This window comes from Polyangium sp. 15x6, from assembly GCF_029960785.1.
Classification (GTDB): Bacteria; Myxococcota_A; Polyangia; order Polyangiales; family Polyangiaceae; genus Polyangium.
In genome coordinates this window covers 1-54,275 of sequence record NZ_JASBQE010000084.1, presented here as the reverse complement: position 1 = coordinate 54,275, position 54,275 = coordinate 1, and the positions used below count along the sequence as shown (strand labels likewise).

The 54,275-nt window shown below is 68.8% G+C and carries 48 protein-coding genes; 21 read left to right on the top strand and 27 right to left on the bottom strand.

The features are described from left to right. Nucleotides 1–1,348, bottom strand: a 1,348-nt coding sequence (locus tag QHF83_RS39925; RefSeq protein WP_282423329.1) for a serine/threonine-protein kinase, incomplete at its 3' end; no start/stop codon positions are given. 104 nt (nt 1,349–1,452) lie between these two features. Here QHF83_RS39925 and QHF83_RS39920 point away from each other — a divergent pair. After that, nucleotides 1,453–1,695 carry a hypothetical protein gene (locus QHF83_RS39920; RefSeq protein ID WP_282423328.1) on the top strand — a complete coding sequence of 81 codons (243 nt, stop codon included), beginning with the start codon at nt 1,453–1,455 and terminating at the stop codon, nt 1,693–1,695. Between the two features lie 13 nt (nt 1,696–1,708). Here the strand turns inward: QHF83_RS39920 and yhbY are convergent, their stop codons facing one another. Beyond that, nucleotides 1,709–2,011 (bottom strand): ribosome assembly RNA-binding protein YhbY, encoded by a 303-nt coding sequence (gene yhbY / locus QHF83_RS39915; protein WP_281327517.1) that lies wholly within the window; start codon nt 2,009–2,011, stop codon nt 1,709–1,711. 153 nt (nt 2,012–2,164) lie between these two features. Here yhbY and QHF83_RS39910 point away from each other — a divergent pair, with 153 nt between their 5' ends. Together QHF83_RS39910 and QHF83_RS39905 are read left to right on the top strand one after the other, a co-directional pair. Beyond that, entirely contained in the window at nt 2,165–2,641 is a 477-nt protein-coding gene (locus QHF83_RS39910; protein WP_282423327.1) for a host attachment protein, read from the top strand. Between the two features lie 59 nt (nt 2,642–2,700). Beyond that, nucleotides 2,701–4,122 (top strand): MATE family efflux transporter, encoded by a 1,422-nt coding sequence (locus QHF83_RS39905; RefSeq protein WP_282423326.1) that lies wholly within the window; start codon nt 2,701–2,703, stop codon nt 4,120–4,122. Between the two features lie 69 nt (nt 4,123–4,191). On the opposite strand, the gene QHF83_RS39900 is transcribed toward QHF83_RS39905, so the two are convergent. Beyond that, nucleotides 4,192–4,740: a dihydrofolate reductase family protein gene (locus QHF83_RS39900; RefSeq protein ID WP_282423325.1), complete on the bottom strand. Its 549-nt coding sequence runs from the start codon at nt 4,738–4,740 to the stop codon at nt 4,192–4,194. A gap of 337 nt (nt 4,741–5,077) precedes the next feature. On the opposite strand from QHF83_RS39900, the gene QHF83_RS39895 reads away from it, so the two are divergent. After that, nucleotides 5,078–7,261: a bifunctional alpha,alpha-trehalose-phosphate synthase (UDP-forming)/trehalose-phosphatase gene (locus QHF83_RS39895; protein WP_282423324.1), complete on the top strand. Its 2,184-nt coding sequence runs from the start codon at nt 5,078–5,080 to the stop codon at nt 7,259–7,261. Here QHF83_RS39895 and QHF83_RS39890 read toward each other — a convergent pair. The 4 genes from QHF83_RS39890 to QHF83_RS39875 are packed head-to-tail and all read right to left on the bottom strand — an operon-like array spanning nt 7,258 to nt 11,615. After that, nucleotides 7,258–8,262: an oxygenase MpaB family protein gene (locus QHF83_RS39890; RefSeq protein ID WP_282423323.1), complete on the bottom strand. Its 1,005-nt coding sequence runs from the start codon at nt 8,260–8,262 to the stop codon at nt 7,258–7,260. The two genes, QHF83_RS39895 and QHF83_RS39890, sit on opposite strands and share 4 nt — an antisense overlap. Nucleotides 8,263–8,274: 12 nt before the next feature. Further along, complete coding sequence (locus tag QHF83_RS39885; RefSeq protein WP_282423322.1) at nt 8,275–8,697, bottom strand: DUF2809 domain-containing protein; 423 nt, start codon at nt 8,695–8,697, stop codon at nt 8,275–8,277. Next, nucleotides 8,697–10,208, bottom strand: a complete 1,512-nt coding sequence (locus QHF83_RS39880) for a serine/threonine-protein kinase (RefSeq protein WP_282423321.1) — start codon at nt 10,206–10,208, stop codon at nt 8,697–8,699. The genes QHF83_RS39885 and QHF83_RS39880 overlap by 1 nt, the downstream gene beginning before the upstream one ends. 12 nt (nt 10,209–10,220) lie before the next feature. Then, the gene (locus QHF83_RS39875; RefSeq protein WP_282423320.1) at nt 10,221–11,615 is read right to left on the bottom strand and encodes a sigma 54-interacting transcriptional regulator; all 1,395 of its coding nucleotides are present in this window, start codon (nt 11,613–11,615) and stop codon (nt 10,221–10,223) included. A gap of 92 nt (nt 11,616–11,707) precedes the next feature. Between QHF83_RS39875 and QHF83_RS39870 the strand changes: the two genes are divergently transcribed. Next, on the top strand, nt 11,708–11,890 hold the full coding sequence (locus QHF83_RS39870) for a hypothetical protein (RefSeq protein ID WP_282423319.1): 183 nt from the start codon (nt 11,708–11,710) through the stop codon (nt 11,888–11,890). Nucleotides 11,891–11,908: 18 nt separating this feature from the next. On the opposite strand, the gene QHF83_RS39865 is transcribed toward QHF83_RS39870, so the two are convergent. Beyond that, the gene (locus tag QHF83_RS39865) at nt 11,909–13,405 is read right to left on the bottom strand and encodes an outer membrane protein transport protein (protein ID WP_282423318.1); all 1,497 of its coding nucleotides are present in this window, start codon (nt 13,403–13,405) and stop codon (nt 11,909–11,911) included. Then, a complete protein-coding gene (locus QHF83_RS39860; RefSeq protein ID WP_282423317.1) occupies nt 13,402–17,307 on the bottom strand; it encodes a hypothetical protein in 3,906 nt (1,301 codons plus the stop codon). Before QHF83_RS39860 ends, QHF83_RS39865 begins: the two co-directional genes overlap by 4 nt. Before the next feature lie 110 nt (nt 17,308–17,417). Between QHF83_RS39860 and QHF83_RS39855 the strand changes: the two genes are divergently transcribed. Next, nucleotides 17,418–18,335, top strand: coding sequence for a hypothetical protein (locus QHF83_RS39855; RefSeq protein WP_282423316.1), 918 nt, complete (start codon nt 17,418–17,420; stop codon nt 18,333–18,335). 7 nt (nt 18,336–18,342) lie between these two features. On the opposite strand, the gene QHF83_RS39850 is transcribed toward QHF83_RS39855, so the two are convergent. The 3 genes from QHF83_RS39850 to QHF83_RS39840 are packed head-to-tail and all read right to left on the bottom strand — an operon-like array spanning nt 18,343 to nt 21,089. After that, nucleotides 18,343–19,164 carry a metal ABC transporter permease gene (locus tag QHF83_RS39850; RefSeq protein WP_282423315.1) on the bottom strand — a complete coding sequence of 274 codons (822 nt, stop codon included), beginning with the start codon at nt 19,162–19,164 and terminating at the stop codon, nt 18,343–18,345. 6 nt (nt 19,165–19,170) lie between these two features. Further along, nucleotides 19,171–19,998, bottom strand: a complete 828-nt coding sequence (locus QHF83_RS39845) for an ABC transporter ATP-binding protein (RefSeq protein WP_282423314.1) — start codon at nt 19,996–19,998, stop codon at nt 19,171–19,173. Next, nucleotides 19,995–21,089 (bottom strand): metal ABC transporter substrate-binding protein, encoded by a 1,095-nt coding sequence (locus QHF83_RS39840; RefSeq protein ID WP_282423313.1) that lies wholly within the window; start codon nt 21,087–21,089, stop codon nt 19,995–19,997. Before QHF83_RS39840 ends, QHF83_RS39845 begins: the two co-directional genes overlap by 4 nt. 128 nt (nt 21,090–21,217) lie before the next feature. On the opposite strand from QHF83_RS39840, the gene QHF83_RS39835 reads away from it, so the two are divergent. The 5 genes from QHF83_RS39835 to QHF83_RS39815 all read left to right on the top strand — a co-directional run bounded on the left by QHF83_RS39835 (nt 21,218) and on the right by QHF83_RS39815 (nt 25,517). Then, entirely contained in the window at nt 21,218–22,186 is a 969-nt protein-coding gene (locus QHF83_RS39835; protein ID WP_282423312.1) for a hypothetical protein, read from the top strand. 10 nt (nt 22,187–22,196) lie between these two features. Continuing rightward, a complete protein-coding gene (locus QHF83_RS39830) occupies nt 22,197–23,249 on the top strand; it encodes a carbon-nitrogen hydrolase family protein (RefSeq protein WP_282423311.1) in 1,053 nt (350 codons plus the stop codon). Between the two features lie 64 nt (nt 23,250–23,313). Next, on the top strand, nt 23,314–23,589 hold the full coding sequence (locus tag QHF83_RS39825) for a hypothetical protein (protein WP_282423310.1): 276 nt from the start codon (nt 23,314–23,316) through the stop codon (nt 23,587–23,589). A gap of 12 nt (nt 23,590–23,601) precedes the next feature. After that, entirely contained in the window at nt 23,602–24,249 is a 648-nt protein-coding gene (locus tag QHF83_RS39820) for a class I SAM-dependent methyltransferase (protein ID WP_282423309.1), read from the top strand. A gap of 50 nt (nt 24,250–24,299) precedes the next feature. Further along, entirely contained in the window at nt 24,300–25,517 is a 1,218-nt protein-coding gene (locus QHF83_RS39815; RefSeq protein WP_282423308.1) for a hypothetical protein, read from the top strand. On the opposite strand, the gene gloB is transcribed toward QHF83_RS39815, so the two are convergent. After that, on the bottom strand, nt 25,514–26,278 hold the full coding sequence (gloB, locus tag QHF83_RS39810; RefSeq protein ID WP_282423307.1) for a hydroxyacylglutathione hydrolase: 765 nt from the start codon (nt 26,276–26,278) through the stop codon (nt 25,514–25,516). The genes QHF83_RS39815 and gloB overlap by 4 nt on opposite strands. Before the next feature lie 188 nt (nt 26,279–26,466). On the opposite strand from gloB, the gene QHF83_RS39805 reads away from it, so the two are divergent. Next, nucleotides 26,467–28,698, top strand: a complete 2,232-nt coding sequence (locus tag QHF83_RS39805; RefSeq protein ID WP_282423306.1) for a beta-propeller domain-containing protein — start codon at nt 26,467–26,469, stop codon at nt 28,696–28,698. A 58-nt stretch (nt 28,699–28,756) separates the two neighbouring features. Here QHF83_RS39805 and QHF83_RS39800 read toward each other — a convergent pair whose 3' ends face one another. From QHF83_RS39800 to QHF83_RS39765, 8 genes are all read right to left on the bottom strand, one after another. After that, nucleotides 28,757–29,260 carry a GNAT family N-acetyltransferase gene (locus QHF83_RS39800; protein WP_282423305.1) on the bottom strand — a complete coding sequence of 168 codons (504 nt, stop codon included), beginning with the start codon at nt 29,258–29,260 and terminating at the stop codon, nt 28,757–28,759. A 53-nt stretch (nt 29,261–29,313) separates the two neighbouring features. After that, nucleotides 29,314–30,639, bottom strand: a complete 1,326-nt coding sequence (locus QHF83_RS39795) for a hypothetical protein (RefSeq protein WP_282423304.1) — start codon at nt 30,637–30,639, stop codon at nt 29,314–29,316. Nucleotides 30,640–30,648: 9 nt separating this feature from the next. Next, entirely contained in the window at nt 30,649–31,794 is a 1,146-nt protein-coding gene (locus tag QHF83_RS39790; RefSeq protein ID WP_282423303.1) for an acyl-CoA dehydrogenase family protein, read from the bottom strand. Nucleotides 31,795–31,805: 11 nt separating this feature from the next. Continuing rightward, nucleotides 31,806–33,020 carry an acyl-CoA dehydrogenase family protein gene (locus tag QHF83_RS39785; RefSeq protein WP_282423302.1) on the bottom strand — a complete coding sequence of 405 codons (1,215 nt, stop codon included), beginning with the start codon at nt 33,018–33,020 and terminating at the stop codon, nt 31,806–31,808. 25 nt (nt 33,021–33,045) lie between these two features. After that, the gene (locus tag QHF83_RS39780; RefSeq protein ID WP_282423301.1) at nt 33,046–34,200 is read right to left on the bottom strand and encodes an STAS domain-containing protein; all 1,155 of its coding nucleotides are present in this window, start codon (nt 34,198–34,200) and stop codon (nt 33,046–33,048) included. A 118-nt stretch (nt 34,201–34,318) separates the two neighbouring features. Continuing rightward, nucleotides 34,319–35,458 carry an acyl-CoA dehydrogenase family protein gene (locus tag QHF83_RS39775; RefSeq protein WP_282423300.1) on the bottom strand — a complete coding sequence of 380 codons (1,140 nt, stop codon included), beginning with the start codon at nt 35,456–35,458 and terminating at the stop codon, nt 34,319–34,321. A gap of 12 nt (nt 35,459–35,470) precedes the next feature. Then, nucleotides 35,471–36,652, bottom strand: a complete 1,182-nt coding sequence (locus QHF83_RS39770; RefSeq protein WP_282423299.1) for an acyl-CoA dehydrogenase family protein — start codon at nt 36,650–36,652, stop codon at nt 35,471–35,473. A gap of 72 nt (nt 36,653–36,724) precedes the next feature. Beyond that, nucleotides 36,725–37,807, bottom strand: a complete 1,083-nt coding sequence (locus tag QHF83_RS39765; protein WP_282423298.1) for an AraC family transcriptional regulator — start codon at nt 37,805–37,807, stop codon at nt 36,725–36,727. 238 nt (nt 37,808–38,045) lie between these two features. Between QHF83_RS39765 and QHF83_RS39760 the strand changes: the two genes are divergently transcribed. Together QHF83_RS39760 and QHF83_RS39755 are read left to right on the top strand one after the other, a co-directional pair. Further along, a complete protein-coding gene (locus QHF83_RS39760; RefSeq protein WP_282423297.1) occupies nt 38,046–38,396 on the top strand; it encodes a hypothetical protein in 351 nt (116 codons plus the stop codon). Between the two features lie 527 nt (nt 38,397–38,923). Further along, the gene (locus QHF83_RS39755; protein ID WP_282423296.1) at nt 38,924–39,247 is read left to right on the top strand and encodes a four helix bundle protein; all 324 of its coding nucleotides are present in this window, start codon (nt 38,924–38,926) and stop codon (nt 39,245–39,247) included. Nucleotides 39,248–40,795: 1,548 nt separating this feature from the next. Here the strand turns inward: QHF83_RS39755 and QHF83_RS39750 are convergent. Next, nucleotides 40,796–42,094, bottom strand: a complete 1,299-nt coding sequence (locus QHF83_RS39750; RefSeq protein WP_282423295.1) for a serine hydrolase domain-containing protein — start codon at nt 42,092–42,094, stop codon at nt 40,796–40,798. Between the two features lie 162 nt (nt 42,095–42,256). Further along, the gene (locus QHF83_RS39745) at nt 42,257–42,499 is read right to left on the bottom strand and encodes a hypothetical protein (RefSeq protein WP_282423294.1); all 243 of its coding nucleotides are present in this window, start codon (nt 42,497–42,499) and stop codon (nt 42,257–42,259) included. Nucleotides 42,500–42,709: 210 nt separating this feature from the next. Here QHF83_RS39745 and QHF83_RS39740 point away from each other — a divergent pair, with 210 nt between their 5' ends. Then, complete coding sequence (locus QHF83_RS39740) at nt 42,710–43,117, top strand: DUF2795 domain-containing protein (RefSeq protein ID WP_282423293.1); 408 nt, start codon at nt 42,710–42,712, stop codon at nt 43,115–43,117. Nucleotides 43,118–43,159: 42 nt separating this feature from the next. Here QHF83_RS39740 and glmS read toward each other — a convergent pair whose 3' ends face one another. After that, nucleotides 43,160–44,992 (bottom strand): glutamine--fructose-6-phosphate transaminase (isomerizing), encoded by a 1,833-nt coding sequence (glmS, locus tag QHF83_RS39735; protein WP_348980513.1) that lies wholly within the window; start codon nt 44,990–44,992, stop codon nt 43,160–43,162. Nucleotides 44,993–45,095: 103 nt separating this feature from the next. Continuing rightward, on the bottom strand, nt 45,096–46,259 hold the full coding sequence (locus QHF83_RS39730) for an MFS transporter (protein ID WP_282423291.1): 1,164 nt from the start codon (nt 46,257–46,259) through the stop codon (nt 45,096–45,098). Between the two features lie 164 nt (nt 46,260–46,423). Here QHF83_RS39730 and QHF83_RS39725 point away from each other — a divergent pair, with 164 nt between their 5' ends. The 3 genes from QHF83_RS39725 (at nt 46,424) to QHF83_RS39715 (ending at nt 50,265) form a co-directional block, all read left to right on the top strand. Beyond that, a complete protein-coding gene (locus tag QHF83_RS39725; RefSeq protein WP_282423290.1) occupies nt 46,424–46,771 on the top strand; it encodes a hypothetical protein in 348 nt (115 codons plus the stop codon). A 74-nt stretch (nt 46,772–46,845) separates the two neighbouring features. Continuing rightward, on the top strand, nt 46,846–48,006 hold the full coding sequence (locus QHF83_RS39720; RefSeq protein WP_282423289.1) for a hypothetical protein: 1,161 nt from the start codon (nt 46,846–46,848) through the stop codon (nt 48,004–48,006). A gap of 162 nt (nt 48,007–48,168) precedes the next feature. Next, on the top strand, nt 48,169–50,265 hold the full coding sequence (locus tag QHF83_RS39715) for a hypothetical protein (RefSeq protein ID WP_282423288.1): 2,097 nt from the start codon (nt 48,169–48,171) through the stop codon (nt 50,263–50,265). A gap of 9 nt (nt 50,266–50,274) precedes the next feature. On the opposite strand, the gene QHF83_RS39710 is transcribed toward QHF83_RS39715, so the two are convergent. Further along, complete coding sequence (locus tag QHF83_RS39710) at nt 50,275–51,387, bottom strand: hypothetical protein (protein ID WP_282423287.1); 1,113 nt, start codon at nt 51,385–51,387, stop codon at nt 50,275–50,277. A 26-nt stretch (nt 51,388–51,413) separates the two neighbouring features. Next, on the bottom strand, nt 51,414–52,010 hold the full coding sequence (locus QHF83_RS39705) for a hypothetical protein (protein WP_282423286.1): 597 nt from the start codon (nt 52,008–52,010) through the stop codon (nt 51,414–51,416). A gap of 9 nt (nt 52,011–52,019) precedes the next feature. Between QHF83_RS39705 and QHF83_RS39700 the strand changes: the two genes are divergently transcribed. The 3 genes from QHF83_RS39700 to QHF83_RS39690 form a co-directional block, all read left to right on the top strand. Continuing rightward, a complete protein-coding gene (locus tag QHF83_RS39700; protein WP_282423285.1) occupies nt 52,020–52,307 on the top strand; it encodes a hypothetical protein in 288 nt (95 codons plus the stop codon). 51 nt (nt 52,308–52,358) lie between these two features. Further along, entirely contained in the window at nt 52,359–52,754 is a 396-nt protein-coding gene (locus QHF83_RS39695; RefSeq protein WP_282423284.1) for an MAPEG family protein, read from the top strand. Nucleotides 52,755–52,796: 42 nt separating this feature from the next. Next, on the top strand, nt 52,797–54,275 hold a 1,479-nt coding region (locus tag QHF83_RS39690; protein WP_282423283.1), incomplete at its 3' end, for a serine/threonine protein kinase.

Genomic DNA, 54,275 nt, shown 5'->3' with positions numbered 1-54,275 from the left:
CGGGCGCAGCAGCAGCGGGCGCGGGCGCGGCGACAGCCGCGGGCGCAGGAGCAGCAGCAGGCGCGGCGGCGGGCGCGGGAGCAGGAGCAGCAGCAGGCGCAGCCGCGGGCGCAGGCGCGGCGGCGGGCGCGGACGGAGCCGGTGGAGGGATGACGGGCCCGGAGAACACCTCCGTCATCGGCTCGTCCATCTGCGGCTGCGGGGACGAAGCCTGTAGCGCCGTCGCCATGTACCGTTGCATCACCGGCGGCTCTTGGCTCCCCGAGCCCGGGTGCACGCCCGTCTCGGCGTCGTCGTCGGCGGGCAGGTGCGCGAAGGCGGCCGGCACGACGCCCCCGGCCATCGGCGGCGGGTTCGGCGCGGGGAGCCACGCGGGCGCGGAGGCCGGGGCCGAGGGCGGCGGCGCGGGCGGCGGCACCGAGCCGGTCGTCTTTCGCTCGCGCGCGGCCTGCGCGATCTGCCCGATCCGATCGACGAGCAGCCGGCCCTCGGGCGGCGAGAACGGCAAGAGCGCATGCGCGAACGCGTGCACGCTCCGGAAGCGCGCCTCCACGTCCTTCGCGAGCGCCCAGCCGAGCACCGTGTCGAGCTCCGCAGGCACGTCGCCGCGCAGCTGCGACACGCGCATCGGCTCCTCGCGCGTGATCTGCAGCATCAGGTACGCGGCTTCGCCCTGGAACGGCGGACGACCTGCGAGCATCTCGTAGAGGATCGTCCCGAGCGACCACACGTCCGTGCGCGCGTCGACGTCCTTCGCCTTGCGCACGAGCTCCGGCGACGCGTACGGCGTCAGGCCGAACATCGCGGTCCCCGTGATCTCGCCCGTCGCGTCCTGCGCGCCGCCGAGCAGCTTCGCCGTACCGAAGTCCGTGATCTTGATCATCGGCGCGCCGCCGGTCCGTTGCGTCACGAAGAGGTGCGACGGCTCGAGGTCTCGCACGACGATGCTGTTCGCGTGCGCCTCGGCCACGGCCTCGCAGGCTTGCAGCACGAACAGGATCGCGTCGTGCAGCGGCAGCGGGCCGGTCTTGCGGACGTAGCGCTCGAGGTCGGTGCCTTCGAGGTACTGCCGGACGAGGTAGAACGTCCCGTCGGCCTCGTTGCCGACGTCGATGATGCGGGCGACGTGCTCGGAGGCGATCCTCGAGAGGGCGCGCGCCTCGCGGCGGAAGCGCTCGATCTCGCGCGCGTCGGCCTGGTGAGGCAGGAGCAGCTTGATGATGGCCCGCTGGTCGAACGCGGTGTGGAACGCGTCCATCGTGAGGCCATGTTTACGCCCGAGGATGGCGCGAACGCGGTACTTACCGCCGATCAGGGCGCCGGGATGGATGTCGTTGGCGGAGCGCATGACTCGTCGTTGTCGGCGAACCGGATCGCGCGCCCATTCTTGCATGCCCTCGGCGGGAGGGGTAGGAGCGTGCGTCCGGGCGAGAGACGCCCGCGCTCCCCACCATGAAGCGCTACCAGCCCGGCCCCTACGACAACCTCCCCGACGTGCGAGATGGCTTGACCCGCAAGGAGCGCATCGTGCTCTGGGTCCTCCACCAGACGCAGGAAGAACGCCGGGGCCGCAACGTCCCCACGGCGATGCTCTACGGCCGCGTCGTCGAGTACATCGACATGAGCGTCGAGGAGCTGCAGCGCATCCTCGCCCGCCTGGCCGCTCCGCAGGAAAATACCCGCGGCAAGCCCTGACGACCGGCCGTGCTCAGCCGGCCTTCGGGAGCGTGATCTTCGGCTCCTTCGGGTGACGCCGGTAGAGCAGGATCGTCCGGCCGAGCACCTGGACGAGCTCGGCGCGCACGGCCGGCGGGATCTTCTCGGCGAGGTCGCCGCGCTCGTCGGGGCACTCGGTCCCCACGCGCACCTTGACGAGCTCGTGCTGCTCGAGGGCGTCATTCACGGCGGAGACGATGCCGTCGGTCAGCCCGTTCTTGCCGAGCTGGACCACGGGATCCAGGTGATGGCCGAGCGCGCGCAGGTGGCGGCGCTGCTTTCCTGTCAGACTCATGCGGTCCTCTTTCTCGGCCGACGCGGTCGAGGGACGGCCGGCCTAGTCCCCCGGCCCCTCCACGTCAAGCGCGCCCGCACTCCATTGCCGGATGCACCTGCCCCCTCCATGTTCCGCGCGTCCGCGCCGACGAGGCGCGAGGAGGAGGGACGCGTGCAAGAGGAACGCGTGCAAGAAACGGAACGTATCACGTTCGTCCTCATCGCCGATGCGAGCCGAGCTCGCCTGTTCAAGCGCAGCGCCGAGGCGAACGCCGCGCTCGAGCTCGTCGAGGAGTTCGAGCACCCCGAGAGCCGCGCCATGGCCCGCGACCTCATGGCGGACAAACCCGGCCGTGCCTTCACCGGCGGCGGCCAGGTCGCAGGTCGCAGCGCCAAGGAGTACGCCACCGACCCGAAGGACGTCGAGGCCCAGAAATTCGCGCGTAGCCTCGCCGACCGGATCGCCTCGCTCTACGACGCGCACGCCTTCCACGAGCTCGTCCTCGCCGCGCCGCCCAAGTTCCTCGGCCTCCTGCGCGGCACCCTCGCGGCGCACACGAACCACGTCGCCGAGGCCGTCATCGCCTCCCACGAGAAGGATTACACGCAGCTCGACGTGCGTACGATCGCCGAACGTATTGCCGCCTGAGATCCAGGCACGGAATCGGCGGGCGCGGCCGCGCGGGCCAGGGTATACCGGGCCCCTCCATGAGTGACGTGGCCCCGAATCTGAGTGCTTCGCGCATCGTGGACGAGACGTCGAGCGATGGGCCGCGGACCCTCCGTGCGGAGCTCCGCATGATCGCCGCCCTCGGCGGACCCATCACGCTGAGCTTCGTCGCCAATCAGCTCCTCGGGTTCGTCGACACCGCCATGGTCGGCCGCCTCGGCGCCACGCCGCTCGCCGCCGTCGGCATCGGCAACGGCATCTTCTTCTCGATCACCGTGCTCTTCATGGGCCTCATCCTGGGCATGGATCCGCTCGTGTCCCAGGCCGAGGGCGCGGGCGATCGCCGCCGTGCCCGTGCCGTCCTCGGCCAGGCCGCGCGCCTCGGCTTCCTTCTGTCGGTCCCGTGCATGGCGGTCATCGTCCTCGCGGGCCTGCTCGTCGGCCGCGCGGGCATCGACGCCGCGACGTCCCGCGACGTCCTGCACTTCCTCCTCGGCCGCCTCCCCAACGTCGTGCCTTTCCTTTTGGTCACGGCGTGCCGCGTCTACCTCCAGGCCCGCGGGCACACGCGCGCGCTCGTGTGGTCGGCCGTCTGGGCGAACGTCACGAACATCATCGGCAACATTCTCCTCATCTATGGCGACGAGGGCCTCGTCGCCGTCGGCCTCCCGCGTATCGGCTTGCCGTCGCTCGGCGTCCTCGGCTCGGGCCTCGCGTCGAGCCTCGCTTCGGTCGTCTCGTTCGGCGTCGTGTTCCGCGAGATCGTCCGGCGCGAGGGCGCGGTCCGCGCCGAGGAGCTCCGCGTCGAGCGCGAGACCACGCGCTCCATCGTCCGCGTCGGCTGGCCCATCGGCACGCACTTGCTCGCGGAGGTCGGCGCCTTCTCGATCGCGGGCATCTTCGCTGGCTGGATTGGCCCCCAGGCGGCCGCGGGCCATCAGGTCGCGCTCTCCCTCGCGAGCCTCTCGTTCACCATCGCGCTCGGCATGTCGAACGCGACCTCGGTCCTCGTCGGCCGCGCCGTTGGCCGTGGTGATCCCACGGGGGCTCGCCACGTCGGCCTCGTCGGCATCGTCGCGACCTCCGGCGTGATGGCCCTCTCCGCCCTCCTCTTCGCCGCGGCTCCTGCGTTCTGCGCGCGGATCCTCTCGGACAAACCCGACGTCATCGAGGCCGCGATCCCGCTCATCCGCATCGCGGCGATCTTCCAGCTCGCCGACGGCGCGCAGGCGGTCGCGGCGGGCGCGCTCCGGGGCGCGGGGGACACGACGTCGGCGCGGAATGCGAACGTGGTCGGGTATTACGCGTTCGGCATCCCGCTCGCGCTCCTGCTCGGGTTCGCCGTCCGGATGGGCGCGGTCGGGATCTGGTGGGGGCTCACGGCGGCGCTCTTCGCGGTCGCGACGGCGCTCGTCATCCGGTTCGCGCGACTCACGCCGGCGCAGATGAAGCGCGTCTGATCCACGCCGTTGCGGGGACGGGGGCGCTGGTCCCCCGCCCCCTTCACGCGAGCTCGCGCCGAAGCGCGGTCATGCGCTCCCGGCCGCTTGCGCCGACGGACCGACCGCGTACTGCAGCAGCAACACGCCATTGCGGTACACCTTCGTCGACAGAAGCGTGAGGTTCACATGCGTGGGCAGCCGTGAAACCAGCGGAATGCCCGCACCGAGCAGCACCGGATTCAGCTTCAGCAGCACCTCGTCGACGAGCCCCTCGGTGAGGAGCAAAGCCGCGAGCTCCCCGCCGCCGCATAGATAAATGGGCTTTCCTTCCTCGGCCTTCAGCTTGCGAATGACGCCCACGGCGTCCTCCGCGATGACCTTCACGCGCGGATTCGGGCTCTCCTTCAGGGTCCGCGAAAAGACGTACGTCTCCATCGTCGGATAGGGATCGGTGACCCCGACTTTCAGCCCGAGCTCGTACGTGCGCCGGCCCATCAACACCACGCCGTACCCGGCGAGGGCCGCGAGGTAATCAGCGGCGTGGTCCCCATTCATCACGAAAAAATCGAACGAATGGTCTTCGCGCGCAATGAAGCCGTCCACCGTCGTGGCGACGTGATACACGAGTTTTCTCATACCGATCTCCAGACACACGCCGGCCAACCCACCGGCGTCCGAGCAGGCAGCACCACGGTTTCGAATCCGCCACGAGCAGACGACCGGCGCTCGACTTCCACCCATCTCATCCACGATGGACGGATAGGGAGGAGCAGCGGTGTCGCAATGGCGGGGCTTCGTACTCAGTGCGTGGAGATCATAGACGACGCTTCGTCAGCGTCGCGGCCACCTTACCCACCACCCGCGGGCCTTGCAAGAAAATTCTTTATCTCCCCGTGTGGTTCGTCGAGGCCAGCAATGTTTTGTCGTCAAATTGTTCGTAGACAAATCTTTCCGTCGGTGCAACTCTCCTCGGATGGCCCGCCTGCTCCTCGTCTCGAACCGCCTGCCCGTCACCGTGAAGGTCGAGCATGGCGAGGTCCTCGTCACTCGCAGCGCGGGAGGCCTCGCGACAGGCATGAAGGGGCCTCACGAGCGCTCCGGAGGCCTCTGGCTCGGCTATCCGGGCGACGTCTCGCGCCTCCAGCCCGAGCAACGCGCCGCCCTCGAAGCGCGCCTCGAAGAGCTCCGCTACATCCCGCTCCACCTCTCCTCGGGCGAGGTCTCCAGGTTTTACGAGGGATTCTCCAATGGCGTCCTCTGGCCCCTCTTCCATTACATGCTCGATCGCGTCCCCCTCGGCGGCGAGCGCGACTGGGAGAGCTACCGCCGCGTGAACGAGCGATTCGCCGACCTCGTCGCCGCCCACCACCGCGAAGGCGACCTCGTCTGGGTCCACGACTATCAGCTCATGCTCGTCCCCGGCCTCCTGCGAAAGAGAATCCCGAACGCGCGGATCGGCTTTTTCCTCCACATCCCCTTTCCCTCCTCGGAGGTCTTCCGCATCCTCCCCTGGCGCACGCAGATCCTCGAAGGCCTGCTCGGCGCCGACCTCATCGGGTTTCACACGCTCTCGTACCTGCGCCATTTCGCGTCCGCGCTCCTCCTCGTGAACGGCCTCGAAGCCAACGTCGATCGCGTCTTCACCGAGGGCCGCGAGGTCCGGCTCGGCGCCTTTCCCATGGGCATCGACGCCGCCGCGCTCTCCGCCCTCGCCGGCTCGCCCGAGGTCGCCGCCGAGGCGCAGGCCTTCCGCCAGCCGGGCCAGCGCATCCTGCTCGGCATCGACCGCCTCGATTACACGAAAGGCATCCCGCGCCGCCTCCTCGCCCTCGAGCGCCTCCTCGAACGCGAGCCCTCCTTGCGCGGCAAGGTCCGCCTCGTCCAGGTCACCGTCCCTTCGCGCACGAACGTCGAGGCCTATCAGGGATTCCGCAGCCGGGTCGACGAGCTCGTGGGCCGCATCAACGGCGCCTATGCCACGGTGCATTCGGTGCCCATTCACTCCATGTATCGCTCCTTCAACGAGCGCCAGCTCGCCTCGCTTTATCGCGCCGCCGACGTCATGCTCGTCACGCCCTTGCGCGACGGCATGAACCTCGTCGCCAAGGAGTTCGTCGCGTCCCGCACCGACGAGGATGGCGTGCTCGTCCTCAGCGAGTTCGCCGGCGCCGCCTCCGAGCTCGCCGACGCCTTGCTCGTCAATCCGTACGACATCGGCGAAGTCGCGGCCACCCTCAAGCGGGCCCTCGGCATGCCCGAAAACGAGCGGCGCCAGCGCATGCAAAACCTCCGGCAGCACGTCCTCGAGCACGACGTCCACGGCTGGGCGCAGAGCTTCCTTTCCACGCTCGAAGAGCAATCCGATGCGTCGAGCGGACGCGCCCTCGGCGCGACCACGTCCGCGGCCCTCGAAGTCCTCACGGCCGAGCTCCGCCAAGCGCCGCACCTCACCTTGCTCCTTGATTACGACGGCACGCTCGTCCGATTCGCGCGCGCTCCCGACGAAGCCGCGCCCGACCCGGACCTCCGGCACCTGCTCACGGCCCTCGCGCGCCGCCCGGGCACGCGCGTAAACGTCGTCAGCGGCCGCTCGCGCGACGCCCTCGAACGCTGGCTCGGCGACCTGCCCATCGCGCTCGCGGCCGAGCACAGCTTCTGGACGCGCGACGCCTCGGCGCGGGAATGGCGCGCCCGCAAGAACATCCCCTCCGAGTGGAGCGCGAAATTCCTGCCCTTGCTCCGTCAGTTCGTCGCCCGCACGCCGGGCGCATTGCTCGAAGAAAAGAGCGCCTCCCTCACCTTCCATTATCGCATGGCCGACCCCGAGTTCGGCGTGCTCCAGGCCAAGGAGCTACGACTCCACCTCGGCGATCTGCTCAAGAACACGCCCGTCGAGATCCTCCCCGGCGACAAGACCGTCGAAATCCGCCCCATGGGCGCGGGGAACGGCGCGCTCGTCGCCTCGCTGCTCGAAGGCGCCCCCCCCGGCGCCCGCCTCGTCGCGCTCGGCGACGACCTCGTCGACGAGGAAATGTTCGCCGCGCTCCCCGCTCCGCATGTCGCCATGCATGTCGGCCCTCGCCCGAGCCGCGCTTCCTACCGTTTGTCCGGGCCCATGGCCGCCCGCGCCTTCCTCCAGGCCATCGCCGCGGGTTAACCCCGCGGGCATTTCCGCATCACCCGCTCGGGCGGGGCGAGCCCGCCGGGAATCAGCTCGCGCGTGTCGAGCGCCCGGACAAACCGCGTCGTCCTCGATATCTCCTCCCCCCGCGCCGCATCGATCCGCGCCGCCGCCTGATGCCATGCAGGGACATACCTCAACGCCGGCGGCAAATGCCTCGCCGCGCGCAGCGCGCCGAGGGCGAGCTCGTATGCGCGTTTTGCCTCCGCGTCCCAGGGCAAACCCACCGCGCTCCGCCACCGCTCCGGCAAGAGCCCCGCGCAGAGCCTCGCGGCCCCGCGCATGTACGGCGGCCCGAACAGCACCCGCAGGATGTCGCGCGCCATGTCGCCGAGTTCCAGCTGTCCCTCCACCATCCCCTCGAAATACCGCTCGAAACTCTCGAAATCCGGCGGCAATTGCTCCGGGAGCAAACCCACCGCGGCGCCCCAGCGCTTCGACTCCTCGTAAAATTGCGCCCGCTCACCACTATCGAGCGGCTCGACGGCCGCCTCGTACGTGGTGAGCGCCCCCTGCACGAGCGTCGCGAAGACCCATTGCATGGCGGCCGGATCGTTCGCGCGATATCGCTGCCCCGCCCTTCCCTCGCTCGAACGCGCGGAGATCCTCCCGCGGACGCGCTCGTGAAGCTGGAAGATCCGCGCCCCCACCTCGAGCGACATCGAAACATCCCCGAAGACCAGCGCATGTGTCGCGTACACCGTCCGCCGCGTCCGCGCCATCAGCTTCGTTTGATAATCGCTGAACCGCCCCACGCCCTCGGCCACCTCGGGCAGGAGCACCTCCAGGACGACCGCCGGCGGAATGGCGGCCAGCATCGCCCATTCCCGCCAGATTCGCCGCACCATCCCTTCCTGCGCGAAGAGCCCCTCCACCGGGCCCACCGCATGCTCACGCACGTACGCGAGGCAACGCTCCTTCCGCTGTTTGTCCTGCTCGGAAGTCTTCGTGGAAAGCGGGGCGATGTCTGGATCCATTCTATCAACGTATCACGGAGCCCGCTCCCTCCGCAGCTTCCCTGCGCGCTCGATCCCGGCCCCGGCGATCACACCGACCGCGTAATAAATGAGGTCCATCGCATGGAATCCATGTCCGAGCGCGAGCCCACCAAGCCGCGTCGCGCGGATCGCATCAATCCACGGCGCGTGATAGAGCTGACTGACTTCGATTGCGTAACAAAAGATCAGCGCGGCGGTTGACGCCTGCGCAGTCCGGGACGCAGGAGCGACGAGCCCCGCGAGCCAGAAGCTCATCGTGGCATAAAGCGCGTCCCCCGCGCCCTTCGAGAGCCACGCGGGCAGCCCCGGGATGTTCCGCGAAAGCAAGCCGAGCCCGATCGTCACGAGCACGAGCGCCGCGGAAAGCCCGCGCGAACGACGGCCCTCGGTTCTTCTCGACGAACGTTCGGCCATCAAAGGCAATGCCGCTTGTACTTTTTTCGACCGGACGCATCGATGAAAAAAGGCGGATCGCACCCATCATTCGGCGAGGCCGGCTTCACGCGCGGCGTCGTCGGGCGCGGCGGCGCGGTCGCGCTGGGTGAAAGGGTGGGCGCCGCCGATACCACGGTCGTCGCGGACGGCGCCGGCGTGGGCGCGGCGGAAGACGCGCTCGGGACCACGGATTCGGGCGCGGCGGCGAGGCTCGCCGCCATCGAAGACGCGCCCTGCGCGGACGCCGCGCTCTCGGGGCTCCCTCGCAGCAGAACGACGATCAACGCCACCACGAGAATCCCGACCAGCCCGACGAGCCCGAGCACCACTGGCGTCAGCCGTCGCTCGGGCGTATTCGTCGGCGCCGCATTCTGCGATTCCGTATTCGCCGCCGAGACCGCCGTCACCACCGCCACCGGCGCCGGCGGCACGGGCGTGTCGAGCAGCGTCACCTCCTCGCTGCTCGGCGCCGACGTCGCCGGCACCTTGGCGAGCGGGGGCAACGACGTGCGGCGCACCTCGCTCTCGATCGCCTGAATCAATCGCGCCCGCTCGGCGAGCGTCTCCCCCGCCATCTCCTCGACCCACGCGGCGATCTCCGACGGCGTCGCCAGCGGCCCGCACGCCTCGAGCGCCGTCGCCATTTCGAGCGCCGTGGCGTATCGCGCGTCCGCGTCCCGCCGCAGCGCGCGCAGCGTGACCTCGTCGAAACACGTCGGCAGATCGGCCACGCGTTTGCTCGGCGCCTCGACCTCGGCTTCGAGCAGGCGCACGAGCGCGAGGTCCTCCGACGCCCCCGCATACAGCCGCCGGCACGTGAGCGCCTCCCAGAGCACGACGCCCGCCGCATACACGTCCGCCCGCCGATCGAGCACCTCGCCGCGGAGCTGCTCGGGCGACATGTACGCGAGTTTGCCCTTGATCGTATGGTCGCTCGTCACGTGCGCCCGCCCGGCCGCGCGCGCAATGCCGAAGTCGAGCACGCGCGAGACGCCGTCCGCGCCGACGAGCACGTTCTGCGGCGACACGTCGCGATGCACGACGCCGAGCGGCTCGCCCCGCGCGTCGCTCGCCTCATGCGCCGCGTGCAGCCCCCGGAGCGCGTTCGACAGCACCGCGGCCACGATGCGCGGCGGGATCTTTTGCTTGCGCTTGCTCGCCACGCTGATGAGCCGCGACAAGGGCTCGCCGTGCACGTACTCCATCACCAGGAAGACCTCGCCTTCCTGCGACACCACGTCGAGCGTACCCACCACGTTCGGATGCCGGATCCGCGCTGCGATCCGCGCCTCGTCCGTGAACATCGCCACGACCTCGGCGATCCGCGCGTGCCACGGATGGAGGCGCTTGATCGCCACCGTCCGCAAAAATCCCTCGTCCCCGACGAGCCGCCCGAGGTGCACTGTGGCCATGCCACCCGCGGCGATCTCGTCGTACACGCGGTAGCGGCCCAGAATGAGCGCCCGGGGCGAGCCGCGTTCGGCTTCCATGAAGCCCCGAGATTACCCCTTGTGCCGCGCCTTGATGAGCTGAAAGTAGCGCCGCGCAATTCCCGACGCCGCCGCGGCCGCGCCCACGTTGCCGCCGTGCGCCGCGAGCACCCGCTGTACGTAGCGTCGCTCGAATTCCTCCACCACGCGCTCGCGTGCCCGCGGCAAAGGCAAGTCGAGCGCGAGGATCTCCTCGATGAAACCCGCCCCCGACGCAGGCCTCGGCGGCGAGCTCGGCCTCGGCACGCCGGGCGCGCGCGGCGGGTTCGGACGCAGCGTCGCGATGGGCGCGAGCTCGCCGAGGGCCACGCGACGCGCGACCGCGTTGTAGAGCTCGCGCACGTTGCCCGGCCACGCGTAGTCCGCGATCCGCCGCGCGAAATCGGGCGGAAACGGCATATCCTTGCCCGCGAGCTGCCGCCAGAAATGTTGCGCGAGCACGAGCACGTCGCCCGTTCGCCTTCGCAGCGGCGGCAGCTCGATCCGCGCCACCGCGAGCCGGTAGAACAGATCGTCGCGGAACCTCCCCGCCTGGATCTCGTGATCGAGATCGCGCCGCGTCGCCGCCAGGATCCGCACGTCCACGCGGATCCATCGGTTCGATCCCACGCGCTGCACCTCCGAGCGCTCGAGCGCGCGGAGCAGCTTCGCTTGCAGCGGCAGCTCGAGATCACCGATCTCGTCGAGCAGGAGCGTGCCGCCGTGCGCCTCCTCGAACACGCCCTTGCGTGACTCGGTCGCGCCCGTGAACGCCCCGCGCTCGTGCCCGAAGAGCGCGGACTCGACGAGGTTCGGCGGCACGGCCGTGCAATCGAAGACCACGAACGGCCCCTGCTTGCGCGGCCCGAGCTCGTGCAGCGACTCGGCCAGGACCTCCTTGCCCGTGCCCGTCTCGCCCTCGATGAGCACGGGCACGTTCGCGCTCGCGAGCCGCTCGCAGAGCGGATAAAGCGCGCGCATCTCGGGACTCGCGCCGACCATCGCGCCGAACCGCACGGCCGAAGGGATCTCCGCGGGCGCCTGATCGGCGAGCCTGTCGATGCGGATCTGCGTCTCGCCCATCGTGACGACCTCGCCGCCCGCGAGCAGCGCGTCGAGCACGGCCACGCCTTGCACCGACGTACCGTTCGTCGAGTCGAGATCCGTCACGCGCAGCTTGCCGCGCAGGATCTCGAAGGCCGCGTGCCTGCGCGAGACCAGCCGATCATCGATGCGCAGATCGCACATCGGGCTCTGCCCGACGAGCACGCGCGACGGGTGACCGGGCGCGATCGTGAACGTCTGTCCGCGGCTCGCGCCGGCGACGACCACGAGCGAGAACCCGGGCGCGGCCGCGCGATCGGGCCTGCGCACGAGCTCCGTCTCCACCTTGTCGTCGAACTCGTCCTCGTCCTCGCGCCCGCTCATGCGCCGCCATCTGAGCACGCACGCCCGCGGACGTCACGGGCCCGCGCGCCCCCCGCTTTTCGCCGGACAGTCGCGGCTCCATGCGTTCGTGCATGAACCTCGAGATCGCGGACGAAGAAGCACGGGAGCTCAGGATCGCGCTCGACATCCGGCTGCGGGAGATGCGCAACGAGCTCGTCCACACGGACGACCACGCGTACCGGGACGACTTGCGAAGGTCGCTCGAACGGCTGGAGAAGATCGCGCAGAAGGTCGGAGGAAGCGGACCCGGCTGACGGGCGCCCGCGCGGCGTCTACGTCCCGCTCCCCGCGGCGCTCGCCTTCGCCGGCGCCGCCTTCCCGAACGTGTACATCGCGCCGAGGCCGACGATCGTCGCGCTCGCCGCGTAGCTCCCGCCGTTGATGATGTTCGGCTGCGGCGGCGGGTTCGCCACGAGCGGGCTCACCTGCGGGATCTTCGCTTCGCGTGGATCGACGTCCTGCGAGAACATGATCGCGTGCGCCACCACGAGGTCGAGCCGAACGGGCCCGATGTGGAGGCCCGCGCCGATCGACGGCGTCAGCTTGTTCGAATCGATCGTCAGCACCGAGACGTACTCGTTCGGCACCGCGCTCGTCTCGAAGCGCAGCCCCGCCCGCACGTCGAGCTGCATCTTCCCCACGGGAATCGCGTATTCGCCGCCCACCTGCGCCGAGAACGCGCCCCGGAAATTGCGCGGCAGGTTCACGGGCGGCAAGAGGTACGTCTCGGGAAAACCCACCACGTTCTTCAGCGCGACCCCGTTCGGATCCACGCGAATGCTATCGTGGACCCCCCAGTCCTCGTACGCGAGCGCGAGCTCGGCCCGGAGCTTGTCGGTCGGCCGCGCCTCCACGCCGAACCGCACGTTCCAGGGCAGTTCGAAGGCCACGTCCGCCTCCTCGCCTTCCTGCCGCGCCGTCGCGAACGGCGCCGCCGACGGCAGCCGCGTCCGGATCGTCCCGCTCGACCGCACCCAGAACGGTAAATGCCCGGACAAACCCACCCGCACCTTCGGGTGCGGGATGTAAATCACGCCCGCGTTCGCCGATGGCGCCACGATCGGCCCGACGGCGAGCTCCGCGAGCACGTCCCACGCCGGCTGCTCCGGCGCGCAGAAAAACCTGTCCGGCACGCAGCCCGAGAAGACCACCGTGCTCTGGAACGTCCCCGCGAGCACCTCGATCCCCGCGCCGATCCGGAGCTTCGGCGTCGGCGCGTACGCCGCGTACGCGCCGCCCACCGCGAGGATCGAGCCTTCGAGCGACAGGAGCGAATACCGCTGCGGCGCGGGCTGCCCGTTCGACATCTCCGGGTACGTCGCGATGCCCGCGTACGGCGCCCAGACCCCGACGCCGACGACCCATTGATCGTGCGGGACGAACGAGAATCCGAGCGTCGGGATCGGCAGAAACGGCGCGCTCCCCTTCACCGGATCGAACGTCTGCACGCCCTCGTTCACGGTCGCGCCCGTGTTCGGATCCGTCTGCCGAACGACCGTGCGGCGCGTGTATTCGCTCGAGAAATGAACGTAACTCGCGTCGAGGAGCACGCTCATTCCGGCGTCGTAGAGCCCCGCCGGGTTGTAGACGACGGAGCCGAGATCGTCGGCGCCCGCGACGAACGCCCCACCGCGGCCGAGCGGGCGCACGCCGCGCTCCGACAGATAAAGCCCCGCCGCTCCGGCGGATTCGGCGAAGAGCCCGAGGGAAACGGCGGAGAGCGCGCCCACGGCGAGGGCGCGCTTCCGCGGGGAGGTTTGTCTTGTCATTCGCGGGGCCGCTTCTGGACGATGGTGTAGATCTGCTCGAGGCCGCGGGTCGGGCTCGTCAGGAAATCACGCGCGGAGCCGAAGATCGTCTCGTAATCGTTTGGCGCGAGCGGCCCCGGGTTCGCCGCCGCGTCGATGCGGCTCACCTCGGCCACCGTGTCCATGATGATCTCCAGCGGCGAGAGCCTCGCCACGCCGTTCACCGGCTCCATCGGCGTCACGAGGTTCGGCAGGATGTAATCCATCACGTGGTACCTGTCGTACGTGTCCGAATTGAGCGCCTTCAGAAGCTGCAGCACCGCCGGCAATGCGCCCTTGTTCCCCGCCTCGTCCTCGGGCCGCGCGCCCGGGGCCGCCGCGTTGAGGAGCGGCGCGATCTCGGTATCGGCGAGCAGCGCTTGCAAGGCGTCGGCGAGCGACGACAGTGTCGCTTCGAGCGCCTGCCCGTCGCTCGCGGCCGACGTGAGATGATCGAGGAGCCGCTCGAGCTCACGCCGCGCCGTCTCGTCTTGCCGGATCTTTTCGAGGAGATCCACGAGCGCGGCCACCATCGGGCTATCGAGCCCATCGGCCAGCGATTTGCCGAGCTCCTCCTTTGCCCAGGTGCACGGCGTCCCATTCTCGCGATCCGGACAATGCGCGTTCACCTGCTCGCGGAACACACGCAGCGTCGTCGAGAGCGCCCGCGGAATGGCTGGGTTCGCGAACTTCGCCGCCTCGCCCTCGCCCTCCACGGCGAGGAACTGATCCACGAGCTGCGAGCGCGCCCGCTTCCATTGCCCCTTGCGCCGATCCGCGTCCGCCTTGCACGTGTCGTATGCCGCCTGGCAATCGGAGAGCTCCTGCCCCGTCTTCCCGGAGCAGCCGCACGCGTTGTCGAAGCGCAGATCCATGGCGTGGAGCCCATCGGCGAACAGCGTGAACCCCGTGTGCTGCGCCTGCGGCGTCCCGTCCACCCACGTCGTGCCCTTGTTCCCCTTCCGATCCGTCATCCCCGCGGCCTCGGCGTACGTCGGGTCGAACAGGATCTTCGCGGTCTTCTCGAGCACGTCGGCGCCCGTGAGCACCTTGCCCGCGTTCGGCCCGCGCGCCACCGTGATCTTCGAGACGTCGCGCATCGCCTTCGAGAACTCGTGGAGCGCCGGCACGATGTCGGTCATGAACGCGTCGGCGAGGATCGGCTCGTACGTGTTCACGCCCGCGCCCGAGCAATAGATCGGGTTCGTCTGGGCATTACCGCTCGTATCACACTCCTCGCCGTGATCGGGGCCCGGCCAGTTGCGCTTCAGGATCTCGATGAGGTCGAGCAGCATGACCTCGCCGTCGGCGTTCGGCGAGACGTCCGCGAACGTGGTCACGAGCGGCCGCAGGTAATCGTAGAAGCCGAACCGTTCGAGGACGAACAGCGTGTTTTCCCCGCGCAGCCGAAGGAGGTCCGACGACGTCTGACACTTGCGCGTCTCGAGCTGCGTCTGCGGACAAACCACGGTGGGGACGGGCTCGATCAGGTTGGAGACGAAATCGTTCGTCTTCTTGTTCTTGGCATTGCCGCCGAGGATGTAGAGGTCGAGGTCCGGCATTACGCTGAACTGATCCGACGTCGCGCCGAAGAAGACGAGCCGGTTCAGCGCGCTCGGCTCCGGCTTGAGCGTGAGGCCCGTGATCCCCGAGGACTGCTCGAAGAGCGCGCCCTTGTCCGTGAAGACGCCGAGGAAGTTCAGGATGCCCTCGAGCGTGCCCGATTTGATCTTGAACTCGGCTCGCTTCGGGTGATCGGCCGGCAGGACCGAGTCGATGTAAAACACCGCGAGATTCTCGAACGAGAGCAGCTCGCATTCGTCGTAGCTGCCGATGAGCGGCCACGACACCGTGAGGCTGCCGAGCGCCGCCTTCACCTTCGCGCCCTGCTTGTTACACGCCTTCACGTTGTTCGCGTGGTGAATGATGTCGAGCGTCCGCTCCCAGCACGAACGGTTCTCCCCCGCGAGCGGCTTCGTCCGATCCACGGGCGTCGACGGGTCGAGCGTGTTGTTCGTCGTGACGTTCCACGCCGGACCATTGAGGTCGTCGTCGTAATACGTCATCCCGTCGCGGTTCGTCATGAGCCGCATGAGCGACTCGCCCATGTGCGAGACGCCTCCCGTCGGCGTCACGAACGCCGGATCGCCGAACGATCCGATGAGCTTCGCCGTGAGCCCCGGCCGCTGCGTGATCCGCCCCATCACCTGGGCAATCTCGTCCCAGATCGGCGCCTCGTACGGTAGCTGCGCGAATTTCTCCTTGCCCTGCGCCGCGAGCGCGTCGTGGTCGAGCGCGATCTTCCGGATCTTCAGGGCCGCGCCGAGCAATCGCGCGAGCTCCTGCTCGTGGTTCTCCACGAGGTCGATGAGCCCGAGCACGAGCGCGTCCGACTCCGGATCCGCGAGGATCTGCCCGAGCGCATGCGCGAGATCCGGCAACGGCGAGGTATCCGCCTTGAAGCGCCGGTACGGCACACAGCTCGCACACTCGGTCCCCGCGGGTTTGACCTCCTCGGTCTCGAGGTCGTAGACCGCGTCCTCGCGATCGCCGAGAAGCATCGTCGCCCCCGCGACCGCGTACATCAGGGTCTCGTGCTCGCTCTGCCACGCGTCCTCGCCCTCGCTCGGCGCGTACTCGGTCGCGTCCACGAGCGGCGCGAGGTCCTGCGCCACCGCGCCGATCAACGTGCGCGACGTGTCGACGTATTCGTACATCTGCGGCTCAGGCCGGCCGAACGCGTCCGTGCTCGGCGTCCCTTGCGGGCTGAACGGCGGCAGCGCGGCGACGGGCACGTTGATGTTCGTCACGAACTGCCCGAACTCGTCCGTGTCCGCGAGCCCGTCGCCGTTCGTGTCCGCGAACGGCGCGGCCACCGTGCCCGCCTGCCCTGGCACGTTGCCGAACGGCACCACGAATCCGCGCCGATCGCGCCGCGCGATCCACGTCGGCGCCGCGTCTTGATCCTTGGCGTACCGATCATTCTGATCGAGCAGGATCCGCGAGAGCATCTCGAGCGTCTCCATCGGCCGGCTCGGCTGCGCCGTCGCCGCGTCCACCGTGAGGGGCGCGAGCGGCGCGAGCGTCGGCTTCGCGGTCGCGAGATCACGCTCCACGACGCGCAGGATCTGCGTGAGCTCGGGCGCCATCACGCCGTCCGGCGCGAGCACGTCGAGCGCGCTCCCGAGCAGCGGGCGCAGGCGCGGATACGAGAGGAGCGGCCGCACCGCGCCGAGCGACGCGCCCGTCGGCCTGTAGCCTTGCCGCCCCCATATCTTCGAGAAAGCCTGACGCGCGGGCTCGCTCTGCATGAACGAGGCGAAGACCTCGCCGAGCGCGCGCGTCGACGCGGGCACCGTCGGCGTTCCTTGGGGCTCGAACGGATTCGACTCGTAGAGGCGCGAGAGGTTCTGGCTGAACGAGAGGAGCGCGTCGTGCAGCCGCACCTTGTCGCCCTCGGCCTCGGTCGTGACGTCGTCGATCTCGACGTCGGGGAAGATCGCGTTGAAGGCCTGCACGAGGTCGCTGCGCCGCCGCGCCATGGCCTCGACCTTCGCGATGCCGAGCGCGCGCGCCTTCTCCTGCTCGGGCCCGCTCACGGGCGGCAGGAAGCTCGTATCGACCTCGTCCGCGTAGATGCCCTGGTTCGAGTAGTGGCAGATCGCGTGGTACGAGCCGCCCGTGAGATCCTCGGTCAGCGAACTCGCGCCGATACGATCGCAGAGCACACCGTACAGATCGTCGCCGAGCGTGGCCTTCGGCGGGGCAATCCGGGTAGTATCGATACCTTCGTGGCACGACGCGGCCAGAGCGACCGTCGCGGCGAGGCCAAAGGAACGAAGAACGCGACGCAAGACAGGCGATCGAGTCAGACGAGCGCGCATGGCGACCCTCCCACGAAGATCATTCTACATGAGCCCTGGCTCACCAGGAACGACCTCGATCGACAATTGTCGCGGGCGAGACGACCAAAGGTTGCTACATCTCGCCGCGCATGACGTTCATCCCCGCGGAACCCGAGGTCCCGGCCGCGCAACGTGCATCGGGGCCGCTGGTCCTACGTTACGAGGACATTGGCCAGAACGGAAAACTACTGCTCGATGCGATGCCCGTGGTGCTCGGGCCATCGGTATGGCGAGCGGTGTGGCAGCACGGCGCGACGGCTGCGCTCGCAGCGGAAGGGATCCTGCCGATCCTGAGCCGCTTCGTGATCGAGGGCGGCGACGGCCCGCTGTCGGTGATGTCGGCGGTCGAGGGGGAAGGAAAGTTCCAGCTTGCCCACACCGCGGGAGAGAATGGAGCGGTCGAGCGGCTGGTGCTCAACATGTGGTGCAGCGTGTACGGCGAAGCGGGCCGCACGCACGGGCCTCGGCCGGCGAACGCGGGCGAACGCCTGCTCGCGGGTCGTGTCTTCGCGGAGCACGTGATCACGCGCCCGTTCGGTCCGCCCGACGCGCGCAAGGTCACGCGCATCTCGGTGCCGGGTTTGCCCGAGGTGCCGCCCGATCGTTACACGTGGCGACCGCCCGAGGCCTCGATCGAGCTGCCGCCGGGCGCGCGCTGGCTCGACGACGCATTCACGCTCGACCCGACGCCGGTGATCTTCGGGCTCGACCATACGGATTCGAACCAACACGTCAATTCGCTGGTCTATCCGCGCCTGTTCGTGGACGCCGCGCTGCGCCGGTTATGGGACCTCGGCCGGAAAAACCCCAAGCTCGCGCGCGCCGCGGAGGTCGCCTACCGCAAGCCGAGCTTCGCCGGCGAACGGGTGCGCGTCGCGCTGCGCGCATTCGCGCGGGACGACGCGGCCGGGGTGGCGGCGATCCTGGTGTCGGACGAGGAGGCGGAGGGGCCGATCGAGAAGGCGCGGCCGCGGGTGTTCGCGCGGATTTGGTTCGAGGAGGCGTGAGCGACGCTCACTTCTTCTTGAACAGCAGCGCGAGCCCGAACACCGCCCCCAGCGTCAGGATGATCGTCGCCCCGCTGGCCACGTCCGCGTGGTACGAAAGCATCAATCCAATCGACGAGCCGATGACGCCGATGGCAATCGCGAGCAGCGCCACGCGCCCGATGCTCCGGCCCACCATTTTCGCCGTCGCGGCCGGGATCACCACGAACGAGCTCACCAGCGCGATCCCCACCGTCTTCACCGCCACCACGATGACCACCGCCGTCAGCGCGAGCAGCATGTAATCGAGCGCGGCCACCTTCACGCCCGACAGCGCCGCGAGCTCCGGATCGAACGTCGCATAGGCGAGCTTCGTCCACGTGAATGCGAGCAAGAGCGTCGTCGCCACGCCGACCACGCCCACCGTGATCAGATCGTCCGGTGATATCGCCAGAATGCTCCCGAAGAGCACCGTCTCCACGTTCACCTGCGGCCCGTCCGTGGACCGGAGCCCCAGGAGCAGCACGCCGAGCGCGAACGAGACCGCCGAAAACACGCCCGTCGCCACGTCCCCGCGCATGTTCCCGCGCCGCAGGACGTAGCCGATTCCGAGCGCGATCATCACCGTGAACGGCAGCGCCACCCACGTCATTCGCTCGAGCGACACGCCGAGCAAAAGGCCGAGGGCGATGCCCCCGAACGCCGCGTGCGCCAGGCCGTCGCCGATGAACGACAGGCCCCGCTGCACCACGAAGACGCCGATCATCGCGCAGAGACCACCCACCACCGCGCCGGCGATCATCGCCCGCTGCATGAAGGCCACCTGCAAGGGCTCGAGCAACGCGTTCACGAACGTTCACTCCTCGTCCGGCAAATGATGCTGATGTGAATGCGCCGCGTGATCGCCGCCCGCCACGGCCGAGATCGCCGAGAGCGACGCCTGGCCGAGCAGCTCGCTCGGCAGTCCCCACGCCGAGACCCTCCCTGCGTCGAGGTACACGACCCGCTCGGCGCACCGCGCGACCGCCGCCAGGTTGTGCGTCACGAGGATCGCCGCGAGCTCGTCGCTCGCCGAGATCTCCGCCAGCAAATCGAGAAACTCCGCCCGGCCCTTCACGTCGACGCCCGCCGTCGGCTCGTCCAGGATCACGAGCGACGGCTGGTTCACGAGCGCCCGCGCCAGAAAGACCCGCTGCGTCTCACCGCCCGAGAGCCGCGCGATCTCCTTCTCGAGCAGCTTCTCCCCGCCCACGTGCCGCAGGATCTCGATCGCGCGGGCGCGCTCCTCCTCGCGGATGCGGAGCGGCCAGCTCCCGCGCATGCTCGCCACGATGAGGTCGATCGAGCGGGCCGGGAACGTCATGTCGCTCGTCTTGCGTTGCGGCACGTAGCCCACTTCCCGCAGCGCTTTTTGCGCGGGTTTGCCCATGATCCGGATCGAGCCGCTCGTCGGCGGCATCAGGCCGAGCACCGTCTTCAGGAACGTGCTCTTGCCCGCGCCGTTCGGGCCGCAGAGGCACACGAACTCGCCCTTCGGCACCCAGAACGAGATCCCGTCGAGCAGCCTCCGCCCGGGCACGTCGACGATGAGGTTCTCCACCTCCAAGACCCGCGGTAGCGACGGATCGGGGAGCGTGAAATGGCCTTGCGGCATCCCGTCCGCTTCGGCGTGCACGGCGCTCATTTCAGGGCCTTGTCGAGGACGTCGGCGTTCTTCTGGAGCAGCTTCTCGTAGGTCTCGGCGCCGGCGCTGCCGCCGATCGGATCGAGCTCGAAGAGCGGAAGCTTCGCCTGATCGGCGATCACCTGCGCGGGCCTGCGATCGAGCTGCGGCTCGGAGAAGAGCGCCGCGGCCTTGCTCTTCTCGATCGCGCCGAGCACGTCCTTCACGTACCGCGCCGTCGGCTCCTTGCCGGGGAAGGGCTCGATCACGGCTGCGATCGAGAGGCCGTAACGCTCGGCGAAATATCCCATCGAGCCGTGGAACGTGACGATCGTCTTCTTCGTCCAGCCCTTCGCGCGCGCATCGAGGTCCGCGTGCAGCTTGTCGAGCTCGGCCTCCACGGACTTGCCGCGCGCCTTGTAGCCCTCGGCGCCCTTCGGATCGAGCTTCGAGAACGCCTCCACGAGCTCGGGCACGACCGACTTCATGCGCACCGGATCCAGCCAGAAATGCGGGTCCTCGGCGCCGTGCGCGTGGTTGTGGCCGTGGTGGTCGTGCTCGCCCTTCGCCGCGCCCTTGGGCTCGGGCTTCGGCGCGTGATCGCCGTCGTCGTGCTCGCGACCGTCGGCGTGTTTGTCGTGCTCGTGCTCGTGTTTCGCCTTGTCATCTCCGTGATCGTCGTGGTCCTCGCCCTCCTCCGCGGCCTCGGCGCCGACCTCCTCGGCCGTCATGCGCCGCGGGTTCGCCTTCGGGCCGAGCTGCACGATCGGCACGTCCGTGCCCGCCGCGCCGCGCACGATCTTCTCGAGCCATCCATCCATCCCGAGGCCGACCGACACGCCGAGCTTGCTCTTCGCGACCTGCGCCATCTCCTTCGGCGTCGGGTCGTAGCTGTGCTCGGAGCGGCCCGGCGGGAGCACGAGCACGACGTCGAGGCCGTCGCCCGCGACGCGCCGCGCGATGTCCCAGAGCGGGAAGATCGAGACCGCGACGCGGGGTTTGTCCGAGGAGGCGGCGGGCCCGTCCTTGCTGCGGTTACCGCAGGCCGCGGCGACGAGCACGACGAGGACGAGGACGATGGAGCGCAGAACCGTGGCGAGTCTCGGCGTCATGAACAAGGCTTCCCCCCGGGCGAGGGCCGGGGCGGCAGGATCGAAGCGAGGGGGGATTCGTGTCAAGCAGGCTCGGATGCTGCTCCGGCGATGCCTCGACGAGGCCCCGTAGTACGATGCGCCTCTCGATGTCGTCCACGTCCCTCACCGTCTCCAAAACGAAGCAGACGTCGCTCGCCCCACGCGCTGCATTCCCCCGCGCCCGCGTGTGCGTCGACTGCCGCACGCTCCTCGGCCCCAAGGAGACGTGTGACGGCGGATCCAAGCACCGCGTCGTTTCGATCGAGACTCCCACGGGACGCAACGCGCTGCGCACGGAGGTGTGGGGCCCGCCGTCCGTGCGCAGGCGCGCCAAACAGCTCGCGAAGGCCGGCGGCACGAGCCTCGGCGCAGGCTCGATCTTCGAGGGGTGTAGCGGCTGCAGCGACTGCGGCACCGCCGCGCTCGAGGGCGAGTTCGTCGTCATCGTCGCGGTGATCGCGCTCATCGCGGCGGCCGGCGTCGCGATGTACTGGATCATCGCCAAGATCGTCGAGGCCATCCGCGCCTACCAGAACCGGCCTCGGCCGAACGGCGGAATCACGAGGCCCCCGTCGCTCGGGCGCCGAGCGGGGCCGAGCGGGGTCGTGCTCGGACAAACCGGCATGCTCGCGCCGGCGACGGGCACGTCGTGCGTCGCCTGGTCCCTCGACCTGCGCAACAAGCGGTTCCTCGGGACCGACCTCATGCTGCACGACGCCGAGACCTCGGGCTTCGAGGTGAAGCTCGACGACGGCACCACCCTGCGTGTCCCCGGCGGCCGCATTCGCATCGAAGGCCCGAAAGAACGGGTCGATCGATCGGACGCGTCCCCCGTCGACGAGTTCGTCCAGACAATCTCGCACGAGGACGACCCCGAGGACGCCGGGCTCGACCCGTTCCCGTTCGACACCGTCGACGAGATCGTGGTTCGTCCGGGCGATCGGGTGCGTGTCTTCGGCGAGCTCGAGCGCGAGGCGGACCCGGCGGCGCCCGGCGGTTATCGCGCGTCGAACGTCATCCTCGTGCCGAAGGGCGTGCCTGCCATCCGCGTGGAGCGGCAAGAAGACCGGAAATAAGAGGCCCGAGATGCCCCAGAAGGTCGAGCTCGTTGCCTGTCAGGTCCACGTCACGCCCGACGATTACGCGTCCGCCGAGGCGTTCGAGGCGATGCTGGATCGCATCGGAAACAAACTCTCGAAAGCCCGCGCGCGGCTCGCGAGCGGCGCCTACGAGCATCCTTGCCTCGCGGTCTTCCCCGAGATGATCGGCGGCTTCTTGCCGCTCGCCGGCCGACTCGACACCGTCCGCGAGGCGCGCACCATCGACGAGGCGCTCACGAAGGTCGCGCTCCGCTCGCCGTTTCGCATGGCGTCCGCGATGCTCCGCGGCAAGACGATCCGCACGAGCGTGGGCTTTCTCCTCGCGGTCGCCCCGGAGGTGCGGCGCATCTATCGCGAGGCCTTCTCCCGCTTCGCGCGCCGCTACGAGGTCTGGACCGTGGCCGGCAGCGCGCTCTTGCCTCGCAATGCCCACGGAAACCTCTCCGACTCCTTTTCGCCGGCCGAGGGACGCGTCTACAACACCTCCTACACCTTCAATCCCTCGGGCCGGCACGTCTCCGTCTCGCGCAAGGTGAACCTCGTCCCCACGGTCGAGGACACGCTCGGCCTCTCGCCGGGCCGGCGCGGCGAGCTCATGCCGTTCTCCACGCCGTTCGGCCAGGTCGGGACGCTCATCTGCTACGACGGCTTTGCCGTCCCGCACACCCCGCGCGAGCCCGACTTCTGCCCGCTCCTCTCCCATTACGACGATCACGGCTGCGGCGTCGTCGCCCACCCCGCCGCGAATTTCTGGCCCTGGGAGACGCCTTGGACCTTCGGCGGAATGGACGGACGAAAGGCCCGCAAGGAGCAATGGCTCGACGAGGGGCTCTTCTCGCAGATGGAAAGCGCCCCGCTCCGTGCCGTGCGCTACGGCGTGACCGCGCAGCTCCTCGGCCGGGTCTTCGACAGCCACTTCGACGGCCGCTCGCAGATCCTCGCGAGGGACGGCTCCTCCGTGCGCATCCTCGCCGAAGCGGCGCGCGGCGACGCGTCTCCCGAGGCCGAGGAGGTGCTCCTCCGCGTGGTCGAGGTATAGACATCCCCGCGCGGCGGTCTTACCTTCGGGCGCCGACGACGAGCCTCCGAGGACCTACCGCGACATGAATCAACCGAACCCGTGGATCCTGCTCATGGGAGGCTTCGCGCTCTTCAACGTCGCCGGCATGGCGTACGGGATCAAGGCGCCGGAGTGGACGCGGATCGCCGCAGCGCTCGCCTGCGGGCTGCTCGGCGTCGTCTGCATCGTGCTCGCGTTCAAGCGGCAATTCGGCAAGAAGCCCGTCCCGCCGCCGAAGGTCGAAAAACGCGCCGCGCGCGCGCAGAAGCCCGCGTCCCCGCGCCCCACGCGGGCGAGCGACGCGGGTGACGTCTCGTAGAAAGGACGCTCGGTGTCGCGCGCGGCCGGCTCGATCTCCCGCAACGAAGCGCGCAGGGCCCTGCTCGCGGACCTCGCCGCGGGCCGCGTCGTCTCCGACCTCGCCTTCGACCGGCTCTACCCCGAGCGCATTCGCAAACTCTCGAATCGATACTGGACCCCGGTCCAGGTGGCATGCCGCGCCGCGAGCCTGTTCGCGAAACACGGCGCGCGCCGCGTGCTCGACATCGGCGCCGGCATGGGGAAGTTCTGCGTCATCGCCGCGATCACGACGGACCTCGAGCTCTCGGGTATCGAGCAACGGGAGAGCCTCGTCACCGCCGGCCGGGAGGTCCTCGCGGCGTACGACATTCCGCGCGTCACCTTGATCCACGGCATGCTCGATGACGTCGATTTCGACGCGTACGACGGGTTTTACCTGTTCAACCCCTTCGAGGAGGGCACGTTCGCGTCCTCGCAATGGGTCGACCGAACGATCCCGCTCTCCGAGGAGCGCGCCACGGAGGACATCGCCCGGGTCGAGGCCGCGCTCGCGCGGGCTCGGCGCGGCACCTGTGTCGTGACCTTTCACGGATTCGGCGGAGCGATCCCCAAAGGATTCGCGCACCTGCCCGAGGAAACGCGCGGCGTTCCGTTCCTGCGGCTCTGGGTAAAGGATTGAGCCCGCGACGAGGGTGGCGCGGCCTCGCCTCCGGCTGGTAAGCTCACGCCGTGCAGGGTGACCTCGATTTCGGCACGCGCTCCCGGGCCCTCGGCGCGATCTGCGCCTTCGCGCTCGCGCTCTTTTTGCTCGCGATCGGGTTCGGCATCCTCTCGGCGCCGTTCCACATGCATCCCGTCCTCGCCGCGCTGCTCAAGGGGTTCATCGTGCTCCTCCTCGGCTCGATCGGCGGCGTCCTCCTGCCCCTCGCCATGCAGACCCTCACGGGTACGCGCGCAAAGACCCGGGACGTGCCCGACGAGGCGCTCGCCCATTGCCTCACGTGTGGTGAGCGCACCCCGAACGACGCCGTTTGCCCCGTCTGTGGCGAGCCGCCTTGCGACCGGTCTCACTTCTTTCACGTCAACCGACCGGGCTTGGTCGGCTCGGCCTTCGGCGCCGCCCTCTTCGGCTCCATGGCCTGCCTCGGCCTCTTCGTCCTCATCGGCCCTTATCACGACGGCGAGCGCCGCGTCTGGGTGCTGCTCGCTTGCGGCGCGCTCGGATTGCTCCTGCTCGCCGTGGGCGGCGCGGGCCTCGTCGGCGCGATCCTCGTGTTGTGGAACGGGCTCGGGGGCGAGTCGACCCTCCAGTACACCGTCACCGGCACGGAGTGGCGTGCGAGCGGATCGGGCTCGGCCTCGTGGGGTAAGCTCATCTGGCTCTCGGGCCGTGGGCGTGTGGTCTCGCCGCTCTCGCCCTCCCCGAGGAGCGAGGGCGGGTATCGGGTATCGCCGGGCGACATCGAATTTGCGGAAATGGTCGCGACCCTCGACGCCGCGGGCATCGTGCGTCTCGCGGACGTGACGACTTACGACTTTCTCCTCGGCGACAAACCCGAAGGCGGAGCCCGCCCGCGCGCCCGACGAAACGGCCCGCTCCCGTTCACCCGCACGAAAAACCGATCCCTCCTCATCCGGCTCGCGCCAGTCTTCCGCGCGGTAACGCCGGAAGGCGAGTACGACGATGGCCTCTCGGACGTGTACGTCAAGGATGAGCTCCTCGCCTCCGAACCTCGAAACACCGTGAGCCGTTTCTTCGCGCAATACCTGCTCCAGGAGACGGACGTCCGGCAACTCCGCCACAGGCTCGACGAAGACCCGGTGCACCGCGCCCAGGCGCTCACGCACGCGCGCGCCCTGCGCGAGGGCGGGCTCGTCGTCGCGCAGGAGCTCGCCGACGCCGTGCTCGGCGCCCTGGGCGACACACACGCGAACCCGACGGCTTAACGGAACCCGTCCTTCGCCGCCCGCACCTTCCCGAGCGTCTCGGCCCCGTTCGCCCCGCCAAACTTCGCGCGCAGGCTCGGCTCGTCCGCCCGCAAGAACGGATTCGTCCGGTGCTCCTCCGCCATCGTCGAGGGAACCGTGGGCTCGCCGCGGCTGCGTTTGTCCTGGGCCGCTTCGAGCGCGCGCTTCACGTCCTCGTTCTCGGGCTCCGCGGACGCGGCGAATCGCAGGTTGCTCACGGTATACTCGTGCCCGCAATAGAGCTTCGTCTCGCCCGGGAGCCGTCCGAGCTTCTGGCACAAAGAGGCATACATCTGCGCGGGTGTGCCCTCGAAGAGCCGCCCGCAGCCCGCGACGAACATCGTGTCCCCGGTGAAAACCGCGTCGTTCACGACGTACGCCACCGCGCCGAGCGTGTGTCCGGGCACGTGCAGTGGCCGGAACGTCAGACCTGCCGCCTCGAACGGCGTCCCCTCCTCCACCCCGACCGTCTGCGCCGGAATCCGCCCCTGTGCCAAATCGCTCGCGTGCCCGTACACGGGCACGTCTCCAAAACGGCCGCGCAGCGCCTCGTTCGCGCCCACGTGGTCCCAGTGATGGTGCGTGTTCAGAATGGCCACGAGCTCGAGCCCCTCGCGCGCGAGGGCCGCGAGCACGGGCTCCGCGTCCGAGGGGTCCACGACCACCGCCTCACGCCGCCCCTCGGCGGCCACGAGATACGCATAGTTATCGCTCAAACAGGGGACGGTGACGACGTGCATGCGGCACACCCTACTGCGCCCGCCGTCGCTCCTCAATAGATGCCGCCTGTGCCACCCATCCGCCGTCCCTCCTGGCAGCAGCGCCTCGATGGCACACTCCGGCACCCCGACACAGAGCCTTTTCGTGAGGAATTTCGAGGGGCGGGGTCCGAGCGCTCGGTGGCCCGGCGCTTGCTCAATGGCGGGGCATGATGAAACACGCTCGCTCCGCCTGGTGGCTCTTCGCTTCGCTTCTCCCCCTCACCGCGGCCGGTTATGGCTGCAGCGGCTCGGTCGACGCGCCCACGCCGCCGACGGCCGAGGCACGCGGCACGCTGACGCAGGCCCAGAGCTGCGCCGATCTCGAGCAGATGCTCAAGCAGGACGCGGTCGCGAAGATGAATGCGCAGATCGACGCGATCATCGCCGAGATCGAGGCCAACGGCGGTTACTGGGGCTACCCCGATTACGGCTGGGAAGACGGCGGCGGCCCCGTCGTGGGCTCCTCCACGGGCAACGGCGGCCAGCCTTTCCCGCCCCCTGGCGGCGCGGGCGGATCGGGCGGCAGCAGCGGCACGGGCGGCGCCAGCGGCGATCCGAGCAACGGCGGTGACGGGAGCGGCGAGCCCCCGGAACATTCCGAAACGAACACGCAGGTCGCGGGCGTCGACGAGGCCGACATCCTCAAGACGGACGGCAATTACATCTACCTGCTCCACGGCCAGAGCCTCGAGGTCCTGAAGTCCTTCCCCGCCTCGGATCTCGCGATCAACACGACCACGGCCGTCGAGGGCAACCCGATCGAGATGTTCGTGACCGACGACCAGCTCGTCATCTACTCGCAGGTCGACGGCACGCAGCTCTACAAGGACGCGGGCGTCGATCCGCGCTCGCCCTACTACGATTATTATGGCGGCGGCGTGGCCTACGACGGGTATTACAACCCGTACTACGCGCCGCTCACGAAGATCACGGTCCTCGGCCTCGAGGCCGGGCAGACGACGGGCGTGCAGAAGGAGGTCTATTTCGAGGGCAACTACGCCTCCTCGCGCCGCGTGGGCAAGCACGTGCGCACGGTGCTCTCCGGCGGCCAGCACGGCCCGGTGCTGAGCTACTACCCCGAGTTCGCCAGCGAGTCCGATTACCCGCAGACGGTCGAGGAGTGGAAGACGGCATTCGAGGATCTGCGCTTCAAGAACTCGCTCGCCATCTTCGGCTCGACGCTCAACGACTGGCTGCCCTACCGCTTCGAGAAGAGCAACGGCGCGGTCTCGCTCATCGCGCCGAGCTGCAGCTCGTATTACATGCCGAGCGCGGGCTCGACGGCGTACGGCCTCACGCAGGTGCAATCGTTCGCCCTCGACGACCTCCACGCGCCCCTCGCCGAGACGAGCATCGTCGGCGGCGTGGACACCGTGTATTCGAACGCGGATTCGCTCTACCTGGCGGCGCGCTCCTGGAAGGACCCGGGGCTCAACTGGAGCCTGCCCGTCGAGGCGGTCGACACCACCGAGACGTTCGTCCACAAATTCGACCTCGCGGCGAACCCGGCGCTGCCGGCCTACGTCGCGTCGGGCACGGTGCCCGGCCAGGTGAAGAACCAGTTCTCGCTCGACGAAAAGGACGGTCAGCTCCGCATCGCGACGACGCGCCAGCTCGCTTCGCAGACGGACTGGACGACCTCGAACGACGTGTACGTCCTCGGCCAGAACGATGACGAGCTCGTGCAGGTCGGCGCCGTCACGGGCCTCGCCCCCGGCGAGCAGATCTATTCGACGCGGTTCATTGGCAACCGTGGTTATGTCGTGACGTTCCGCCAGGTCGACCCGCTCTTCGTGATCGACCTCTCGACGCCCACGGCCCCAGCCGTCCTCGCCGAGCTCAAGATCCCGGGCTTCAGCGAGTACATGCACCCGATCGACGACAATCACCTGCTCACGATCGGCCAGGATGCCACGAATGAGGGCCAGATCATCGGCCTCGCGCTGCAGGTCTTCGACGTGACGGATCCGACGGCGCCGGCGCTGAAGCACAAGTACACGTTCTCGGGCGCGGATACGGGTTATTCCGAGGCCTTGTACAACCACAAGGCGTTCAACTATTATGCCCCGAAGAACCTGCTCGCGTTCCCCTTCAGCGGCTGGAACCCGAACACGGGCAACCTGAAGAGCTCGCTCGAGCTCTTCGACGTGACGATCGACGGCGGCATCGTGAAGCGCGGCTCGATCGACCACACGAGCTTCTTCCAGGCCGATCCGTACGGCTACTGCGGTGGCTACTACGGCGTCGACGTTCGCCGCGGCGTGTTCATCGACGATTACATCTACGCGATCTCGTACGGCGGCGTCACCGCGAGCGACGTGACCAGCCCCGAGACGATCGTCTCCTCCATCGCCCTGCCCCAGCCGGCCCAACCCTACGACTACTGCGGCGGTCTCTGAGAAAAACACGCCGCGCCCCGAGGCCCCCTCCTCCCCAGCCTCGGGGCGCGGCGATTCCTCAAGTCGAACGCTCGCGCGTCATCTCGATCATCGTCGCGCGAAACCCGAGCGACGCAAAAAGCTTCTGCGCCGCTTCATTCTGCGAAGCCGTCGAGAGCACGACGCGCGGCGCGCCGAGCTCCGAAAGCCTCTGAATCATCCCCTCGCAAAGCGCGCGCCCCGCGCCGAGCCCTCGCGCCTCCGGCTCGACGTAGAGGTCGTGCAGGGCGCCGTACGCGTCGAGCAGAAGCGCCCAGTCGCGCCCTTCGAGGCGACCCCAGGCATACCCGACGACCCGCCCCGCGCCATCCTCGCCCCGCGCCTCCGCCACGAGCACGATCGAGCCCTGCCGACGCATCTCGCCGGCGAGAAAGGCCCCGTATCCTCGCTCGTCGCTCACCAGGAAAAATCGGAGCGGGTCGAGCGAATGATGAAACCGGACGAGCGCCGTGCCCATGCGACCGAGGGCGGTGATGTCCTCGGGCTTGGCCGGACGAACGAGAACAGAAGTGGAGACGGTCATGGGACGCACCTAGCAGCGGTCATGCCCGGAAGCGGGCAGCTGATTTCATCGATTCAATCGCGGAAGCGTTGCCGGAGTTTTTCCACGCGCGCCTGGATGATCTCCCCGTGCGCCGCCTCTTCCAGCGCCGCGCGCAGCTCCAGATCCGCGCACGCCTTCACGGCGATCCGGATGCGTCGCTTCGTGCCCTCGTCGTTCGATTGCGAGAGCGCGATCGCCGCGCCGATGCGGCGCTCGGGCGAGGCGGCCGGATCCTCCACGACTACGGCGAGATCCTCGGGCACGATGCGGCTCTCGCGATAGCCGCCGCGCTCCGCGAGCAGACGGCGCACCTCGTCGAGCCACACGGAAAAAGGTTTGTCCCGCTGATCGAGCTTTTCCAGGTCGAGCCGCACGGCGTTGCTCTGCCCGCGCGCGAGGCTGGCCTCCTCGAGGCGCCGGAAGAGGATCTCGCGGCGGATGATGTTTTCGTCGAGCTCGAGGACGTTCGAATCGTACGCGACCGCGGGAGGCGGCGTGAGCGGCAGGGGGCCCCGGACCCGGGCGCGCACGGGAAGCAAGAGGGTTTTTCCGCGTCGCAGCCCGAGCAAGACGCCAAAGGCATGGCGCTGCACGCTCTCGATTTCGGTCGAAGGGACGAGCTTGCGACCAAAGAAGCCGTGAAAGACGATGCCGTCGGTCCCGACGACGACCTGCCGGCCACGCATGAAGCGGAAGAGCGCGGCAGCGACCGCGAAGAACACGATCGACGCGCACAACATGCCGAACTCGAACAACGGCGCCTCTTGCCATGCGCGGGGATTCTTCGTCGACGTGATGAGCACGCTCGACGCGAGCACCACGGCGATCGGCGTGATGCAGAGCAAGCCGACCACCCCCGCGATCTCGCCGCAAGGTATGCGCTGCGCCGCGCTGGCGAGCGCGACGCGTACTGCGCGCGCGCGGGCCTCGACGCCCGCGGCCACGAGGAGCCGATGGCCGATCTCGTCGTCCGGCACGGCGACGACGATATCCGTTCCATCGCGCAAGCGCAGCGTCGCGCGGCCTGGGGCCTCCAGCCAGCCCTCGGCTACGTCGTCGAGTGGAAACGACCGCTCGTCCGAGGGCTCGGCGCGCACCACGACGCGTCGCGCGTCGATCGAAATCGAGCCGGGAGACAGAGGGTCGCGACGCGTCGCCGGATCCCCGGCGACGATCGCCGCGATGCCCGCGACGGTCAGGTTCGCGAAGAGGGGAAAGCCGCTCCTGGGGAAAAGAGCGGCGCCGACGACCGCAACGGCGAGCGCGCCGCGCACGACGGCACGGGCGCGCCTTCGCCGGCGCTCCACCGTGGAAAAAAGAACGCGCGTCTCCGGCAATCGGAAGCCGTCCTCGGACAAACGCACCTCCTAGCCGTCGATCACCATCTCCGCGATGCGCTTGCGGTGGTGCGCCGCGTCCCCGAACGCCGCGCGGCTCCACTGCGCGCGCTTGAAATAAAGCTGGACGTCGCACTCCCAGGTAAAACCGATGCCGCCGTGGAGCTGCACGGACTTCGCCGCCGCGAACGCGTACGTATCCGACGCGTGCGCCTTCGCCATACGCGCGAGCTTCTCGGCCTGCGCGGGCGCGTGGTCGATCGCCGCGGCCGCGCGATACACGAGCGAGCGCGAGAGCTCGATCTTGGCGAGCAGATCCACGAGCGGGAACTTCACGGCCTGGAAGGCGCCGATCGGCCGGCCGAATTGCTGCCGGATCTTCGCGTATTCGGTCGTCATGCCGAGCAGCCGATCCGCGCCGCCCACCATCTCCGCCGCGAGCGCCGTCCAGATCCGCGGCATCACGCGGCCGAGGATCGACACCGCCGCGCCTTTTTCACCGATCCGATCGGCGTCGCTCACCGCCACGTTCTCGAATCGCACGGCCCCGCTCCGCCGCGTGGCGTCGACGAGTTTGTCCGGCGACACCGTCACGCCCGGCGACGCGGCCGGCAGGGCAAACAGGCTCGGCCCTTCGGGCTCGGTCGCCGTCACGAGCAGGAGCTCCGCGCTCGGCGCGTCCACGACGAGCTCCTTCTCGCCGGAGAGCAGAATGCGCTCTCCCTCGCGGCGCGCCGTGGCCTCGACGTGCCCGAAGTGATAACCCCCGCGCCGCTCCTCCAACCCCACGGCCCCGCGGACCTTGCCCTCCGCGATCCGCGGGAGCCACCGCGCCTTCTCCGCCTCGCCCGCCGCCTCTCGGAGGACGAGCGTCGCGAAGAGCGTCCCGACGAACGGCAAGGGCGAGAGCACGCGGCCCATTTCTTCCATCAGGACCGCGAGGCTCGTCATCGACATCTCGCTCCCGCCGTACGCCGCGGGCACCACGAGCCCGAGCCAGCCCGCCTCGGCGGCCCGCGCCCAGAGCCCCTCGTCGAAGCCCGCGGGCGTCTCCATCCATCGACGCACGTCCTCCGTCTTGCAGGAGGATTCGAGCAGCTTGCGCGCCTCGCGCCGGAGGAGCGCCTGCTCCTCGCCATAACCGAAATCGTCGGGGATCCGAGCGGTCGTTTGCATGGTCCCTCTCCTCAGGTGCTCTTCGGCAGGCCGAGGATCCGCTCGCCCACCAGGTTCCGCTGAATCTCGCTCGTCCCGCCGCCGATGGTGAAGCCGAAGCTGTTCATGTAGGCCCGCTGGAAATGGCCTCCGTCCGCCGCGCGCTCGGCGCCGAATGCATATTGCGCGAGCGGCCCTTCGAGCTCCTGGCCGACCGCCGCGAGCTTTTGCCCGAACTCGGTCGCCACCAATTTGCTCAGGAACGGCAGCGCGAGCGGGCGCTCCTCGACGAGCCCGGGGACACGCGCCCGGAGCGCCGATGCGAGCAGCGCTTCCTCTTCGATCGCGAGCTCCGCAATGCGATCCCGCATCACGGGATCCTCGCTCGAAGGACGACCGTCGCGCGATACTTCTTTCGCGAGCGCGACGAGCCGCGCGACCTCGCCGCCCGACGCGAGCGCCCCGCCCGTGGCGCTGCCCTCGGACGCGCCGCGCTCGAACGCGAGCGTCATGACCGCGAGGCGCCAGCCGTCGCCTTCCCCGGCGAGCAGGCACGAGGCCGGGACCTCGACGTCCTCGAAGAGCACCTGATTGAACCCGCCCTCGCCCGTCATTTTCACGAGCGGCCGCACCGACACGCCCTTCGATTTCATGGGGAACAGGAAATAACTGATCCCCGCGTGCTTGGGCGCGTTCGAGTCCGTGCGCGCGAGGAGGATCATGAAATCGGCCCAGAGCGCCTGCGTCGTCCAGACCTTGTGGCCATTGACGATGTAATGATCGCCCTTCCGAACGGCGCTCGTGCGCAGGCTCGCGAGGTCGCTGCCCGCGCCGGGCTCGCTGAAGCCCTGGCACCAGACCTCGTCGCAGGAGAGAATGTTCCGCAGGTACCTTTGCTTCTGCTCCTCCGTGCCCACCGCGAGGATCGTCGGGCCCGCCCAGTCGAGGCCGATGCGGTTCACGATGAACGGGACGCCGGCGCGCCCCATCTCCTCGGCGACGACGCGCTGCGACCCGGCCGGCAAACCCTTTCCGCCATACGCCACGGGCCACTCGACGCCGAGCAGGCCCGCGCCATACACCTGCTTTTGCCAGGCCTCGAGCCAGAGGAATTGCTCTTCGGACTCGACCTCCAGGAACGTCTGCGGGAGCTTGAAGCCCGGATCGGACGGGCGGTTGTCACGGAAAAACGCTCGCGCCCGCTCGCGCAGGTCACGCTTGCCTTCGGTGTCTCGGGTCGGGTCCATGCGAAACGCATGGTACCACGAGGTTTTACCGCTGCGAAGAGGCCACGCGCGGCCCCGGCGCGCGTACGCCCATCGAACGGAGCGCGGCCTTGAGGCCCTCTTCGAGGTCCGCGACCGTCGTGAGCCCCGAGAGATCGACGCCGAGCTCCACCATGGTCTGCGCGACCTTCGGCCGGATGCCGCTCACGATCGCGCGCGCCCCGAGCAGCTCCGCGGCGCGCACGATACGAAGGAGGTGGTCGGCCGTCTCGGCGTCGAGCGTATCGACGCCCGTCAGATCGAGGATCGCATAGTGCGCGCCGCGCTGGACGATCTCGTGGAGCAAGGCCTGCATGATGGTCGTCGCGCGCGCCGCGCTCACTTGCCCGACGATGGGCAACGTCAAGATGCCCTCCCATATCTGGATGATGGGAGTCGAGAGCGCCGCGATGGTCCTCGCCTGCTGCTCGATCAGGAAGGCATTCTCTTTTTCGGTGCGGCGGAGCGCGTCCTCGGTGACGCGGCGCTCCTCGACCTCCCGCCGGAGCCGCTCCAGCGCGACCGCGAGGTCCGCGCGCGTGGCGGCGTCCGCGGCGAGCAGATGCTCGAGATCCCCTTCCACCGTGCGATCCGAGGGGCGCACGATGAACTCGTCCGCCTCGTCGCCCCGGGCCTGGAACATGACCTGCTGCGCCCAGCAATTCTTGCCGAAGAGGCGCGTGCAAAGCCCGGCGAACTTGCCGCCCATCATGCCCGAGCCCCAGCACGCGGAGAGAGCGCGCTGGTAACTGGCCTCCCAGCCGTTCTTGCAGCGGAATCGGCCCACCTCGGCGGCGCGATCGAGCGAGACGACCTCCCAGAGCCCCCAGCCCGCCGCCGCCGCGATGACCGAGAGGGAGGCAAACCCTTCTTCGAACGTGGCGAAACCGGCGATGTGCGCCCAATCTCCTTCGACGCTGTCGCGCCCGCCGCTCTGCAACGCGAGGTTGAATCGCTCGACGCCCACCATCCGTGAAAGGCCGAGCATGAGGCCAGCGACGGTCGTCTCGGTCCACATGATCACGGACGGATGGCCGCCACATGACACCATGCCTTTTTGCATGTCGAAGGACACGGACACGCCGCCGACCTCGCAGGCGACAATGGAATCACGGTTCTGTCGATCAGGGACTTGGCCCCCCGAGAAAAGAACGTCCGTCATGATCACCCCCCGGTGAATGCTGCACGATACGCGTCCGGAACGCGCTCGGCTGCTCGGGCCAATCCTGAATGAGGGGACCGGGACGTGCCCAAGCGCGCCGGGGCGCGCGCGTATGGGCTCAGAACGCGGGCTGCGCCGCGAATCGGGCGAGGTGATGCTCCTCGTCGCCGAAGAGGGCGTTCAGGACGTGCATGCGCTTGAAATACAAGCCGATATCGTGCTCGTCCGTGATCCCGATTCCGCCGTGGAGCTGGATGGCCTGTTGCGTGACGTAACGTCCGCAAATGGCGAGCTCGACCTTCGCCGCGCTGACGGCGAAGCGGCGCGCGGCCGGATCCGGGTCCGAGACCTTGATACTCGCGAGGATCGAGGTGCTCTTCGCGAGCTCCGTGCGGATGAACATGTCGACCGCGCGGTGCTGCAAGGCCTGGAACGTGCCGATCTTCATGCCGAATTGCTCACGCGTCTTCAGGTAGTCGACGGTCATGGCGAGGGCCGCGCGCATGACGCCGAGCCCCTCCGCGCACGCGGCCGCGGCGCCGAGATCCATGATTTCGTCGAGCACGGGCGCCGCCGCGCCCTCGGGCCCGAGGCGGCTCGCGCCCGGGACGATCACGCCGTCGAGCTTGATCATCGCGGCCCGTTGCCCGTCCATCGTCTTCACCGGCGTGATGCGGAGGCCCTCGGTCTCCCGCGGGAGCACGAAGAGTGAGATGCCGTCGCTATCGCCCGGAGCGCCCGCGGTGCGGGCCGAGACGACGATCACATCCGCGGCGTGGCCATTCTGGACGAAAATCTTCTCGCCCTGGAGCACGTAATCGTCGCCTTTTTTCGTGGCGGCCGTCTCGACCCAGGTCGGGTCATAACGACCGCCGCGCTCGGCCCAGGCGAGCGCGAGGCTCGTGTCGCCGGCGAGGAGCGGCGCGAGGAAGGCCTCGTGTTGCTCCGCGCTGCCTGCGCGCAGGATGGCCGTGCCCGCCGAGAGCACGGACGCGACGTACGGCTCGGGCAGGAGCCCCGCGCCGAACTGTTCGAGGAGGATCGCGACGTCGACGAACGAGCCGCCGAGGCCGCCCGCGGATTCGGGGAAGGCGAGGCCGATCCAGCCGAGCTCGGCCATCGTCTTCCAGAGCGATTTGCTGTAGCCGACGGGGTCTTCCCGGAGGGCGCGGAATCGCGTGACGGGGGACTCCTTCTTGACGAAGGAGGCCACGGTGCTTTCGAGGAGCTTCTGATCGGGCGTGAGGTCGAAGTTCATGGCGAGTCCCCGTCAGCTCGGCAGGCCGAGGATGGCTTTGGCGATGACGTTCTTCTGGATCTCGTTGCTGCCGCCGTAGATGCTGGCCGCGCGCGCGTAATTGAACTGCGGGGGAATCGAGGCCTCGGCCTCGGGGATCGTGCCCGGCTCGTTGTGCCAGGAGAGCGAATCGTGCCCCATCAGGTCCATCGCGAGCTCGTACATCTGCTGCATGATCTCGCTGCCGCGAATCTTCAGGATGCTCGACTCGGCCCCCGGCGCGTGTCCGAGCTCGGCCGAGGCGATCGCCCGGTAATTCGCCATCTTGAGCGCCCAGAGCTCGATTTCCATCCGGGCAATGCGCGCGCGCCACGCCGGCACGTCGATCAGCGGCACGCCCTTCTCCTTCGTCGCCGCCGCGATGCGCTTGACACGCCGGAGCGTGCGCGTCGACAAACCCACGGCCGCGATGTACGTGCGCTCGTGGCCGAGCAGCGCCTTCGCGAGCGTCCAGCCGCCGTGCAGCGGGCCGACGAGGTTCTCCGCGGGCACGACGACGTTCTCGAAGAACGTGTCGCAGAACGCGGGCGTCCCGGCGATCGTGAGCGTCGGCCGCGCCGTGACGCCGGGCGTCTTCATGTCGACGAGGAAAAAGCTGATGCCCGATTGTTTCTTCGCGGTCTTGTCGGTCCGCGCGAGCACGAAGATCCAGTCGGCGTACTGCGCGTACGTCGTCCAGGTCTTTTGCCCATTCAAGATATAGTTGCCCTTACCGTCGGGCTCGGCCGAGAGCTTGAGCGAGGCGAGGTCGCTTCCGGCGTTCGGCTCCGAATACCCCTGGCACCAGACCTCCTCGCCCGCGAGGATCTTCGGCAAGAAGCGCCTGCGCTGCGCGTCGCTCCCGAACTGGAGGATGAGCGGTCCAACCATCGTGAGTCCGAACGGAGAGAGCGCCGGGGCGCCGGCGAGCTCGAGCTCCTCGGTCAGGATGAAGCGGCGGGTGACGTCGAGCCCGGCGCCGCCCCATTCCGCGGGCCAATGGGGAGCGACCCAGCCCTTCGCGTAAAGGATCCGGTGCCACTCCATGATTTCATCGTGCTCGAAATGCCCGTCGACGTCCGCTTTCTCGCGGATGCGCGGAGGCATGGCCTCCCGGATCCACGCGCGGACCTCGTCGCGGAAGGCGATCTGCTCGGGGGTGAAGGACAGGTCCATCAGGCTCTCCGACGTCCGTCCATAGTGCGAACGGGCGCCGGAGGGAAGGCCCTCGTGTCCGTCGCGGGGCGCTCAGAGGTCCGTTTTGCGCAGCTCCTGTGGGGTGCCCCCCGTCCAGCGGCGGAAGGCGCGATAAAAGCTGCTGCGCTCCGTGTAGCCGAGGAGGAAGGCGATCTCTTGAATCGAGAGGGATCGATCCTGCAAATAGCGGTCGCAAAGAGCGCGGCGCTGCTCGTCGAGGAGATCGTTGAAGACGACGCCCTCCTCCTTGAGGCGGCGCTGCAAGGTGCGCGGGCTGAGCGCGAGGCGCCGCGCGATATGATCCTGCGAGGGGGCGCCGCCGCGCAGCTCCTCGATGAGGAGGCGGCGCACGCGATCGGCGAGCCCGCTGTCGTGCGGGAGGCCATCGAGCTGGATCCGGGCCTGCTCCTCGAGATAGGCGCGGAGGCGCGGATTGGCGAGGCGAAGGGGCCGATCGAGCTCCTCGCGATCGGCGATCATCCGGGTCTCGGGCATCTCGAAGCGCACCGGACAGCGGAATGCATCGTCGTAAGGGCGGAGATCACGCGGGGCCGCGTGCTGGAACCAGACCTCGCGCGGCCGAAAGGCCTCGCCGACGTAGATGCTGAGGCTCTTCACCCAGGTGGCTGCGATCGACTCCGCCATCGCGCCGATCCGGCCGATGGATGGGTGCAGCGCTCGGCGGAGACGGGCGTCGCCGCCCGAAAGGTCGAGGGCAGGGAGCAGCATCTCATGAACGAGATGCCGATAGCGGTCGGCTTGCAGCACGGCCTCGCCGAGCGTGGCAGCGTGCGCCGCCATGTACGTGAGCAAATTGCCGTGATCGAGCTCGAAGCTGGCGCCGAAGGTCAGGCCGAGCGAGCCCTTCGGGAAGCGTGGCGCCGCGATTCGCCACAAGGCCACGTACCGAGCCATGGGGACGCGCTGATCGGGATCCGCGAGCTCGGCCTCGGAGGCGCCCGCCGCGGCGAGGAGCGGCCGTGGGTCGAGGCCAGCGCCCTCGAGGACGCTCACGACGTGCCGGAAGGCGCCTGCGTGCACCGTGCTCGTCACCTCCGGCGCGCGGAGCGATCGGGCGCGCTCGCGCGGCTCTGTCTGGCTGGGCGCCTCTTCCGCGGTCGTGTACGGATCCATCACGTCTGTCCATAACACCAGCGCGACGGGTGTCGGCGTTGATTTCTTGCCGCGATGTCGGCGGACGCAACAACATTGTCGCAGGCGGACACTGGCGGGATCCTGGGAGGGCAGGCATCCTCGATTGCATCGATGAACGCAAAGAGCGCGGGGCGCGCCGGATCGGCTGCCTCTCGTGCCTGCGTTCGCCGCTCGTATCCCACCCGACCGCGTGTCGGGTGACGGAAGGGGAATCGTCATGCTCAAGAAAATTCTCGCTGGTCTGGGTCTCTCGCTTTCTCTCATGGCCTGTCTGGGTGCGCCCGAGGAAGGTGCGGCCGTGGACGAAGGCCCCGTCGCCACCGCGGAGCAGGCGGTGCGGCCTTCGGGTCGCGTTCGGACCTTCTACAGCGACAACACGTTCACGGTGGTGGTGGGCTGGGAAAACCGCGAATGTGATTGGCGGTACGACTCTTCCGACGGCGATTTCTCCGCTTACTACAAGGAGTTCCGTTACGATTGCCCCGAATACAACGATCCCTTCCTGCCGTCGACGAAGTGCTGGGACTGTACGACGGCGACGTCGTGCACGCTCCAGCCGTGCCCGTAAAAGGCCTGTCAGGAGCACGCCGGCAGGACGAACGCCGGATCGACGAGATCCCCCGCCACATTGCCCGCGCCGCCAAAGTCGTTCTCCGACTCCCACGGGTCGACGTCGAAGAGAGCGGGCTCGGTCCAGCCGTTTGACGCATTGATGAATCCTGACGCTGCTGCTGCTGCTGCTGCTGCTGCCGCTGCTGCTGCTGCTGCTGCTGCTGCCGCTGCTGCTGCTGCTGCTGCTGCTGCTGCTGCCGCTGCTGCTGCTGCTGCTGCTGCTGCTGCTGCCGCTGCTGCTGCTGCTGCTGCTGCTGCTGCTGCTGGAGCGCTTCTCCTTTCTTCTCGTCCGGGGGGGGCGATTGTGCCCGCGTGCTCGGAAGGCGAAAGGCCAAGCCGTGCTCGCCGTGCTCGCCGTGCTCGCTTCGCTGCGCGCGGCTCCGCGCGGCTCCGCGCGGTGCGAGGCTTCGCCTCGCAGCCTTTCGCCTTCCTCCGCGCGCGGGCCGGGGGCAGGGGTCCCCGGTCGGGGATTCGGAGGAAACAATGGTGCTCAGGATCTATGGCGTGGCGATCGAGATGCTCAGGATGTTGCGGCCAGTGATGGAGCGGGTCGGGTCGAAGGATCCAAACCTGGGGGACCAGTTGCGGCGGGCTGCGACGAGTGTCCCGTTGAACTTGAGCGAGGGCGCGTATTCACAGGGAAGGAACGAGCGGGCTCGGTGGCACACGGCCATGGGCTCGGCGGCAGAGGTGCGCGCGTGCCTCGATGTGGCGGAAGCACTCGGATACGTGGATAGAGTGGACGAGGAGCTGCGCAACAAGCTGGACCATCTCGTCGGTACCCTGCATCGGCTCACGCGGCGATAATGGTTCGTGCGGGCCGTCCTCCCCCAGGGCGGCCCGCACGAACGGCCTGGATCTCAGCGCCCATGACACCGCACATCGCGCCATTCGCGGTGGAGCGCGGGTCCTCCGGCGACGAACCAATCTCCGCGTTTTGGGGATTGTCTTCCGCACCGAGCCGTGAGACAAAACAAGCGACGCCAGCCGGCGCTGCAACACCGACCGGCGTCTCCCCACAACCCCGACCAGACCGGAGTCATGAGTATGGCTACGATACCCCTCCATCCGCCGCCGGCAAACTTTACGGCTGCGCACGCCCTCCTCGGGCGCCTTTACCTCGAACATCGCGATTGCTTGCGTCGCCTCCTTCTCGGCCAGGCCATCCCTCCCCGCGACGTGGAGGATGTGGTGCAAGAAATCTTCATCACGGCATGGCGACGCCTCGAAAGTCTGGTCGCGCCCGAGCAGGCGCGACGACGCGGGGCTTCGGCGGCGCCGGGCATTCGAGTCGATGGTACGGAATCGGTAATAATTGCGCGATTTTTTCGAGGGGCTCCGATATCGAATACATAGACGGGGCTGCCTTCGCGTCGCGCGAGGTCCACCTTCCGCGCCTCGAAGATGGGCGAGCCGTTGGAGGTGATCGCCCAGGAGCGCTGGTTTTCCGGCACGCTCGGCGGACGCACGCAGACGTGGATGACGTTCGGCGCCTCGAAGATCTGGCCATGGCGGCGTCTCGCGAAGAGGCGCACCCGGACGAAACGAGCGACAGCGCGACGAGCGCGGCGATGAACCCAATGGTCAATGCATTGCGATGACGACATGACGCATCGCACGTCCGGCCGATCGGACGCGTCGAGGGAAGCCAGGCCATGGGAGGACCCTTCCGTTCCCGCAGGCCATACCGAGCCACCCCCGTGGCGCTGTGCGCGGGCCTGCGTTGTTCCTGGCGATCCTTGTGCACGGCGAGGGCGGAGCCGCGCAAGAGAATTCACAGGCTAGTGAGACACACAATGTCCGTGCGCGACGGGCCCGCGTCGTATCCGACCACCGACCGGCGCGCCTCCGACCTCCACGATCTGTGTCGACGAAGCCCCTGGCCGTTGCCGACAACCGCAGCGAGCCCGTCGACGAAGCCCCGGGCGTTGCCGACGAGCACGGCGAGCATCTCGACAACCACCCCAGCCGTTGCCGACAAGCGCGGCGAGCATCTCGACAACCACCCCAGCCGTTGCCGACGAGCACGGCGAGCATCTCGACAACCACCCCAGCCGTTGCCGACAACCGCGGCGAGCATCTCGACAACCACCCCGGCCGTTGCCGACAACCGCGGCGAGTATCTCGACAACCACCCCAGCCGTTGCCGACGAGCGCAGCGAGCATCTCGACAACCACCCCAGCCGTTGCCGACGAGCGCAGCGAGCATCTCGACGAAGCCCCCAGCCGTTGCCGACGAGCCCGGCGCCCTCACGGCGACGGGAACCAAACGCTCGCTTCTCCCGATCGCCCGAACGACCTCCGCGCGCGGCGCACCATCCCTGTTTCGCCCCCCGCGCGGTCGCGGAAACCTCGTCACGCTTCGTCGGTCACCGCTCCGACGACACCATCGAAAAACTCCACGCAGCTCGTATCATCGAGGAGCCGATTCCATCCACGCTCGTCGAATGGCACCGGTAGCCCGTGGTTCGTGAGCAGGACGGCGAACAGCTGCCGCGACGGATCGATCCACATGTACGTGCCCGCGCCCCCCGACTTGCCATACGCCCCCGGCGATAAGCGCGTCCCGCCGGGCGAGAACCGCGGCGTGAAGAGCTCCCAGCCATACCCCTTCGGCGTCGATACCAGGTTTTCGAGCGGCGACGTGTCCGTCTTCCGCACGTCCACGAACGGCGTCTGATTCGCGACCATCGCGGCCGCGAGCTCCGGCCCGAGGATACGCGTCCCATCGTACATGCCACCGCCGAGCACCATCTGGCAGAACGTCGCTACGTCCTTCACCGTGGAAAACACGCCGTCGCAGCCGCACACCCCGCCGAGCAAGAAATCCTGATCGTCCTGCACCGCGCCCCGCACGACCGCGGTGCGCCGCTGCGTGGCGCCCGTCGCCGCGATCCGAGGGTGCAGCGCCGCCGCGGGATTGTATGTCGTGTCGACCATTCCAAGCGGCCTCCACACGGCGTCGCGGGCGAACACGTCGAGCGTCGTGCCCGACGCCGCCTCCACGAGTTTGCCGAGCAGGCGATACGTGAGGTCACTGTATCCGACCTTCGTCCCCGGAGGATACTCGAGCGGTGTCGCTGCCATTTTCCGCCATATCTCGTCCGGCTTCTCGTCGAAGAAATGGTTGTCGAGCGGCAGCCCCGACGAATACCGGAGCATGTCACGTACCGTCACCCGCTCCTTGCCCGACCCCTGAAACGCCGCCAGGTACTTGACGACTGGATCGTCGAGGCCGAGCTTGCCCCGGTCGACGAGGACGAGCGTCGAAATGGCCGTCGACATGACCTTCGTCATTGATTCGAGGTCAAACAAAGTGTCGAGCGTCACGGGGTCGACGCTCCCGCGGACCTTCTTGCCATAGGCGTGCTGCGCGACGACCTTGCCGTGTCGCGCCACGAGGGCCGCAAATCCCGGGAAAGCCTCGTCGTTCACGCGGCGCTCGAGGCGCGCGAACACGTCCTCGAGCCGATCGAACGACATACCGACGTTCTCGGGCGCGTCCAGCGCGAGCGGCCCCGTGGAAAACGCGAGCGGCTTCGGCGTGTCCGCGCCGCGCGACGCAGGCTCCGGGCAGCACGCCGAGGCGAGCAGCAGAGACCCGACACCTTGGAGAAGTCGGCGGCGATCGAGGGAGGACGTGAACTTGCCCATAAGAAGGGAGATTCTTCGTCAGCGGAGGGGATGGAAGCGTCACGCGGGCACACGGGTCGTGTCCGCGCGCAAGCGCAACATTTTGCCGACCTTTACGTGGGCAGCAAGTTCCACGTCGGGGGGGTGGGTGGTTTTGGAGCGGGATGGAATCGGGATGGTCGCTCACTTGATGCCGGCGGATTTCGTGGGCGTCCAGGCGGGCGGATCACTGGCGGGGAAGGACTCCTCGGACGCCTCGTCCACGAGCTCGTCGGCGGCCGTTTTCGGTTCGAGCACCCGGGTCTCCCCTTCCCATGCGACCGGCGGTCTGCCGTGCTCGGGCTCGTCGGCCGGCGTGCATCCGCTCGGCTTCTCGGGCTGGGACGTTCGCTCGTTTCGTTCCCCGGGGTTCCACGTCTGGGCCATGAGGTTCCTCCACGGGTCTCATGCCCGCCTCGGGGCGGACCGCAAGAGGGGCGAGGAACGAACCGGGCCGCCGTCATGCGACGCGCCGAGCGCATCCTCAATGGATCACTCGGCCAAACCCTGGACGCGGGTCTTTTGGTGCCCAACGAAAGCGGCGAGGCCGAGTCGCGCCGCATCCGGCTGGCCGAACGCCACACGAGGAGACAGACCATGGCCGAAAAAAACAAGGACGAGAGCAAGGGCACGATGACCGTCCAGGAGGCGGGGCACCTCGGCGGCAAGGAGGTTCAACATCAGCGGGATCTCCGCGACCGGAAGGAGGTCCGCGGGCAGGCGTACGACAAGCCGGGACCGCCCGAGGGGACGGCGTTCGGCATCGGCGCGATCACGCAGGCGCTCGCCGGTCTGGAGTTCCCCGTGACGAAGCAGGACCTGCTCGCGCGGGCGGGCAACCAGGAGATCGAGTATCGCAAGGGGCAGCCCGTCGCGCTTCGCCAGATCATCGAGGATCTCGAAGACGAGGAGTTCCCCTCGATGGCGAACATCGTGCAGGCGGTGAGCGGCGCCCTCAAGGAAGAGGGGCTCAGCGGCGGCGAGAAAGAGGAGAAAGCGGCCTGAGGCCGGCCGGGGGCACCTCGCGAGAGGGGTGCCCCCTCGTGTTCATTCGACCGTGACCGTCTTCGCGAGGTTGCGCGGCTGGTCGACGTCGTTGCCCTTCAGGTTCGCGACGAAATACGCAATGAGCTGGAGCGGCAGCACCGTGAGGAGCGGGAGCACCTCGTCCGGCGCTTTCGGGATCCACACGATGTGCTGCGCGAGCTCCAGCATCGGCTCGTCGCCCTTCGTCGCAATGGCGATGACCTGACCCTCGCGCGCGCGGACCTCCTGCAGGTTCGAGAGCATCTTCTCGTATTGCGCGTCGCGCGGGCAAACCGCGACGACCGGGAGCTGCTCGTCGATCAGCGCGATCGGGCCGTGCTTCATCTCGCCGGCCGCGTAGCCCTCGGCGTGCGCGTAGGAGATCTCTTTCAGCTTGAGCGCGCCTTCGAGCGCGATCGGGAAGCCGAGCCCGCGGCCGAGGAAGAGCACGTCCTTCGCGTGCACGAGCTTCTTCGCCATGGCGTGCACGTAATCGGCGTCGCCGAGGATCTCGCGCTGGTGGCTCGGGATCTCCCAGAGCGCCTGCAGCACCTTCTGCGCGCGCTCCTGCGGCAGCGCGCCGCGCCGACGGCCCATGTACACCGCGAGCAGGAGGAGCGCCGCGAGCTGCGTCGTGAAGCATTTCGTCGAGGCCACGCCAATCTCGGGGCCCGCGTGCGTGTAGAGCGCGCCGTCGGCCGCCCGCGGGATCGCGCTGTCGAGCACGTTCGCCACCGCGAGGACCCGCGCGCCGCCCGCCTTCGCCGCCTTCACCGCCGCCAGCGTATCGGCCGTCTCGCCCGACTGGCTCACCGCGATCACCAGATCGTCCGGGTAGAACAGCGGCTCGCGGTAGCGCACCTCGCTCGCGAGCTCCACGACCGAGGGCACCTTCGCGAGCTGCTCCATCCAGTAACGACCGGCGATCGCCGCGTGGTGGCTCGTCCCGCAGGCCACGAAGTACACCCGCCGGATCGTCTGCGCCACCTCCGGCGGCACGCCCATCTCGGCCGCGTAGACGTCGCCCTCGGCGAGGTCGATCCGGCCGCGCAGGGTCGCCTCCACGACCTCCGGCTGCTCGTGGATCTCCTTGCGCATGAAGTGCTTGTAGCCCCCGCGCTCGGCCTGCACCGGGCTCCAGTCGATGTGCTTCGCCTTGCGCGTCACGACCTCGCCGGCGACGGTCTCGCAGCGCACCCCCGAGGCGCGCAGCTCCACCACGTCCCCGTCCTCGAGGAAGATCATCGAGCGCGTGTGCGAAAGCAGCGCCGGGATGTCGCTGCCGCAGAGCATCTCGCCCTCGCCGAGGCCCACGACGAGCGGCGAACCATGCCGCGCCGCGACCACCACGTCCGGCTCCTCGCGCGACACCACCGCGATCGCGTAAGCGCCCACGACGTGCCGGAGCGCCGCCTGCACCGCGGAAAACAGCGGCTTCTTCCCGCGCGAGAGCTCGCGGTGGATGAGGTGCGCGACGATCTCCGTGTCCGTGTCCGAGAGGAACTTCACGCCCTCGGCTTCGAGCTCCTGCCGCACGGCCACGTGGTTCTCGATGATGCCGTTGTGCACGACGGCGACCGGCCCGGCCGAGTGCGGGTGCGCGTTCGCCTCGCTCGGGCGCCCATGCGTCGCCCATCGCGTGTGCCCGATGCCCGTCGAGCCCGCGAGGGGCCGCTTCTCCAGCGCCTCGGACAAACGCACGAGCTTGCCCAGCGTCCGCACAATCTCGATGGAACGACCGTCATGGATGGCGACGCCGGCCGAGTCGTACCCCCGGTACTCGAGCTTCCGCAACCCGTCGACGATGATGGGGGCCGCATGCCGCGTCCCGACGTATCCCACGATCCCGCACATCGGATGCCTCGCTTCGGAGAGCGGCACGCGCGCCGCTGCCGAGGTGTAACCCGAGCCGTGGCTCCGAGCGAAAAAACTTCGACGCCGGCCGCGGTTCGGTGCGTCAGGACTCCGCGTTCCGCCCCGCATGCGTGCGGCGCGCGAAGGCGATCGCGATCCCGCATGCGATCGCAGACACGAGCGCGGCGCCCCCGAACGCGAGGGCCCCGCCCCCGCGGCGATAGACGTGGATCCAGCCCAGCATGCCGGTGACGGAGCCCGACGAGACCGTGGCCACGAACACACCCTGCGCCGTTCCGAGAAGGTGCTTGGGTGCCCGATCTTTCACGTAAGCGAGGGCCGAGACCCACGCGAGGCCGAAGGCGATGCCGTGGAGGGGCTGGAGCGCGAGGAGCGGCCAGAAGCCCGGGACGAACGCGATGAGGATCCAGCGGAGCGCCGCGACCCCGTGCGCGACGGCGAGCAGGACCGGGGCGCGGACGCGCGCGGCGAGGGCGTGCGCGTTCGCCATGAGCACGACCTCGGCGAACACGCCGACGGCCCAGGCCACGCCGATGCTCCGCGGCGTGGCGCCCCGCGCGAGCAGGTGCAGCGAGAAGCACTGGTCGTAACAGGCGAAGGCGGCGTGCGCGAAGAACGTGGCGGCGAGGAAGAGGCGCACGTCGGCGCTCGCGAGCAGGGCGCGGATCTGCGCCGCCGAGGGCCGCGCGGGGACGGGCACGCGGGAGGGGAGCGCGAAGGTGGCGCCGAGCGTGACGAGGAGGAGCGCAGCGATGGCGAGCGGGATCTCGACGGCGGACGTCGGCTCGAGCTCGCCGGCGAGGACCGCCGCGACGAGAAACCCCATCGAGCCGAAGAGGCGCGTCGAGCCGTAGGGCACCTGCCGCTCGCGGGCCGCTTCGAGGGCCACGACGTCGCCCATCATGGTCATGGGGGAGCGGAAAAACCCGAAAACGACGACCGGCAGGAGCAGCGCGGCGAAGCTCCCGCCCCCGCCCGCCGCGAGCGCCGCGACCCCGGCAAACCCGGCGAACGCCCCGGCGCACGCGATACGCAGGAGGTGGCCCCGCAGGCCGAGCGCGTCGGCCACGAGCCCGAACGCGGGCGGTCCGATCACGCTCATCGCCGGAAGCACGGCCATGAGCAGGCCGAAGGACACGCCCTCGATGCCACGCGCGGCGAGCCAGGGCGGGAAAAACGGCAAATATACGCCGAGCACCGCGAAGTTCGCGAGGTAGTAGAGGCGGAGCGCGACGACGCCGGGCACGTGCGGCGCGCACTCTGCACGACCGAACGGGCCACCGCAACACGGCGCCGGACATCAATGGTCGCGCCTGGACGAGCGCAGGAAATTCCCGCGATGGGGCCTCGGCGAACGCGGGGGTACCGTCCTCCGATCGAAAGCGCCAGGCAGTGTGAAGGAGGAAAGCGATGCACGATCACCCCACGCACGGCAGCCACGCTCACGAACACGGCGAAGGCTGCGGACACACGGCGATCCGGCACCAGGGGCACACCGATTACCTGCACGACGGGCACCTGCACCACGCGCACGGCGATCACACGGACGAGCACGTCATTGCGGTGAACGGGGCGAACCGCGCGGAATGCACGCCCTCGCACGCCTGCGGCGAGCACCAGCAGAGCCACGTGCACGGGCCTGCGTGCGGGCACGAGGGGGTCCCGCACGGAGATCACCTCGATTACCTCGTCGGAGGGCACCTGCATCACCCGCACGGCGGGCATTGCGACGATCACGGCAAGCTCGAGCTCGCCTGATCCAGGGCTCCCGACACGCGGCTTGCGGCCCGACCTGGCCGGCTGGTAGCCTCCCCCGGCTGGAGGGTCTTTTCATGAAATCGAAGAACGATCGGCAATCGATCGAGCGCCCGCTCGGGCGCGTGGTTCTCTCGTTCCTCGGCGTCGCGCTCGCCTCGCTCGCCGTGGCCTGCGCGGACGGCTCGAACAACAACCCGACCGGCGGAGGCGGCGAAGGCGGCGACGGCGGCTCCGGCGCGGCGGGAGGATCGGGCGGCGAAGGCGGCGAAGGCGGCAAGGGCGGCGGCGCGATCGTCTACCCCGTGGCCCCCGAGCAGGTCGTGAAGTTCGACCCCGTGCAAGGCGAGCTGCCGGAGGGCATCGCGATCGACGGGACCACGGCGTACGTGAGTTACTCGGTGAACCCCAAGGTCGTGAAGCTCGACCTGGAGACCGGCGCCGTCACCGATTACGGCACGATTCCGGGGCCGGTCGGCCTCGCGTTCCCGCAGGGCGTCGGCATCGACGCGAACAAGAACGTGTACGTCGTGGTGAAGAGCGAAAATCCGCAGCAGTTCCAGGCGGGGGTCTACAAGTTCCCGCCGGGCGGCGGCGAGGCCACGTGGGTCCCGGGGACCGAGACGTTGACCTACCCGCGCACGATCTCGTTCGCGAACTTCGGTTCGGGCTTCGTGACGGCCCCTGTCGCCGCGACGTTCACCGTGATCGAGCCGGGCGGCGCCGTGGGCACGACGATTGGACCGAGCAAGGACCTCTCGGGCGATCAGATGTCCGCTTGCGCGTACGGCGAGGGTGTACCGAGGGGAATCACGAGCGTCGTCGCCTCTGGCACCAGCATGGTCGATGCCTCGTTCTTCTGGACCAACGCCGACCGGGCGACGATTTACCAGGGCGGGTTCGTACCCGCCGGGGGCGGCGCGGTCTCGTTCGAGCCCGGCGGCCCGGTCGCGGGCCCCGATTGCGCGCTGCTCGGCGGCGTCGAGAGCCTGATCGAGGATCCGGTGGACGTGAGCCTGCTCGTCGTCGCGCGCGCCGCGCACAAGATCGTCCGCGTGCAGTTCACCGGAGAAACCCAGGTCCTCTCCGAGGGCGACGGCTTCTACGAGCCCTCCGCCATTGCGATCGGCAAGACGAGCAAGGGCCGCTTCCTCTACATCACGAACTCGGCGCACACGACGTACAACACGGGCGGCATCCCCGGCGTCGTGCGCATTCCGCTCCCCGACGCCAAGTAAACCCCCGCCCGGCGTCCTTGCTGCACCGCAGCAATCCTCTCACCTCTCTCGCATCGTAACCTTCATTTCCGTGTCTGCGGCGCGTGTTGCACCGCCGCAGACGACGCTTGCCTTCCTGCCCCCACGCGCCTACCCTCGACACGATTACGGTGGAGGTTTGCCATGGCATTGCGTGAGGTTTCCGTGGGCGTGCTTGTTTTGCTTCTGGCGGCGGCCTGCGGCCCGACCCCGGATCCCGAGGCGACCGGCGGCCAGGGAGGCCAGGGCGCCTCGGGCGGGAATGGGCCCGGCGGCTCGGGCGCGGGCGGCTCGGGCGGAGAGGGCGGCAGCGCGCCGTATCCCCCTGCGGATGCGTTCGACCCGGCCTACGACGCCTATTTCGATCCGCCCGCGGCCGGCGAATACGTCGACGATTACCGCGTCGTCGGCGAGATCACCCCGCCGTCCTGGTCGTGGGGCAAGATCGAGCTCGTCGAGGGGCTCCAGCGCTACCGCACGGAGGGCTACAACGTCCGCACGCAGAAGCTCCGCTGGGAGGACACGTTCGAGGACGACACGTACAAGCTGAAGACGTATTTCGGCGCGCTCAACCAGGAGCTCGTCGACGGCTTCAACATCCATTACAAGGACGCGTGCGCCGGCGAGGTGGGGAAATCGGGCGCGCCGGCCTGCGGCAAGAAGGGGCCGATGCGCCCCGAGGCGCGGTTCGTCCTTTTGCACCACGGCCCGAAGACGGCGTCGCTCTCCTGTGACAAGACGAAGACGCCCGTGCTGCTCGTGCACGGCGCCATGCAGAACGGCAACGTCTGGCTCTTGCCCGGCGGCGACGACGGCGCGGGCAACGCGTACCCGGGCACGACGCAGAAGACGGGCTTCGTGCAATGGCTCGAGGAGCGCGGGCATTGCACGTACGCGCTCACGTTCGGCACGTTCCACGGCGACAACTTCAACCAGGCGACGAACCTGGCGAACGTGATCCGCCGCGTCGCTTCGCTCGTGGGACAGCCCAAGGTCGACATCGTGGCCTGGAGCAAGGGCGTCCTCTCGGCCGACCTCTACCTCTCGAACGTTTCGAGCTGGAAGGATTGGGGCTCGAAACATTTCGAGCGCGTCGCCGCGGACTCCGCGAAGAACGTGCCCGCCTTCCGCAAGGACGTGCGCACGTACGTCGCGCTCTCCGGCCCTCACCTCGGCATCGACCTGAACTTCCGCCACCCGTTCAACAACCTCATCATCTACAGCACGCCCGACGCCGCGCCGATCGGCCAGGGCCCGGTGACCTGGGGCTTCATGAGCGCCGTGCAATGCGTGACGTTCGGATATGCCTCCGGGCCGAACTCGATCTTCCCGAACCCTTACGCCTACTCGGCCTGCGAGAACCGCGGCGCGACGTGGCCCGATTACTTCAATCGGATCTACAGCTCCAACATCACGGGCCTCGACGCCGAGGGCAAACCCGTCTCCGAGAAGAGCCTCGAGGCCCTCAACGTGGCGGAGGGCGTGAGCGGCGCGGACTTCGATTTCGATCAGTACAACCACGCGATGTGGGGCTCGATCGACGCGTCCGGCGCATACGTCTCGGCCTACCTCGGGCAGCTCCAGACGGCCTACGACCTGCGCAGCTTCTACCCCTTGCCGAACCGGCAGGATGATCCTGCCTCGTACGATTGGTCCGAGCTCGACACCGACGAAACGAAGTGGCGCGACTGGGTGAGCGTCTACAAGCTCGGCTACAACCCGGCCGGGGCGTGGGGCACCGGCGGGTGGATCGACGACGACGACGCGCACATCACCTGCCGCGCCACCGCCTACGAGCCGCAAACCTCGCCCTGCAAGGCGAAGCACGCGTATTACGACACGACGCACGCCGAGGATTATTCGTTCGGGTACGCGACGTACACGCTCATGGACGGCGTCGGCATCGAGGCCGTCATGGAAATGGGCGGCAATTTCATCGAGCGATTGAAGAACCACGGCCTGAGCCCCGACCTCGAATCTCTCTACGTGGTGCACGGCCAGAAGCCCGGCGCGCCCGGCACGATCTTCGAGATCGACGGCATGGAGTGCCCCACCTGCGATCCGAAAGGCGACGGCGTGCTCTTCGACGTGAGCATCGCCGCCCGGGATCAGCTCACGCAGGGCTGGACAGCCGATGCGAAGGCCTCCCGCTCGAAGCAGGAGGGCGTCCCATTCGGGCACCTCGAGGTCGGCGTCGCGCCAGCCGTCTGGGAGAAGATCGGCGCCGCCTTCGGCCCGTGAGAGGGTTCTTCACGCGCCTCTGCGCTGCGCTTCGAGCTTGTCCCTGAGCTCGACGAAAGAACGGAGCATGTCTCGGTAATACTTCGGGGTCAGGCCTGCCTGCATGGGAACTTCGCCCTTCGCCCGCGCCTCGCTCCGTCGCCGAAGCTCCGCTTCGAGCCCATGCTCGAGCTCCGCGATGAGGGGTTCGAGCACGGCGAGGCCCTCGTCGGGCTTGTGCGTGCGCAAGCAGGCTCCCGCGTACATACCTGCCATCTGGCATTGTTCCCAGAGGTCCGGAAAGCCCAGGCGGACCACCTCGTCCCAAGCCTCGCGGCATACCTCGAAGGGCTGTTCGAGCATGGTGGCTGCCTTGAGCAGCGCGTCGGCGATGTCCTTCTTCACGCTGAGCAGAAGGTCCTGGGCGGCTTCGTCCTCCCGGGCGCGCGCCGTGAAGTCCGCCTCGACCCGCCTGTAGTGGGCGGCGACGTCGGCGAAGCTCCGCTCCCGTGTCCGCGCGAAGGTCTTCCAGACGGCGAGACACGCTTCGGAGAACTCGTCCCAAAGCGCATCGCTCCTCTCTTCTTCCGGGGTGGGAGGGTTGGCCTCGTCGAGCCGCCGGGTGCTTCGCTCCGGATCGATCAGGCCCCTTTGCTGGGCGAGGAGCGCGCCCTTCAGGTCGCACAGGGTCTCCAGCTCCTGCTCGTAGGACCCGGTGGATTTCTGTGCCACTTTGTTCTCTTCGAGCGCGCGCTCGAGCTCGGCGATGAGGGGGGCGAGCACGGCGAGCCCCTCTTCGAACTGCTCGTCGTACCTGCAGCAGTCTGCGTAGAACCAAGTCATCGTACGCCTCGTGAAGAGGTCCGTGAAGCCGAGGCGAACGAGATCGTTCCAGGCCTCGCGGCAGACCTCCAAGGGTGGATGATGGTCGTGTGCTGCACACAAAATGGCCTCCGCGATGCGTCGCCTCGTTTCGAGCACGAAATGCGCATCGTCGTTCAATCGCGCCACGAACTCCGCCTCGACCCGTCGGTATTCGCGCACAACGTCGGTGAAGCCACTGCGTCGCGTATCGAGCCAAACTCGATCGATGGCTTTGGCGAGAGCCATGAACTGCGCACGCGCCTCTTCTTGCTTACTCATACTCATTCGATTGATTCCATTTGCAGTCAAAACTCACATGACCTACCGCCGGCTTGCTTTGGCCATTTGCCCTTGTCTTGGAAGCAGATTCGACGACAATACTCGCACATCGAAGAGCCCTCGACGTCACCGGGCTGATCCGCGAGAGGGGTCCCGAGACACTCCGTTCTCTTCTTATTACACATCTCCTCCCACCTTGGCCTCTTCTGAATCGTCTCCACAATATCCGCCTTGCTGATCTCCAGCGAAGCGGCGCACACGGTGATGATGGGGCCTGCTTCGATGATGAGATCGGCGAGGGCGATCGCCACGGCCACGAGTGCAGGGTGCCCGACGAGCCCACGCTCGGCCGGCGTTTGTCCGTTCTCCGGAGCGGTCGACTCGGATAGACGCAGCTTGCGCAGCCCGAGCAGCTCCTCCGGCACGGTCATGCCTCGCAGCGCGACCCGCGTGCACGCCGCGAGATCCGCATGGGGCACGCCCTTCGACGCCACGTCGACCACGCGGCCCTCCTCGTCCACCTTCACCGAGAAGCCGCCGCCGCGAAAAAGAACCGATCCAAGCTCGCCGAGCTCGAGCCCGATCTGAAATCGCTCCCGCTTCCGGATGGCAAGACGCTCCATGACTGGGCCATGGGCTTCGTCGGCGCGGGCGATACGATCGGAAAGCTCCTCTCCGCGCGCGCCTCCGCGGAGGCGGACGCCCAGAACGACGGGAAGAACAACCAGCTCCGCAAATCGACGATCAAGCTCCTCCATCGGTTCCGCGAGGCCGCGCGCGACGAGATCGAGCTCCACGCGGGTCTGCCGCGCGACCTCGAGAGCCGGGTGTTCGGGCTCTTCGACGAGCTCTCCGCGCGGCGCGCCAAAAGGAAGTCCGGCGGGGAGGAGCCCCCGAAGGGACAAGGCGGCACGGGCTGAGCGGGCCACGCGGGACTTTCCCCCGAGGCCCGCGCAGCGGTACAACGCGCCATGTCCAAAGACCTCGCCCTGCCCGCATTGGTGACGATCGTCGCCCTCGTGACGTATTTCGTGCTCACGATCAACGTCGGCCGTGCCCGCACGAAATTCAACGTCCCGGCGCCCCAGACCTCCGGGAACCCCGATTTCGAGCGCGTGCTCCGGGTGCAGCAGAACACCGTCGAGCAGATCATCCTGTTTCTCCCGAGCCTGTGGATGTGCGCCCTGTTCACGAGCCCGAAGGTCGCCGCGGGGCTCGGCGCGGTCTGGATCCTCGGCCGGATCGTCTTCGCGTGGGGCTACTACCAGGCCGCGGACAAGCGTGGGCCGGGCTTCGGGATCACGATGCTCGGCAACATGGGCCTGCTCATCGGATCGATCTACGGCGTGATCACGAACCTCCTGTGATAGGCTCCGGGGCCACCGCGTCGAGGAGGGCCGGAGAGTTCGATGCTACTTGCGCCGGGGACCGTGATCGCGGGGCGATACCGCCTGGAGCGGCCGCTCGCGTCCGGGGGCATGGGCTCGGTGTGGATCGGGCGGCACGTGACGCTCCAGACCGACGTCGCGATCAAGTTCATCTCCACCGAGTCGGCCGCGTCCCAGGCCGCGCGCGCGCGCTTCGAGCGTGAGGCGCGCTCGGCGGCGCACCTGCGCCACCCGAACGTCGTCGCCGTCCAGGACTACGGCATCGAGGACGAGACGCCGTACCTCGTGATGGAGCTCTTGCGCGGCGAGAGCCTGGAGGAGCGCATCCTCGCGCAGGGTCGGCTCTCGCTCGCGGCGCTCGCGCCGATCGTGCAGCAGATGAGCCGCGGCCTGCGCAAGGCGCACGAGGGGGGCGTCATCCATCGCGATCTCAAGCCGGGCAACGTCTTCCTCGCGCGCGACGACGACGACGAGGTCGAGGTCGTGAAGATCCTCGACTTCGGCATCGCCAAGGAGACGGACATGTCCCTCGGCGAGGCGACGAAGACCAGCGAGCTCATGGGCTCGCCGCATTACATGAGCCCCGAGCAGCTCCGGAGCTCGAAGAAGACCGACGTTCGCAGCGATCTCTGGTCCGTCGGCGTCGTGCTCTACCGCGCGCTGACGGGCAAGATCCCCTTCCCCGGCGACACGCTCGCCGAGGTGATGGTGCAGGTCTTTTCCGCGCGCCTGCCGCCAGCGACCTCGCTCGCGCCGGATCTGCCGCCCGCGCTCGACGCGTTCTTCCAGCGGGCGCTGGCGAGGAACCCCGACGACCGGTTCCAGTCGATGCGCGAGCTCGCCGAGGCGTTCCAGTCGGTCGCGAGCGGCCGCGGCATGCCGGCGGCGCCCGCGCCCCCGAGCCCGCCGGACGCCGCGCGCGGCTCGCTCCCGAGCGTGAACGCCCTGGGGACGCCGCTGCCGATCGCGCCGCCGATGGGCGCCGTGCCGCCGGCGCCGTCCTCGTCACCGGGTCTGTCGGCGCCGCAGTTCGCGTCCCCTGCACCGAACTCCTCGCGAGGTTTGTCTTCCCATGGTGGGGGGCTCGCGCAGCCGGAGGCTGCACTGCGCCCCCCACACCCCCCAGGCCTCGGTGGGGGGCTCGCGCAGCCGGAGGCTGCCCTGCGCCCCCCACACCCCCCAGGGGTCCCTGCTGCTGCACCGAACTCCTCGCGAAGTCCTTCGGCGCCGCAGTTCGCGCCTGCGGCGCCAACGTCCTCACCAGGTTTGTCCGCGCCGCAGACCTTGGCCTCCACGACGACGCCGCCCGTGCCCGTGGTTGGTCCGGATGTACCTCCGCCGCTCGTGCCCGGAGGCCCCACCGCGCCGCCCGTCTCGATGCCGACGTTCCCGGAGGCGGGCGCGCCGCAGCCGCCCGCGGACGCCTCGGCCGCGCCGCTCAGCGCCCCGTTCGCGGAGCCGCCCGCCGCCGCGCCCTTCCCTGCGCCGCCGGGCGCGGCC

What these genes read in the sequence shown, in the direction of transcription:
- QHF83_RS39920 (WP_282423328.1), top strand. Translation starts at nt 1,453, where the DNA reads ATGAAGCGCTACCAGCCCGGCCCCTACGACAACCTCCCCGACGTGCGA.
- yhbY (WP_281327517.1), bottom strand. Translation starts at nt 2,011, where the DNA reads ATGAGTCTGACAGGAAAGCAGCGCCGCCACCTGCGCGCGCTCGGCCAT.
- QHF83_RS39905 (WP_282423326.1), top strand. Translation starts at nt 2,701, where the DNA reads ATGAGTGACGTGGCCCCGAATCTGAGTGCTTCGCGCATCGTGGACGAG.
- QHF83_RS39900 (WP_282423325.1), bottom strand. Translation starts at nt 4,740, where the DNA reads ATGAGAAAACTCGTGTATCACGTCGCCACGACGGTGGACGGCTTCATT.
- QHF83_RS39895 (WP_282423324.1), top strand. Translation starts at nt 5,078, where the DNA reads ATGGCCCGCCTGCTCCTCGTCTCGAACCGCCTGCCCGTCACCGTGAAG.
- QHF83_RS39890 (WP_282423323.1), bottom strand. Translation starts at nt 8,262, where the DNA reads ATGGATCCAGACATCGCCCCGCTTTCCACGAAGACTTCCGAGCAGGAC.
- QHF83_RS39885 (WP_282423322.1), bottom strand. Translation starts at nt 8,697, where the DNA reads ATGGCCGAACGTTCGTCGAGAAGAACCGAGGGCCGTCGTTCGCGCGGG.
- QHF83_RS39880 (WP_282423321.1), bottom strand. Translation starts at nt 10,208, where the DNA reads ATGGAAGCCGAACGCGGCTCGCCCCGGGCGCTCATTCTGGGCCGCTAC.
- QHF83_RS39875 (WP_282423320.1), bottom strand. Translation starts at nt 11,615, where the DNA reads ATGAGCGGGCGCGAGGACGAGGACGAGTTCGACGACAAGGTGGAGACG.
- QHF83_RS39870 (WP_282423319.1), top strand. Translation starts at nt 11,708, where the DNA reads ATGAACCTCGAGATCGCGGACGAAGAAGCACGGGAGCTCAGGATCGCG.
- QHF83_RS39865 (WP_282423318.1), bottom strand. Translation starts at nt 13,405, where the DNA reads ATGACAAGACAAACCTCCCCGCGGAAGCGCGCCCTCGCCGTGGGCGCG.
- QHF83_RS39860 (WP_282423317.1), bottom strand. Translation starts at nt 17,307, where the DNA reads ATGCGCGCTCGTCTGACTCGATCGCCTGTCTTGCGTCGCGTTCTTCGT.
- QHF83_RS39855 (WP_282423316.1), top strand. Translation starts at nt 17,418, where the DNA reads ATGACGTTCATCCCCGCGGAACCCGAGGTCCCGGCCGCGCAACGTGCA.
- QHF83_RS39845 (WP_282423314.1), bottom strand. Translation starts at nt 19,998, where the DNA reads ATGAGCGCCGTGCACGCCGAAGCGGACGGGATGCCGCAAGGCCATTTC.
- QHF83_RS39840 (WP_282423313.1), bottom strand. Translation starts at nt 21,089, where the DNA reads ATGACGCCGAGACTCGCCACGGTTCTGCGCTCCATCGTCCTCGTCCTC.
- QHF83_RS39835 (WP_282423312.1), top strand. Translation starts at nt 21,218, where the DNA reads ATGTCGTCCACGTCCCTCACCGTCTCCAAAACGAAGCAGACGTCGCTC.
- QHF83_RS39830 (WP_282423311.1), top strand. Translation starts at nt 22,197, where the DNA reads ATGCCCCAGAAGGTCGAGCTCGTTGCCTGTCAGGTCCACGTCACGCCC.
- QHF83_RS39825 (WP_282423310.1), top strand. Translation starts at nt 23,314, where the DNA reads ATGAATCAACCGAACCCGTGGATCCTGCTCATGGGAGGCTTCGCGCTC.
- gloB (WP_282423307.1), bottom strand. Translation starts at nt 26,278, where the DNA reads ATGCACGTCGTCACCGTCCCCTGTTTGAGCGATAACTATGCGTATCTC.
- QHF83_RS39805 (WP_282423306.1), top strand. Translation starts at nt 26,467, where the DNA reads ATGATGAAACACGCTCGCTCCGCCTGGTGGCTCTTCGCTTCGCTTCTC.
- QHF83_RS39800 (WP_282423305.1), bottom strand. Translation starts at nt 29,260, where the DNA reads ATGACCGTCTCCACTTCTGTTCTCGTTCGTCCGGCCAAGCCCGAGGAC.
- QHF83_RS39790 (WP_282423303.1), bottom strand. Translation starts at nt 31,794, where the DNA reads ATGCAAACGACCGCTCGGATCCCCGACGATTTCGGTTATGGCGAGGAG.
- QHF83_RS39785 (WP_282423302.1), bottom strand. Translation starts at nt 33,020, where the DNA reads ATGGACCCGACCCGAGACACCGAAGGCAAGCGTGACCTGCGCGAGCGG.
- QHF83_RS39780 (WP_282423301.1), bottom strand. Translation starts at nt 34,200, where the DNA reads ATGACGGACGTTCTTTTCTCGGGGGGCCAAGTCCCTGATCGACAGAAC.
- QHF83_RS39775 (WP_282423300.1), bottom strand. Translation starts at nt 35,458, where the DNA reads ATGAACTTCGACCTCACGCCCGATCAGAAGCTCCTCGAAAGCACCGTG.
- QHF83_RS39770 (WP_282423299.1), bottom strand. Translation starts at nt 36,652, where the DNA reads ATGGACCTGTCCTTCACCCCCGAGCAGATCGCCTTCCGCGACGAGGTC.
- QHF83_RS39765 (WP_282423298.1), bottom strand. Translation starts at nt 37,807, where the DNA reads ATGGATCCGTACACGACCGCGGAAGAGGCGCCCAGCCAGACAGAGCCG.
- QHF83_RS39760 (WP_282423297.1), top strand. Translation starts at nt 38,046, where the DNA reads ATGCTCAAGAAAATTCTCGCTGGTCTGGGTCTCTCGCTTTCTCTCATG.
- QHF83_RS39755 (WP_282423296.1), top strand. Translation starts at nt 38,924, where the DNA reads ATGGTGCTCAGGATCTATGGCGTGGCGATCGAGATGCTCAGGATGTTG.
- QHF83_RS39750 (WP_282423295.1), bottom strand. Translation starts at nt 42,094, where the DNA reads ATGGGCAAGTTCACGTCCTCCCTCGATCGCCGCCGACTTCTCCAAGGT.
- QHF83_RS39745 (WP_282423294.1), bottom strand. Translation starts at nt 42,499, where the DNA reads ATGGCCCAGACGTGGAACCCCGGGGAACGAAACGAGCGAACGTCCCAG.
- QHF83_RS39740 (WP_282423293.1), top strand. Translation starts at nt 42,710, where the DNA reads ATGGCCGAAAAAAACAAGGACGAGAGCAAGGGCACGATGACCGTCCAG.
- glmS (WP_348980513.1), bottom strand. Translation starts at nt 44,992, where the DNA reads ATGTGCGGGATCGTGGGATACGTCGGGACGCGGCATGCGGCCCCCATC.
- QHF83_RS39725 (WP_282423290.1), top strand. Translation starts at nt 46,424, where the DNA reads ATGCACGATCACCCCACGCACGGCAGCCACGCTCACGAACACGGCGAA.
- QHF83_RS39720 (WP_282423289.1), top strand. Translation starts at nt 46,846, where the DNA reads ATGAAATCGAAGAACGATCGGCAATCGATCGAGCGCCCGCTCGGGCGC.
- QHF83_RS39715 (WP_282423288.1), top strand. Translation starts at nt 48,169, where the DNA reads ATGGCATTGCGTGAGGTTTCCGTGGGCGTGCTTGTTTTGCTTCTGGCG.
- QHF83_RS39710 (WP_282423287.1), bottom strand. Translation starts at nt 51,387, where the DNA reads ATGAGTAAGCAAGAAGAGGCGCGTGCGCAGTTCATGGCTCTCGCCAAA.
- QHF83_RS39705 (WP_282423286.1), bottom strand. Translation starts at nt 52,010, where the DNA reads ATGGAGCGTCTTGCCATCCGGAAGCGGGAGCGATTTCAGATCGGGCTC.
- QHF83_RS39700 (WP_282423285.1), top strand. Translation starts at nt 52,020, where the DNA reads ATGGGCTTCGTCGGCGCGGGCGATACGATCGGAAAGCTCCTCTCCGCG.
- QHF83_RS39695 (WP_282423284.1), top strand. Translation starts at nt 52,359, where the DNA reads ATGTCCAAAGACCTCGCCCTGCCCGCATTGGTGACGATCGTCGCCCTC.